52 protein-coding genes (1 of these 52 running past the window's edge) are annotated in these 57,671 nt (G+C 53.1%); 32 read left to right on the top strand and 20 right to left on the bottom strand.

Annotated elements, in window-relative coordinates:
• The 18 genes from QE270_RS06610 to QE270_RS06525 form a co-directional block, all read left to right on the top strand.
• Positions 1 to 1,158, top strand: partial view of an NADH-quinone oxidoreductase subunit D gene (locus QE270_RS06610; RefSeq protein ID WP_300036991.1) — the 3' portion only. The gene continues 54 nt to the left of window position 1, outside the view; the window shows 1,158 of its 1,212 coding nt (coding positions 55-1,212); its start codon lies off the left edge, out of view; the stop codon is at positions 1,156 to 1,158.
• Complete coding sequence (locus QE270_RS06605; protein WP_300036988.1) at positions 1,158 to 1,337, top strand: hypothetical protein; 180 nt, start codon at positions 1,158 to 1,160, stop codon at positions 1,335 to 1,337. Before QE270_RS06610 ends, QE270_RS06605 begins: the two co-directional genes overlap by 1 nt.
• A 63-nt stretch (positions 1,338 to 1,400) precedes the next feature.
• Positions 1,401 to 1,736, top strand: a complete 336-nt coding sequence (locus QE270_RS06600) for a nuclear transport factor 2 family protein (protein ID WP_300036985.1) — start codon at positions 1,401 to 1,403, stop codon at positions 1,734 to 1,736.
• The gene (locus tag QE270_RS06595; protein WP_300036982.1) at positions 1,736 to 2,404 is read left to right on the top strand and encodes an NAD(P)H-dependent oxidoreductase subunit E; all 669 of its coding nucleotides are present in this window, start codon (positions 1,736 to 1,738) and stop codon (positions 2,402 to 2,404) included. Before QE270_RS06600 ends, QE270_RS06595 begins: the two co-directional genes overlap by 1 nt.
• Positions 2,404 to 2,541: a hypothetical protein gene (locus QE270_RS06590; protein ID WP_300036979.1), complete on the top strand. Its 138-nt coding sequence runs from the start codon at positions 2,404 to 2,406 to the stop codon at positions 2,539 to 2,541. Before QE270_RS06595 ends, QE270_RS06590 begins: the two co-directional genes overlap by 1 nt.
• On the top strand, positions 2,541 to 3,836 hold the full coding sequence (nuoF, locus tag QE270_RS06585) for an NADH-quinone oxidoreductase subunit NuoF (RefSeq protein WP_300036976.1): 1,296 nt from the start codon (positions 2,541 to 2,543) through the stop codon (positions 3,834 to 3,836). The genes QE270_RS06590 and nuoF overlap by 1 nt, the downstream gene beginning before the upstream one ends.
• 2 nt (positions 3,837 to 3,838) lie before the next feature.
• On the top strand, positions 3,839 to 5,839 hold the full coding sequence (nuoG, locus tag QE270_RS06580; RefSeq protein WP_300036973.1) for an NADH-quinone oxidoreductase subunit NuoG: 2,001 nt from the start codon (positions 3,839 to 3,841) through the stop codon (positions 5,837 to 5,839).
• The gene (gene nuoH, locus QE270_RS06575) at positions 5,836 to 6,882 is read left to right on the top strand and encodes an NADH-quinone oxidoreductase subunit NuoH (RefSeq protein ID WP_300036970.1); all 1,047 of its coding nucleotides are present in this window, start codon (positions 5,836 to 5,838) and stop codon (positions 6,880 to 6,882) included. Before nuoG ends, nuoH begins: the two co-directional genes overlap by 4 nt.
• Positions 6,879 to 7,367, top strand: coding sequence for an NADH-quinone oxidoreductase subunit NuoI (gene nuoI, locus QE270_RS06570; RefSeq protein WP_300036967.1), 489 nt, complete (start codon positions 6,879 to 6,881; stop codon positions 7,365 to 7,367). The genes nuoH and nuoI overlap by 4 nt, the downstream gene beginning before the upstream one ends.
• 12 nt (positions 7,368 to 7,379) lie before the next feature.
• Complete coding sequence (locus tag QE270_RS06565) at positions 7,380 to 8,000, top strand: NADH-quinone oxidoreductase subunit J (protein ID WP_300036964.1); 621 nt, start codon at positions 7,380 to 7,382, stop codon at positions 7,998 to 8,000.
• Positions 7,997 to 8,302 carry an NADH-quinone oxidoreductase subunit NuoK gene (gene nuoK, locus QE270_RS06560; RefSeq protein WP_125230259.1) on the top strand — a complete coding sequence of 102 codons (306 nt, stop codon included), beginning with the start codon at positions 7,997 to 7,999 and terminating at the stop codon, positions 8,300 to 8,302. Before QE270_RS06565 ends, nuoK begins: the two co-directional genes overlap by 4 nt.
• A gap of 6 nt (positions 8,303 to 8,308) precedes the next feature.
• Positions 8,309 to 10,351: an NADH-quinone oxidoreductase subunit L gene (gene nuoL, locus QE270_RS06555; protein WP_300036961.1), complete on the top strand. Its 2,043-nt coding sequence runs from the start codon at positions 8,309 to 8,311 to the stop codon at positions 10,349 to 10,351.
• Positions 10,351 to 11,910, top strand: coding sequence for an NADH-quinone oxidoreductase subunit M (locus QE270_RS06550; protein ID WP_300036958.1), 1,560 nt, complete (start codon positions 10,351 to 10,353; stop codon positions 11,908 to 11,910). The genes nuoL and QE270_RS06550 overlap by 1 nt, the downstream gene beginning before the upstream one ends.
• Before the next feature lie 2 nt (positions 11,911 to 11,912).
• Positions 11,913 to 13,355, top strand: a complete 1,443-nt coding sequence (gene nuoN / locus QE270_RS06545) for an NADH-quinone oxidoreductase subunit NuoN (RefSeq protein WP_300036955.1) — start codon at positions 11,913 to 11,915, stop codon at positions 13,353 to 13,355.
• Positions 13,322 to 14,068 carry a biotin--[acetyl-CoA-carboxylase] ligase gene (locus QE270_RS06540; RefSeq protein WP_300036952.1) on the top strand — a complete coding sequence of 249 codons (747 nt, stop codon included), beginning with the start codon at positions 13,322 to 13,324 and terminating at the stop codon, positions 14,066 to 14,068. The genes nuoN and QE270_RS06540 overlap by 34 nt, the downstream gene beginning before the upstream one ends.
• 12 nt (positions 14,069 to 14,080) lie before the next feature.
• Complete coding sequence (locus QE270_RS06535; RefSeq protein WP_300036949.1) at positions 14,081 to 14,863, top strand: type III pantothenate kinase; 783 nt, start codon at positions 14,081 to 14,083, stop codon at positions 14,861 to 14,863.
• A complete protein-coding gene (locus QE270_RS06530) occupies positions 14,863 to 16,506 on the top strand; it encodes a ribonuclease J (protein WP_300036946.1) in 1,644 nt (547 codons plus the stop codon). The genes QE270_RS06535 and QE270_RS06530 overlap by 1 nt, the downstream gene beginning before the upstream one ends.
• Positions 16,503 to 16,775 carry a DUF1467 family protein gene (locus QE270_RS06525; protein WP_300036943.1) on the top strand — a complete coding sequence of 91 codons (273 nt, stop codon included), beginning with the start codon at positions 16,503 to 16,505 and terminating at the stop codon, positions 16,773 to 16,775. The genes QE270_RS06530 and QE270_RS06525 overlap by 4 nt, the downstream gene beginning before the upstream one ends.
• 3 nt (positions 16,776 to 16,778) lie before the next feature.
• On the opposite strand, the gene QE270_RS06520 is transcribed toward QE270_RS06525, so the two are convergent.
• Positions 16,779 to 19,061 (bottom strand): hypothetical protein, encoded by a 2,283-nt coding sequence (locus QE270_RS06520; RefSeq protein ID WP_300036940.1) that lies wholly within the window; start codon positions 19,059 to 19,061, stop codon positions 16,779 to 16,781.
• A gap of 306 nt (positions 19,062 to 19,367) precedes the next feature.
• On the opposite strand from QE270_RS06520, the gene QE270_RS06515 reads away from it, so the two are divergent.
• Positions 19,368 to 20,597, top strand: a complete 1,230-nt coding sequence (locus tag QE270_RS06515) for a hypothetical protein (RefSeq protein WP_300036938.1) — start codon at positions 19,368 to 19,370, stop codon at positions 20,595 to 20,597.
• 176 nt (positions 20,598 to 20,773) lie between these two features.
• Here the strand turns inward: QE270_RS06515 and QE270_RS06510 are convergent, their stop codons facing one another.
• From QE270_RS06510 to QE270_RS06465, 10 genes are all read right to left on the bottom strand, one after another.
• Positions 20,774 to 22,060, bottom strand: a complete 1,287-nt coding sequence (locus QE270_RS06510; RefSeq protein WP_300036935.1) for a citrate synthase — start codon at positions 22,058 to 22,060, stop codon at positions 20,774 to 20,776.
• 504 nt (positions 22,061 to 22,564) lie between these two features.
• Entirely contained in the window at positions 22,565 to 23,248 is a 684-nt protein-coding gene (gene lexA / locus QE270_RS06505; RefSeq protein ID WP_300036932.1) for a transcriptional repressor LexA, read from the bottom strand.
• A 91-nt stretch (positions 23,249 to 23,339) separates the two neighbouring features.
• The gene (gene glp, locus QE270_RS06500) at positions 23,340 to 24,521 is read right to left on the bottom strand and encodes a gephyrin-like molybdotransferase Glp (protein WP_300036930.1); all 1,182 of its coding nucleotides are present in this window, start codon (positions 24,519 to 24,521) and stop codon (positions 23,340 to 23,342) included.
• A complete protein-coding gene (moaC, locus tag QE270_RS06495) occupies positions 24,518 to 24,985 on the bottom strand; it encodes a cyclic pyranopterin monophosphate synthase MoaC (protein WP_300036927.1) in 468 nt (155 codons plus the stop codon). Before moaC ends, glp begins: the two co-directional genes overlap by 4 nt.
• Positions 24,978 to 25,760 (bottom strand): indole-3-glycerol phosphate synthase TrpC, encoded by a 783-nt coding sequence (trpC, locus tag QE270_RS06490; protein ID WP_300036922.1) that lies wholly within the window; start codon positions 25,758 to 25,760, stop codon positions 24,978 to 24,980. The genes moaC and trpC overlap by 8 nt, the downstream gene beginning before the upstream one ends.
• The gene (trpD, locus tag QE270_RS06485; RefSeq protein WP_300036919.1) at positions 25,760 to 26,755 is read right to left on the bottom strand and encodes an anthranilate phosphoribosyltransferase; all 996 of its coding nucleotides are present in this window, start codon (positions 26,753 to 26,755) and stop codon (positions 25,760 to 25,762) included. The genes trpC and trpD overlap by 1 nt, the downstream gene beginning before the upstream one ends.
• Entirely contained in the window at positions 26,752 to 27,351 is a 600-nt protein-coding gene (locus QE270_RS06480; RefSeq protein ID WP_300036916.1) for an aminodeoxychorismate/anthranilate synthase component II, read from the bottom strand. The genes trpD and QE270_RS06480 overlap by 4 nt, the downstream gene beginning before the upstream one ends.
• A gap of 41 nt (positions 27,352 to 27,392) precedes the next feature.
• Complete coding sequence (locus tag QE270_RS06475; protein ID WP_300036912.1) at positions 27,393 to 28,463, bottom strand: alpha/beta fold hydrolase; 1,071 nt, start codon at positions 28,461 to 28,463, stop codon at positions 27,393 to 27,395.
• Positions 28,464 to 28,492: 29 nt separating this feature from the next.
• Positions 28,493 to 29,968, bottom strand: a complete 1,476-nt coding sequence (locus QE270_RS06470; RefSeq protein ID WP_300036909.1) for a chorismate-binding protein — start codon at positions 29,966 to 29,968, stop codon at positions 28,493 to 28,495.
• Positions 29,955 to 31,895, bottom strand: coding sequence for a peptidyl-prolyl cis-trans isomerase (locus QE270_RS06465; protein ID WP_300036906.1), 1,941 nt, complete (start codon positions 31,893 to 31,895; stop codon positions 29,955 to 29,957). The genes QE270_RS06470 and QE270_RS06465 overlap by 14 nt, the downstream gene beginning before the upstream one ends.
• 166 nt (positions 31,896 to 32,061) lie before the next feature.
• Here QE270_RS06465 and tpiA point away from each other — a divergent pair, with 166 nt between their 5' ends.
• The 3 genes from tpiA to QE270_RS06450 all read left to right on the top strand — a co-directional run bounded on the left by tpiA (position 32,062) and on the right by QE270_RS06450 (position 34,981).
• Positions 32,062 to 32,808 carry a triose-phosphate isomerase gene (tpiA, locus tag QE270_RS06460; protein ID WP_300036904.1) on the top strand — a complete coding sequence of 249 codons (747 nt, stop codon included), beginning with the start codon at positions 32,062 to 32,064 and terminating at the stop codon, positions 32,806 to 32,808.
• Positions 32,809 to 32,886: 78 nt separating this feature from the next.
• Positions 32,887 to 33,249: a preprotein translocase subunit SecG gene (gene secG / locus QE270_RS06455; RefSeq protein ID WP_300036901.1), complete on the top strand. Its 363-nt coding sequence runs from the start codon at positions 32,887 to 32,889 to the stop codon at positions 33,247 to 33,249.
• Positions 33,250 to 33,346: 97 nt separating this feature from the next.
• Positions 33,347 to 34,981 (top strand): CTP synthase, encoded by a 1,635-nt coding sequence (locus tag QE270_RS06450; protein WP_300036898.1) that lies wholly within the window; start codon positions 33,347 to 33,349, stop codon positions 34,979 to 34,981.
• 83 nt (positions 34,982 to 35,064) lie between these two features.
• Here the strand turns inward: QE270_RS06450 and QE270_RS06445 are convergent, their stop codons facing one another.
• Positions 35,065 to 35,550 carry an Hsp20 family protein gene (locus tag QE270_RS06445; protein ID WP_300036895.1) on the bottom strand — a complete coding sequence of 162 codons (486 nt, stop codon included), beginning with the start codon at positions 35,548 to 35,550 and terminating at the stop codon, positions 35,065 to 35,067.
• A gap of 452 nt (positions 35,551 to 36,002) precedes the next feature.
• On the opposite strand from QE270_RS06445, the gene QE270_RS06440 reads away from it, so the two are divergent.
• From QE270_RS06440 to QE270_RS06420, 5 genes are all read left to right on the top strand, one after another.
• Positions 36,003 to 37,253 carry a lipoprotein-releasing ABC transporter permease subunit gene (locus QE270_RS06440; protein ID WP_300037047.1) on the top strand — a complete coding sequence of 417 codons (1,251 nt, stop codon included), beginning with the start codon at positions 36,003 to 36,005 and terminating at the stop codon, positions 37,251 to 37,253.
• Complete coding sequence (locus tag QE270_RS06435) at positions 37,246 to 37,917, top strand: ABC transporter ATP-binding protein (RefSeq protein WP_300036892.1); 672 nt, start codon at positions 37,246 to 37,248, stop codon at positions 37,915 to 37,917. The genes QE270_RS06440 and QE270_RS06435 overlap by 8 nt, the downstream gene beginning before the upstream one ends.
• A 15-nt stretch (positions 37,918 to 37,932) precedes the next feature.
• Complete coding sequence (locus tag QE270_RS06430) at positions 37,933 to 38,421, top strand: glutathione peroxidase (protein WP_300036889.1); 489 nt, start codon at positions 37,933 to 37,935, stop codon at positions 38,419 to 38,421.
• Between the two features lie 62 nt (positions 38,422 to 38,483).
• Positions 38,484 to 41,960 carry a DNA polymerase III subunit alpha gene (gene dnaE / locus QE270_RS06425; RefSeq protein WP_300036886.1) on the top strand — a complete coding sequence of 1,159 codons (3,477 nt, stop codon included), beginning with the start codon at positions 38,484 to 38,486 and terminating at the stop codon, positions 41,958 to 41,960.
• Between the two features lie 69 nt (positions 41,961 to 42,029).
• The gene (locus QE270_RS06420) at positions 42,030 to 43,628 is read left to right on the top strand and encodes a long-chain fatty acid--CoA ligase (RefSeq protein ID WP_300036883.1); all 1,599 of its coding nucleotides are present in this window, start codon (positions 42,030 to 42,032) and stop codon (positions 43,626 to 43,628) included.
• A 114-nt stretch (positions 43,629 to 43,742) separates the two neighbouring features.
• Here the strand turns inward: QE270_RS06420 and moaB are convergent, their stop codons facing one another.
• Genes moaB through QE270_RS06405 form a run of 3 tightly spaced genes read right to left on the bottom strand, consistent with a single transcriptional unit; the run spans position 43,743 to position 46,751 of the window.
• Positions 43,743 to 44,270, bottom strand: coding sequence for a molybdenum cofactor biosynthesis protein B (moaB, locus tag QE270_RS06415; protein WP_300036881.1), 528 nt, complete (start codon positions 44,268 to 44,270; stop codon positions 43,743 to 43,745).
• Positions 44,257 to 46,002 (bottom strand): lytic transglycosylase domain-containing protein, encoded by a 1,746-nt coding sequence (locus tag QE270_RS06410; RefSeq protein WP_300036879.1) that lies wholly within the window; start codon positions 46,000 to 46,002, stop codon positions 44,257 to 44,259. Before QE270_RS06410 ends, moaB begins: the two co-directional genes overlap by 14 nt.
• Positions 45,999 to 46,751, bottom strand: coding sequence for a uracil-DNA glycosylase family protein (locus QE270_RS06405; RefSeq protein ID WP_300036877.1), 753 nt, complete (start codon positions 46,749 to 46,751; stop codon positions 45,999 to 46,001). The genes QE270_RS06410 and QE270_RS06405 overlap by 4 nt, the downstream gene beginning before the upstream one ends.
• A gap of 114 nt (positions 46,752 to 46,865) precedes the next feature.
• On the opposite strand from QE270_RS06405, the gene QE270_RS06400 reads away from it, so the two are divergent.
• The 5 genes from QE270_RS06400 to QE270_RS06380 are packed head-to-tail and all read left to right on the top strand — an operon-like array spanning position 46,866 to position 53,111.
• Positions 46,866 to 48,506: an electron transfer flavoprotein-ubiquinone oxidoreductase gene (locus tag QE270_RS06400; RefSeq protein WP_300036875.1), complete on the top strand. Its 1,641-nt coding sequence runs from the start codon at positions 46,866 to 46,868 to the stop codon at positions 48,504 to 48,506.
• A 44-nt stretch (positions 48,507 to 48,550) separates the two neighbouring features.
• Positions 48,551 to 49,378 carry a 4-(cytidine 5'-diphospho)-2-C-methyl-D-erythritol kinase gene (locus tag QE270_RS06395; protein ID WP_300036873.1) on the top strand — a complete coding sequence of 276 codons (828 nt, stop codon included), beginning with the start codon at positions 48,551 to 48,553 and terminating at the stop codon, positions 49,376 to 49,378.
• Positions 49,375 to 50,103, top strand: coding sequence for an N-formylglutamate amidohydrolase (locus tag QE270_RS06390; protein ID WP_300036870.1), 729 nt, complete (start codon positions 49,375 to 49,377; stop codon positions 50,101 to 50,103). The genes QE270_RS06395 and QE270_RS06390 overlap by 4 nt, the downstream gene beginning before the upstream one ends.
• Positions 50,104 to 50,148: 45 nt before the next feature.
• The gene (ilvD, locus tag QE270_RS06385; protein WP_300036867.1) at positions 50,149 to 51,870 is read left to right on the top strand and encodes a dihydroxy-acid dehydratase; all 1,722 of its coding nucleotides are present in this window, start codon (positions 50,149 to 50,151) and stop codon (positions 51,868 to 51,870) included.
• Positions 51,871 to 51,917: 47 nt separating this feature from the next.
• Positions 51,918 to 53,111 (top strand): class I SAM-dependent RNA methyltransferase, encoded by a 1,194-nt coding sequence (locus QE270_RS06380; RefSeq protein ID WP_300036864.1) that lies wholly within the window; start codon positions 51,918 to 51,920, stop codon positions 53,109 to 53,111.
• On the opposite strand, the gene QE270_RS06375 is transcribed toward QE270_RS06380, so the two are convergent.
• The 5 genes from QE270_RS06375 to QE270_RS06355 all read right to left on the bottom strand — a co-directional run.
• Entirely contained in the window at positions 53,108 to 53,551 is a 444-nt protein-coding gene (locus QE270_RS06375) for an MAPEG family protein (protein ID WP_300036861.1), read from the bottom strand. The two genes, QE270_RS06380 and QE270_RS06375, sit on opposite strands and share 4 nt — an antisense overlap.
• 11 nt (positions 53,552 to 53,562) lie before the next feature.
• Entirely contained in the window at positions 53,563 to 53,991 is a 429-nt protein-coding gene (locus tag QE270_RS06370) for an MAPEG family protein (protein WP_300036858.1), read from the bottom strand.
• A 66-nt stretch (positions 53,992 to 54,057) separates the two neighbouring features.
• Positions 54,058 to 55,263 (bottom strand): type III PLP-dependent enzyme, encoded by a 1,206-nt coding sequence (locus QE270_RS06365; protein ID WP_300036855.1) that lies wholly within the window; start codon positions 55,261 to 55,263, stop codon positions 54,058 to 54,060.
• Positions 55,264 to 55,389: 126 nt separating this feature from the next.
• Positions 55,390 to 56,544, bottom strand: coding sequence for a carboxynorspermidine decarboxylase (locus QE270_RS06360; protein WP_300036853.1), 1,155 nt, complete (start codon positions 56,542 to 56,544; stop codon positions 55,390 to 55,392).
• Positions 56,544 to 57,671: saccharopine dehydrogenase family protein (locus QE270_RS06355; protein ID WP_300036850.1), on the bottom strand; the 1,128-nt coding region annotated here is incomplete at its 5' end. The genes QE270_RS06360 and QE270_RS06355, both read right to left, overlap by 1 nt.

Genomic DNA, 57,671 nt, shown 5'->3' with positions numbered 1-57,671 from the left:
TACACGATTAACTTCGGGCCACAGCACCCCGCAGCGCACGGCGTTTTGCGTTTGGTGATGGAGTTGGATGGTGAAATCGTCGAGCGGCTTGACCCGCATATCGGTCTTTTGCATCGCGGCACGGAAAAGCTGATCGAGTATAAGACCTATTTACAGGCTTTGCCCTATTTTGACCGTTTGGATTACGCGTCGCCAATGGCGATGGAACATAGCTATGTGCTCGCTATCGAGAAGCTGCTGGACTTGGAAGTGCCGATCCGCGCGCAATATCTGCGGGTGTTGTTCGCCGAGCTAACACGGATAAAGAACCATACGCTGAATATTGCCCACCATATCATTGACGTTGGCGCGATGACACCGCCCTTGTGGCTGTATGAAATTCGCGAAGACATAATGGGCTTTTATGAACGGGCGAGCGGCGCGCGTATGCATGCGGCTTGGTTCCGTCCGGGCGGCGTGCATCAGGATGTGCCGTTGAAGCTGCTGACCGACATCGCTGAATGGCTGGATGATCGCATGCCGCGACTGTTTGAAGACGCTATGTCGCTTGTTGTCGACAACCGTATTTTTAAGCAGCGCAACGTCGATATCGCGATTGTTTCGAAGGAAGACGCCATAAAATGGGGCTTTTCCGGCCCGATGATCCGTGGCGCTGGCATCCCTTGGGATATCCGCAAAAGCCAGCCTTATGACGTCTATGATCGGATGGAGTTTGACATTCCCGTCGGCACGCGCGGCGATTGCTATGATCGGTTCATGGTGCGCGTTGAAGAAGTGCGTCAATCTGTTCGTATCATGAAGCAATGCTTGCAACAAATGCCAGAAGGTCCGGTTTGCAGTGACGATCGCAAGGTTGTTCCGCCCAAGCGGGCCGAAATGAAACAGTCGATGGAAGCGTTGATCCATCACTTCAAACTCTACACCGAAGGCTTCAAAGTACCAGCAGGCAGCGTCTATGTCGCCACCGAAAGCCCCAAGGGCGAATTCGGGGTCTATCTTGTCGCCGATGGCAGCAATAAACCCTATCGCTGCAAAATCCGGCCGACGGCATTTTCGCATCTCCAAGCGATGGATTTCATGACCCGCGGGCACATGCTTGCGGATACGACCGCCATATTAGGCGCGCTCGATATCGTGTTCGGGGAGTGTGACCGCTGATGACACGCGAGCTTATGTTTCTGGTATCCGCTGCCATGGGATCGGTCGCGTTGGTTGCCGCCTATCTGTATCTTTTTCATGCTGAGATTTCGGCAAAGGAAGTTGGGTCGACCGCGGCCGCTATGATCTTTGGGGCATATATTGGACGGATTTGGGGACGGAAAGAAGCACATGGCTGACTCATTTTTTCGCGAATTCCCAAAAGTTTCCGCTTCTGCATTGTCGCAGGGAAGGTCGGTCCAATGAGCGCGCACCTCGCAACCGCGCAGCAGATGATTGCGTATTATAATGCACAAGACGCAGACGCCTATGTGTCGTTAATGACCGATGATGCTGCCGAGGCTGTGTATCGCGGGGCCGTTGTTCGCGACGGGAAAGAGGGTGTTCGTTCGGGATTGAAGGCAATGTTTGCTGAATTCCCCGAGAATAGGGCAGAGATTGTGGCAAGCTATGCTTTAGGCGATTACGCTGTGTTGTACGAAAAAGTGTATCGTTCGGAATCGTCTGAACCCTTTGATGTCATGTCGATTTACAGTTTTGAAGGCGACAAAGTGTCGCGCGTGGAGTTTGTCCGCTAATGGCTGGTGCAGTGCATATCCCTGATGAAGCTGAAACCCGCGCCAAGTGGGGCGGTTTTGCCTTTTCGCCAGCGTATAAGGCGAAGGCAGATATCTTCATCGGCCGCTATCCCGCGGGGCGTCAGCAATCTGCCGTGATGGCGTTGCTTGATCTGGCGCAACGTCAGGTGGGCGAAGAAACGCAGACCCAAGGCTGGTTGCCAGTGCCGGTAATCGAATATGTCGCAAGCTATCTCGGCATGCCATATATGCGGACCTATGAGGTCGCTACCTTTTACACGATGTACAATCTCGCCCCAGTTGGCCGTTTTCATGTGCAAATATGTGGCACGACGCCATGCATGCTGCGCGGGTCGGATGACATAATCGCGGCTTGCAAGAACCGCGGACTGGTCAAGGGTGGAACAACGCCCGACGGCCTGTTCACTTTGAATGAAGTTGAATGCATGGGTAACTGCGCTTCTGCACCTATGGTGCAGATCAACGATGATAATTACGAAGATCTCGATTATGACAGCATGACCGCTATCCTAAGCGATCTCGCAGAGGGCAAGCAGCCGAAGGTCGGCACGCAATTGCCTGGTCGCCACACAGTTGAGCCCTTTGGCGGCGCGACTACGCTGCAGGCGATGGTCGACAAGAACCATGATTACCGGGGCGATTGGTGATGGAATTTCTTCCTCTCATTGGTGTTCTTATCGCGGCATTCGTCGCGTGGAAATTGCTGACTGGCATTATTAAACTTGGCGTGATCGGGTTGCTTATCGCAGGCGCTGCATGGTTTTTTCTTGGAGGTTTGGGCTGATGCTCGCTGACAAAGACCGCATTTTTACCAATCTATATGGCTATCAGGATTTCGCCCTGAAAGCGGCGCAGAAACGCGGCGATTGGGATAAAACAGCCGCCTTGATGAAGGTTGGGCAGGACGCGATTATTGAGGAGGTGAAAGCCTCTGGCCTGCGCGGTCGCGGCGGTGCTGGCTTCCCCACGGGTATGAAGTGGAGCTTCATGCCAAAAGCGCCAACGCCAGAGCGTCCCAATTTCCTTGTCATCAACGCCGATGAGTCCGAGCCTGGTTCTTGCAAGGATCGGGAAATCATCCGTCATGATCCACATAAGTTAATTGAAGGCGCTCTGATCGCTGGCTTCGCGATGCGCGCGCGTGCAGCCTATATATACATTCGCGGTGAATATATTTTCGAAGCAAAGGTTCTGGAACAGGCTGTTGCTGAGGCATATTCAGCGGGCTTACTCGGCAAAAACGCCGCCAAGTCCGGTTATGACTTCGACGTCTTTGTTCATCGCGGCGCGGGTGCATATATTTGCGGCGAAGAGACCGCGATGATCGAGAGCCTTGAAGGCAAAAAGGGTCAGCCCCGTTTGAAACCGCCTTTTCCAGCAGGTGCAGGGCTTTATGGTTGCCCCACCACGGTCAACAATGTCGAAAGTATCGCGGTTGTGCCAACGATCCTGCGGCGCGGCGCCGCTTGGTTCAAAAGCTTTGGTCGTGAGAACAACCATGGCACGAAACTGTTCCAAATCTCTGGCCATGTTGAAAAGCCATGCGTCGTCGAAGAAGAAATGGGTATCCCATTTCGTGAGCTCATCGAAAAGCATTGTGGAGGCATCAGAGGCGGTTGGGATAATCTCTTGGCTGTCATCCCAGGCGGGTCGTCAGTGCCATTGGTACCTGCGGCGATGATGATGGACGTGCCAATGGACTTTGACGGCTGCAAGGCTGTTGGTTCCGGCCTAGGCACCGCAGCGGTCATCGTGATGGACAAGTCCACCGATATTGTGCGTGCCATTTCGCGATTGAGCTATTTCTACAAGCATGAAAGCTGCGGCCAATGCACGCCTTGCCGTGAAGGCACAGGCTGGATGTGGCGCGTGATGGAAAAGATGCGCATCGGCAATGCTGAAATAGGTGATATCGATACTTTGTACGACGTCACCAAACAGGTTGAAGGCCACACCATCTGCGCGCTCGGCGATGCGGCGGCTTGGCCTATTCAGGGGCTAATCAAGCATTTCCGTCCCGAGATGGAGCGGCGCATTCATGAAGCTAAAGGCAATAATATGCTGGAGGCGGCGGAGTAAAAATGCCTAAAGTCACCGTAGACGGATTAGAAATCGAAGTCCCTGCAGGCGCCACAGTGCTTCAGGCATGCGAAATGGCGGGGAAAGAAATACCCCGCTTTTGCTATCATGAGCGGCTGTCCATCGCGGGTAACTGCCGGATGTGCCTGGTCGAGATAGCCCCCGGGCCACCAAAGCCACAGGCATCGTGCGCGTTGCCCGCCACCGAAGGCCAAATAATCCGCACCGATACGCCAATGGTCAAAAAGGCGCGTGAAGGGGTGATGGAGTTTTTGCTCATCAACCACCCGCTCGATTGCCCGATTTGCGACCAAGGTGGCGAGTGCGATTTGCAGGACCAAAGCGTTGCTTATGGTCGCGGTGCTTCGCGCTTTGAGGAAAATAAGCGTGCGGTCACTGAAAAATATATGGGTCCGCTGGTCAAAACAGCGATGACGCGCTGTATCCAGTGCACACGCTGCGTCCGTTTCGCCGAAGAAGTCGCGGGCATTGAAGAAGTCGGCGCGATTGGTCGCGGCGAAAATATGCAGATTACGACCTATCTTGAGCACGCCATGCAAAGCGAGCTTTCGGGCAATGTGGTTGATCTGTGCCCTGTGGGAGCCTTGACGTCGAAGCCTTATGCTTTCGAAGCGCGTCCTTGGGAGCTTAAAAAGACGCCAAGCATCGATGTGATGGATGCTGTTGGCACCAACATTCGGCTTGATAGCAGGGGCAGGGCCGTGCTCCGCGCATTGCCGCGTATCAATGACGATGTGAACGAAGAATGGGCATCGGACAAAACGCGTCATGCGGTTGATGGCCTGACGCATCGCCGCTTGGACAAGCCATATATCCGCAAGGACGGCAAGCTTGTTGCCGCGAGTTGGGTCGAGGCATTTGATGCCATCAAAGCCCATTGGACCGGCGAAGCTGCTGTATTGGCTGGTGATCAGGTTGATTGCGAGACCATGTTCGCGGCGCGCGCATTGGCGGGCACGTCGATGCTTGAAGGACGTCAAACTGGCCTAGCCTATGACACATCTTCGCTTTCGGCGGTAAATTTCAACACCACGATTGCAGGCATAGAGAATGCCGACGTTATCCTGTTGGTTGGAAGCGACTTGCGGCGTGAAGCACCATTGGTGAACACGCGTATTCAAAAGGCAATCCGAAAGCGCGGTGCAAAGGTGTTTGCAATTGGGCCAGTGACGGACCTGACATATAAGGTTGAGTGGCTGGGCGACGACCTGAGCGCCCTCACAAAGGCGCCCAAGGCCCTTACAGAGGCGCTGAAGAATGCGGAGCGTCCTGCAATCATCGTCGGCGGCGGCGCGTTGCGTTATGCAGGCGTGCATGGGGCGGCGTTGGCGTTTGCCAAAAAGTTCAAACTGGTGCGTGATGGCTGGAACGGATTTAACGTCCTGCATTTTGCAGCGGCGCGCATGGGCGGGCTGATGTTGGGCTATGCGCATGACGGCGGCATCAAGAAGCTGGCGGCAGCATCGCCCACGCTGGCATTCTTCCTCGGCGCGGATGAGGTTGATTACAGCCTGTTTAGTAATACGTTTAAGGTCTATGTCGGCCATCATGGCGACAATGGCGCGCATCATGCTGACGTCATTATGCCAGGTGCTGCCTATTCCGAGAAATCGGGTACTTATGTGAACCTAGAAGGCAGAGTGCAGCGCGGAGAGCGTGCCGTATTCCCGCCTGGCGATGCACGTGAAGATTGGGCGATATTCCGCGCATTATCCGACGCATTGGGCAAGCGTTTGCCGTTCGACAGTGTCGACGCGTTGCGCGGCGAAATGGCAAAAGTGGTTCCGGCGCTTGGTGTTGAGGGTCTCGCCAATTATGGTTGGAACGAACCGTCGCTTTCGGCGGAAGTTAATGGCAAAATTGCCGATTATCCAATCAAGGATTTTTATCTGACGAACGCCATCTGCCGCGCGTCGGAAACGATGCAGAAATGCTCTTCGGAGCTGGTGCACGGAACGCAGATTCTGGAGGCGGCGGAATGACCTCCTTCTTCCAAAATTTGGGCATGGGTTATGACGCGGCCTGGTTCACCGCGACCATCGCGGGGATCCTCCTTATCGCCCTGCCGCTGATGTTAGCGGTGGCGATGATCATTTATGCGGAACGTAAATTATGGGCCGCATTTGCCCTTCGAAGGGGGCCAAACGTGGTTGGGCCCTTTGGTGTCCTGCAATCTTTTGCAGATGGCCTGAAGGTTTTCTTGCAGGAAACGATTATTCCAAGCGCGTCAAACCGCGGCCTGTTCCTGATCGCGCCCATCATCACCTTCACCGTGGCTTTGATGGCATGGGCAGTCATACCGTTTGCCGACGGTGTCGTGCTGTCGAACATCAATGTTGGTTTGCTCTATATTCTGGCGATCAGCAGTCTTGGCGTTTATGGCGTTGTGATTGCGGGCTGGGCTTCCAACTCCAAATATCCGTTTTATTCCGCCATGCGGGCTGCGGCGCAAATGATATCCTATGAAGTCTCTATTGGGTTCATACTGATTTGCATTGTTTTGTGGGCTGGCACATTCAACATAGGTGGCATTATCGAAGGCCAGCGTGGCCACGTCTTTGGCTTCATCAACGCTTATGCCTTCAACCCTTTGTTGTTCCCGATTGCTGTCATGTTTCTAATCAGTTCAATGGCCGAAACCGCCCGCGCACCGTTCGATTTGACTGAGGCCGAGAGCGAGCTGGTTGCTGGTTATCAAACCGAATATTCGTCCATGGCCTTCGCTTTGTTCTGGCTTGGCGAATATGCAAACGTCCTTTTGATGTGCGCGCTCAATGCGATACTTTTCTGGGGCGGATATTTGCCACCGGTTGATTGGGCGCCGCTTTATCTTGTTCCCGGTATTATCTGGTTCTTTGCCAAAATCCTGTTGATGTTCTTCATCTTCGCATGGGTGAAGGCGACCGTGCCGCGTTACCGCTATGACCAATTGATGCGTCTGGGTTGGAAAGTCTTTCTGCCCATCTCGCTGTTCTGGGTCTTTTTGGTGAGCGGCTATCTTATGTTCACAGGACATTTCGCATGACCAGTATCGCTCATCTCATCAAAACCTTCACCTTGTGGGAATTCGTCAAGGCGCATTGGCTAACCTTGCAATATTTCTTCAAGCCAAAAGCGACGATCAATTATCCGTTTGAAAAGAACCCGTTGAGCGCGCGTTTTCGCGGTGAGCATGCCTTGCGTCGTTACCCCAATGGTGAAGAACGGTGTATTGCGTGCAAGCTGTGCGAGGCTGTGTGCCCGGCACTTGCCATTACCATTGAGTCCGAACCGCGCGACGACGGCAGCCGCCGTACGACGCGCTACGACATTGACATGACCAAGTGCATTTATTGCGGTTTTTGCCAAGAGGCATGTCCCGTAGATGCTATCGTTGAAGGGCCAAATTTCGAATTCGCAACAGAAACGCGAGAAGAATTGCTGTATGATAAAGCCAAGCTCCTCGACAATGGCGCAAAGTGGGAGCGGGCAATCGCCGCGAACCTTGCTGCCGATGCACCCTATCGTTAAGGGCGGCGCATCGTGATCCAGCTTATATCCTTCTATATTTTTGCAAGTATCGTCATTGCCGCAGCAGCGATGGTAATCTTCGCGCGCAATCCCGTGCACAGCGTGCTTTGGCTGATTGTGGCTTTCTTCAATGCTGCGGGCCTGATGGTCCTGATCGGCGCCGAATTTATCGCGATGCTCTTGGTCATTGTCTATGTCGGCGCGGTGGCAGTGCTGTTCTTGTTCGTGGTGATGATGCTCGACATTGATTTTGCCGAGTTGCGTGCTGGATTTGTCAAAAACGTGCCGCTCGGCATCTTGTTGGCGGTCGTTCTGGTGGCTGAGCTGGTGCTTGGTATTGGTGCCTATCAAGCGGGAGCTGTAAAGCTCGGTACCCCGGGTGCAGGGGAAGCCACGGTGTCGGCAACAGTGCCGAACATCGAAGCTATTGGCGGTTTGCTCTATAGCAAATATGTTTTTCTTTTTGAAACCGCTGGGTTAATCCTGTTGGTTGCTATGGTCGGCGCAATCGTTCTGACGCATCGGCGCAGCCATGGCACGCGCGGCCAGAATATCAGCAGCCAAGTGCAGCGCCGCCCCGAAGACGCGACGCGTAATGTTAATCAGCCCGTCGGGCAGGGGATTGAGTTGTGATTGGTATCGAACATTATCTCGTTGTCAGCAGCATATTGTTTGTCATGGGCGTGCTTGGGATTTTCCTTAACCGCAAGAATGTCATCATCATATTGATGGCTATCGAGCTCATTTTACTGGCGGTTAACATCAACCTCGTCGCGTTCAGTGTGTTTTTAGGCGACCTGACGGGCCAAATTTTCGCCATGTTCGTGTTGACCGTCGCCGCTGGCGAAGCGGCTATCGGCCTTGCCATATTGGTGATTTACTTCCGTGGTCGTGGGACCATTGCAGTTGACGATGTCAACCGGATGAAGGGGTAACGTCCAGTGACTGCAATTCATATCATCGTTTTCCTGCCGCTTTTGGCTGCGCTCGTCGCAGGCCTGGGACAGCGCTTCATTGGGGCGTTGGCGGCCAAGACGATCACAACCGCAGGGTTGTTTATCGCCGCGTTCCTGAGCTGGCCGATCTTCATTGGTTTTCTAAGCGGCAGTGAAACCGCTTATGTGCAGCCCGTGATGACATGGGTGCAGTCCGGCGATTTGACGTTTGACTGGGAATTGCGTGTCGATGCGCTCACTGCGGTCATGTTGGTCGTCATCACCAGCGTGTCTGCGCTCGTCCATTTGTATAGCTGGGGCTATATGGAGGAAGACCCCGACCAGTCGCGCTTTTTTGCCTATCTGTCGCTGTTTACTTTCGCGATGTTGATGCTCGTAACTGCCAACAACCTAGTCCAGATGTTCTTTGGTTGGGAAGGTGTCGGTCTTGCATCTTATTTGCTGATTGGTTTCTGGTACAAAAAACCAAGCGCGAATGCGGCAGCAATTAAGGCGTTTGTGGTCAACCGCGTTGGCGACCTTGGCTTTATGCTGGGTATTTTTGGCATATTCTGGTTATTTGGCACGGTTTCCATCCCTGAAATACTCGCTGCTGCACCTGATAAAGTCGGCTCAAGCATTGGCTTCCTTGGTTTGCGTGTGGATACGATGAGCTTGCTGTGTATATTGCTGTTCATCGGCGCGATGGGCAAATCGGCGCAGCTAGGGCTGCACACATGGTTACCTGACGCAATGGAAGGGCCGACACCTGTGTCGGCGCTGATCCACGCGGCTACTATGGTGACCGCTGGTGTGTTTATGGTTTGCCGACTGTCGCCTTTGTTCGAGACGAGCCAATTTGCGCTCAACGTTGTGACAATCGTCGGGGCGACGACCGCTATTTTTGCTGCAACGGTCGGCTTGGTGCAAACGGATATCAAGCGTGTTATCGCGTATTCAACCTGCTCGCAGCTTGGCTATATGTTCTTTGCAGCAGGGTCAGGCGCATATGGCGCGGCAATGTTCCATTTGTTCACGCATGCCTTTTTCAAGGCGTTGTTGTTCTTGGGTGCGGGTTCGGTAATCCACGCAATGCACCATGAACAAGATATGCGTTATTATGGTGGCCTTCGGAAACATATCCCGCTGACATTTTGGGCGATGATGGCTGGAACGCTTGCAATTACGGGCGTTGGCATCGTAGGGGTTGGCGGATTTGCGGGCTTCTATTCCAAGGACGCGATTATTGAGGCCGCGTTCGCCAGTGGATCAACCTATCATATGTACGGCTTTGCCATTGGTGTGATCGCTGCGCTTTTGACGAGTTTTTACAGCTGGAGGCTGATGTTCCTGACCTTCTTCGGCAAGCCACGTTGGGAACAATCCGAGCATATTCAGCACGCGGTGCATGATCATGGTGACCACGACCATGAGCATGACCATGATGCACATGCGCACGCGACGACACGTGACGGGACGGCGGGTTATCATCCCCATGAAAGCCCATGGTCGATGCTAACACCATTGGCGTTGCTCACGCTTGGCGCTGTGTTTGCAGGCTTTGTCTTCCATAATCAGTTTATTGAGGCAGAGGCCGGTAAGGCGTTTTGGGCCAACAGCACCCTCTATTTCAACGAACATTTGATGCATGCGATGCATGAGGTGCCGATGTGGGTGAAGCTGTCGTCGACAGTGGCAATGTTACTGGGTCTGATAACAGCGTTTTCTATGTATCAGTTGTCAAAGGACGCGCCGCAGCGCTTGGCTGCGACTTTCGCTCCAATCTATCGTTTCCTTCTGAATAAATGGTACTTCGACGAACTGTATAGTTTCCTATTTGTGCGGCCCGCATTCTGGTTCGGTCGCCTTTTCTGGAAGCAGGGGGACATCGGGATCATCGACCGCTTTGGACCCAATGGGTCTGCTGCCGCTGTGTCTTTCGGCAGCAAAATGGCCGTCCGGATGCAATCGGGTTATCTGTATACATATGCGCTTGTGATGCTTCTCGGCCTCGTCGTCGCGGTTAGCTGGATGATGGTGAGAATATAATGAACGCCGCGGATATCCCTATACTCTCTATCATGCTCGCCATTCCGGTGGTTGCGGCAGCATTCTGCCTTTTTGTGCGGGCTGAAAAGGCGCGGTTAATCGCGTTGGTGGCCACGCTGGCGAACCTAGCGCTCGGTGTCGTGCTATGGCTTAGCTACGATCCGGCGGGCGCGCAGTGGCAGTTTACTGAAGCAGCTACCTTGTTCGGGCCAATTGGCTGGCGTCTTGGCATTGATGGCATTTCCTTGACGCTTATCATGCTGTCCGTGTTCCTGATGCCGATTTGTATCGGCGCAAGCTGGACCTCGATACAGAAGCGCGTTGGTGAATATATGGCCGCGTTCTTGCTCATGGAAACGTTGATGATTGGCGTTTTCGCGGCGCAGGACTTGCTGCTGTTCTACATCTTCTTCGAAGCTGGATTGATCCCGATGTATCTGATTATCGGTATTTGGGGCGGACAGGACAGGATTTACGCGTCTTACAAATTCTTCCTCTACACCTTGCTCGGCTCGCTGGTGATGCTGATCGCGATGCTGTGGATGATCCAGTTTGCCGGCACGGCGGATATTCCGACTTTGCTTAACACGGATTTCCCTGTTGAAGCGCAGAAGTGGCTGTGGTTTGCGTTCTTCGCATCTTTTGCCGTAAAAATGCCCATGTGGCCAGTACATACATGGTTGCCCGACGCGCACGTTCAGGCGCCGACCGCAGGCTCCGTCATATTGGCGGGCGTGTTGTTAAAAATGGGCGGCTACGGCTTTCTGCGTTTTTCTTTGCCGATGTTCCCTGAAGCAAGTGCCGACTTCATTCCATTGGTCTTTGGCCTGTCGATGGTGGCCGTTGTGTATACGTCGCTGGTTGCTTTGGTGCAGCAGGACATGAAAAAGCTGATCGCCTATTCCTCGGTCGCGCACATGGCAATTGTGACTATTGGCCTATTTACGTTTAACCAACAGGGCATTGAAGGCGCGATCATTGTGATGTTGAGCCATGGTCTTGTTTCGGGTGCGCTCTTCTTGTGCGTTGGCGTCATTTATGACCGCCTGCATACCCGCGAAATTAGCCGATATGGCGGTCTGAGCGTCAATATGCCCAAATATGCTTTGCTTTTCATGCTTTTCACCATGGCGAGCGTTGGTTTGCCGGGAACTAGCGGTTTTGTGGGCGAGTTTTTGAGTCTTGCCGGCGCGTATAAGGTTTCGACTTGGGCTACGTTGATTGCGACCACTGGGATCATCCTTGGCGCTGGCTATATGCTGTATCTCTATCGCCGTATCGCCTTTGGCCCGCAGGTCAATGCAGATGCTGCCGCTATGTCGGACGTCAATGGCCGTGAAATGTGGCTTCTTGCACCTATTGCCGTCGTGGTTTTGTGGATGGGTGTGTATCCTGAGACATTTTTGGCGCCTATCCGCCGCGATGTCGCAACGATTGTCGCCCGCGTCGAACGCGCTGCACCCGCCGGGGATAGCAAAATCAAATTAGTAGACCCGACAACTGCGCCTTACCGCGTTGTGCATGGTCCGGAAAAAAATATGGCTGAGGGGAGCCATTGATAATGGAACTAAACGCTTCTCTCTCATTAGTCCGTCCAGAGATTGTACTGAGTTTCTCGGCGCTTGCGCTGTTGTTGCTTGCCGCATGGCGGGAACAGGCGGGGCGCCTGATCAGCATTTTGTCGGTCGGAGCGCTTGTTGCTGCGGCGGCTTTCGTATTTGCTTTTATGGCAAAGGGAACGGATGTTTTGGCCTTTGATGGCCTTCTTGTTAATGACGCCTTCGGCAACTTTGCCAAAATTCTCGTATATATAGCGGCAGCGATTTCTCTGATCATTGCCCCGCGTTTCCTTGAAAAAACGGGTGCCATGCGGGCTGAATATCCCGTGCTTATCCTGCTCTCCTGTATAGGCATGGGGGTCATGGTTTCCGCAACAGACCTGATTTCACTGTACATCGGACTCGAACTGCAAAGCCTGTCTGCTTATGTTTTGGCAAGCTTTGCGCGTTCCGATGGGCGTTCGGCTGAGGCTGGTCTTAAATATTTCGTCCTTGGTGCTTTGGCTAGTGGGATGCTGCTTTATGGTGCATCCTTGGTCTATGGCTTTGCCGGATCGACAAGTTTTGCTGCCATCGGTTCGGCTATGAACGGCGAAGTTGGCCTTGGCTTGATATTCGGCATCGTATTCATTCTGTCCGGTTTAGCGTTTAAGATTAGCGCTGCGCCGTTCCACATGTGGACACCTGACGTGTATGAAGGCGCGCCAACGCCCGTGACCGCATTCTTTGCCAGCGCGCCAAAGGTTGCGGCAATTGCGTTGACCATCCGCATCGTGCTTGAGGCATTTGGCTCGCAGATTTTCGTGTGGCAACAGATCATCATTGCCGTCGCTTTAATGTCAATTATCATCGGCGCAGTCGGCGCAATTGGTCAGCAGAATCTGAAGCGCCTTATGGCCTATAGCTCAATCAACAATGTCGGATTTATTCTGATTGGTCTTGCCACGGGGACAGAGCAGGGCATTGCCGCGATGCTGGTTTATCTGACAATTTATGTTGCGATGACCTTAGGCAGTTTTGTCTGCCTGATGCAGTTGAAGGACAAGGATGGCGGCTATCGTGAAGAATTCGCCGACATTTCAGGGCTATCCAAGACGCGTCCAGCGCTGGCGGCCGCTTTTGCAATTTTCATGTTCAGCTTGGCCGGTATTCCGCCACTGTTCGGCTTTTGGGGCAAGCTGGTTGTGTTCAACGCTGCTGTTGCCGCGGGTCTTTTGCCATTGGCCGTCATCGGCATTGCCGCTTCGGCGATTGGAGCTTTCTATTATCTGAAAGTCGTCAAGGTCATGTATTTCGATGATGCCGCCGACGTGATTGCGCAAAGCGATGACAAGGTTCTCGTCTGGACTGGCGGGCTGTTGGCTGCCGCGAACTCGCCGCTTGGCTATTTTGCAATACCGGCGCTTGGTGTGTGGACGGCCTATGCCGCAAGAGCGCTCTTCTGACGTCGATATTTGAAGAAGTCACGCTGACAGGATCAACGAACGCAGACCTTTTGGCGCGGGCGGTCCAGGGCGCATCTGAGGGATTGTGGTTGCGTGCCGATGCACAAGATGGCGGACGCGGGCGGCTCGGGCGCATTTGGGAAAGCTCAAGCGGCAACCTGTTTGCGAGCACTATTGTGCGGTTGCGCGATACCGACCCATCGCCGGCTAGCCTTGCCTTTGTGACGGCTGTTGCTGTGTTTGATGCCGTGCGGCAGATGGCGCCGCAAGTGCCTATTTGCGTTAAGTGGCCAAATGACATTTTGACGCTGGATGGCGCAAAATTATGCGGCGTTTTGTTAGAGCGTGCGTCTGACGCTGTTGTCGTTGGTATCGGTCTTAACTTAGTTTGGCATCCGCAAAATCTTGAACGCAAGGTAACGGACCTACTAACCCTTGGTGCAACGCCACCCGATGCGCAAACGGCAGTGGAGATCGTTGCAGAGGTCTTTGCGCGCTATCTCGCTATCTGGCGTCAGTCAGGGGTCGAAGTAATTGTGCGGCATTGGGAGGCGCGTGCACATCCGCGCGGCACTGCTTTGTCCGCAAAGCTGCCCGATGGAGAGCATTTGGACGGCCTTTATGCAGGACTGAATGAAGATGGCGCATTGCAGCTTCGCTTGGCGGATGGCGCAATTCGTGCCATTCACGCGGCCGATGTTTTTCTAATCTAACAGGAGTGGGCTATGCTGCTCGCGATTGACACGGGTAACACCAATGCCAAATTTGCATTGGTCGACGATACAGGCAAAATATTGCAGCGGTGGCGTATAGCGACCGATGCTAGGCGTACAGCTGACGAATATGCCGTCTGGCTGGATCAGCTTATCCAGATGGCAGGATATCGCCGTACGGATATTGATGCGGTTATCATTGCGACCGTAGTGCCGCGTGCGCTGCACAATTTGCAGTTACTGGCGACGCGCTATTTTGGCTGTGAGGCATTGGTGGCGGGACGCGGGGCCGTTGGCTGGGGTATTCAATTGCGGGTAGCAGAACCCCATTCGGTTGGCGCTGACCGCGCCGTTAACGCAATCGCCGCGCAGTCGTTAACAGAAGGTCACAAGATTGTTATCAGTTTTGGCACGGCCACCACCTTTGATTATATCGGTCCAGATGGGTCCTATCGCGGCGGCAGCATTGCGCCCGGTGTGAACTTGTCCCTTGATGCCCTATACGCTGCGGCCGCCATGTTGCCGCGAATTGCAATTGAACCGCCACCAAATGAAAGCGTAATTGGCACAACGACTGTTGGACAAATGCAGATTGGCATCTATTGGGGCTATGTGGCGATGATCGAGGGGATGATCGCACGGATGAAAGCTGAAATCGGCGAACCGGTGTCGGTCATTGCGACTGGCGGTTTGGCTATATTGTTTCAGCAGCATGGCCATTTATTTGACCGGGTAGAGCCGGATTTAACGCTGCGGGGGCTGGCGCTTTTGTACAGGAATAGAGAACTTACCTAATGACGACCCCAAAAAATGAACTTCTTTTCCTTGCCCTTGGTGGATCCAATGAAATTGGCATGAACGTCAATTTGTATGGATGCGAAGGCAAGTGGGTAATGGTTGATCTTGGCCTGACATTCGCGAACTCGGAATATCCGGGTGTTGACCTTGTTTTGCCCGATCTCGAATTCATCGAGAAGCGTAAAAAAGACTTGCTCGGTATCGTGCTGACCCATGGTCATGAAGACCATATCGGCGCAGTGGCATATTTTGCCGCCGACCTTGGTGTACCGCTTTACGCGACACCATTCACGGCAACGCTTATTCGCGGCAAGCTGGAAGAAGAAGGCATTGCCGATATAGTGGAATTGAACGTGATCCCTATGGAGGGCGCGTTCTCCTTGGGCCCATTTGATTTTAAGTTTGTTACTTTGGCGCACTCGATCCTTGAAATGAGCGCCTGCTTGATCACAACGCCTTATGGAAAAATATTCCATACAGGCGACTGGAAATTGGACCCACGGCCCGTATTGGGCACACCATCGACGCAACAGGCGCTCACCACGATCGGCGATGGCAAAGTGCTGGCTATGGTTTGCGATTCTACCAACGTCTTCAACCTGGAAACCAGTGGCAGCGAAGGCAGTGTCAAGGATGACCTGCTAAAGTCTGTTAAGGCCGCAAAGGGCAGGGTGGTCGTCACCACATTTGCCTCCAACGCAGCGCGGTTACAGACTTTAGGCGAAGTGGCACGTGAAAGCGGCCGCACATTATGTTTTGCAGGCCGTTCGCTTCATCGGATTATTGAGGCCGCGCAGGCCAATGGCTATTTGAAGGATATGCCCAAGACCATTGGCATGGAGAGCGTCGATAGCCTTCCACGTCGCGACGTTATTGTAGTGGCAACGGGCGGGCAGGGCGAAGCACGCGCGGCGTTGGCGCGTATTGCTGAGGGTAATCACCCCGTAAAGCTGGAAGCAGGCGACACGGTGATATTCTCATCGAAACAGATACCGGGCAACGAAATTGCCATTGGCGTCATCATGAACAAGCTGGCTGAGCGCAACATTCTGACCGTCACGGAAAAGCAGGCGCATGTGCACGTGTCTGGACATCCAGGGCAGCCAGAGTTGGCTGCGCTGTATGATTGGATCCGGCCTGAAATTCTTGTCCCTGTCCACGGGGAGCGTCGGCACATGGCGGAACAGGCACGGTTTGCGCGTGCCCATGGTGTTCCTAAAACAGTGGTTCAGTCAAATGGCGACGTGGTACGTTTGGCGCCTGGCGAACCCAAAATTATCGGCAAGGAACGCACGGGGCGCCTGATACTGGATGGAGACACCATCATTGCCGCAGATGGCGTAACATTGAACGAACGCCGCCGCCTGTCATGGTATGGGCTGATTTCAGTGGCCTTTGCGTTGGATGCTAAGGACAGATTGCTGGGTAGCCCCCAGATCCGTTTGCATGGCGTGCCGATTGAAGAGGATCTTGAGGATTTTCTGGAAGAATCCAGCACGGCTGCGGCAAAGGCCATCAAAGATCATCGCGGTGATTATGATAAGTTACGCGAAACAGTTCGCTTGGCCGTGCGCCGCGTTGCGGTAAGCTGGACAGGCAAAAAGCCTATTGTTGACGTTCTGATAGTGGAGACAGCATGAACTGGAGTTCGATTGTAGCAATATACGCTTTGTTTTGGGTCATGACTGCTTTTGTGATCCTTCCCATCGGCGTGCGCACGCACGAAGAGTTAGGATTGCCAAAAACCCCGGGGCAGGAAGACGGCGCGCCGGGCAATTTTCGGCCACGCGTTGTACTGCTGCGCACCACATTACTGTCGGCGGGGTTATTCGGGCTATACTATCTGAATTACATTTATGGCTGGATTGACCGCCATAGCTTTGACGCATTGTTTAACAGGCCAAAATAGGGCTTATCTGCGAAGGCGCTCAATGGCTTGAGCAAGCGCAACATATAGCTTGCCGATGTCTGACGATAGAAGCGTAACACCGATGGCATTGCCGTCGCGCGTGCTCAGCAACAGTCGCATGATTGCTTCGAAATCGTGGACATAGCGGTTGACGTGTTCACGGAAGTCGCTGTCTTCGCCATAATGTCTTACAATAATTTTGGCTTCGCTAGAATCGAGCAAGCGAACAGCGCGGCGCGCAAATACACCTCGGTCACCCTTCAGATAGGCGTTCCAAGCGGTGTCCGTGACTTCGTTAGACAATATCTTTGTCACGTCGATTGCGGTGGAATTCAATGATTCCGTCAACACCACCATGCGACGCGCAAAGCTATCTGCTTGAACAGATTCAAAATTGTTTTTGGTATCGGCTATCCGGCCCTCAAGGCTTATCGTCATTTCCTCAAGTTCGCCAAGCTGCCTTGCCGCTAATGATGAAGCGACTTCCGACAATTCGATGTTACGCGCAATGGCCTCTTGCACGGCCTCATTCATAGACGCCACCTGCGCGTCCAACGCATTTGCAAGCGCCGCACGATTTTGCTCGGTCAACTGGTCGGCAATATGTGCTAGTTCTTCGTCGAGGATTTTGCGGCTGCTTTCGGCGGCGGCACGGGTTGTTTCACGCACACGTAAGAGCGAAGACACCAACCGGTCATTTGCCTCTCCCGACATTTCTTCCAACAATGCATGTGTCTGCTTTAACGCAGCGCCAAGTGCATCAACCTGTTCATGACGGGCCGCGAAATGGACATCGCTTTCTGCGGTCAAAGCGCCAACTGCGTCGTGTTGCGCAGCAATTGATTGCTCAATCTTTGCAAGCTTCTCCAGCACCCCATCGCTTAAACTATCTAACGTTTCCGCGTTCGATAGTGCAGATTGGACTTGCGATATACTCTCGGTCATGCGGACGTTGAGATTGTCCATGGCCGCAGGAATGTTCTGGCCAATCTCATCATTTGCGGCGCCAAGCAATGTGTTCAATCTATCCGACTGGGTAATGAGATCCGCCGCAATTACCTGATTGCCCGACAAAGCCGAGCCGACCGAGCGCGTGCTTTCCCCGAGCGCTGTCACAACGAAAGCCAGTTTTGAGGTTTGCTGAGTGGCAGCTTTGTCTACTTCGGCGATGTGCGCAGCGCTCGTTTGGATGTGCGCAGTTATAGCCGTAATTATATCGCGGACACGCGCGTCTTCTTGCTGAGATTGAGCCTCTATTTCGCTAAGCGCGCTGCGAAGATCCGAAAGACTGGATTGGATTTGCGCTTGGCTACCCGCAAACACCGTGTCGATGTCGCCAGAGGCTTGAGCTATGCCGCTTGAGATGGCTTGCGCTGCGCTGTCCATGAGCGTCGCCATTTCCGCACTTCTATCAAGCGCTTCGGCGCTCTTATCATCAAGAAGTTTGGCGCTGCCGCTTAATGATTGCTCTAGCCTAACCGACAGATCATCTGCGCGCGTTTCTACATTGTTGATATACGCGTTGACGGATTTGCCAGCATCACTCACCCGCTCAAGGGAAGCAATTAGGGATTTGATTTGGACTTGCGCATTATTGCCTGCGCTTCCAATTTGGTTTGTGACGTCTTTGGCGGCGCTCGTCACCACGGGTAAATGTTTGCGAAGATGCTCCAAGTTCGTGTTAGCCGCCTGACTAACGGCTTCAAGTTTTTTGGCCTTTTCATCGCTATCAGCAAGAGCAGCAGAGAGCATTTGAGCCGATTCTATGAGCTTTTGCGAAGATTGCCGCCCAACGGTTTCCAGTTCCCGTGCGTTTTGCGACAAAAATTCGCGGGCAAGTGAGATTTCTCCATTCACTGTGCGCATTCGCGTAGCAAGCGCGACGCTCTCCATCCGCAATCGGCTTGCGACCTTACCAAAGCGGGTAGCTTCGCGGCTACTGTTCCGCATCGCCAAGAGCCATAGGACTGTAATTAGCAGGGTCGGCACGGACCAAGTTGTGACCAATGCGATTATCCGTTCGTTGGCCAATCCTATCTTTATTTCAGGCCAATATGTCAGCGCAAAAAATGCCGTCCACGTCGAAAAGGCAACGAGCAACAAAACAGGAGCAAGATAGCCCAAGATGCCAGACTGATATGTCCTTTCTTCCGCGTACTCTTCGAGGTCCGCATCATAACCGTCATCAGAAGTTACCTCATCTTCACCTGCCGCGGGCGCTGAGGCATTTTGTTCGGTTTCAGTGATGTCGCGGCTTAGGCCGACAATTTTTGAGCGCATAGTCATGGTAGGTTATCTAGCACATTATTTCTGTAGAGAAACGCAAACTTAACGGTTTTGGATTAGCTTAATCAAACGTTTCCTAGATCTTGGCGGATTTGAAGCAGCATTAACGGCAGTGATGGGCATCCATATAACGCTCACGGGACAACTGTGCGTTTCCTCTGTGGCTAGCGCAAATCGCCAGATAAAATTGCTTTCAAGGCTAATTTTCGATAACATTCAATATGTTGAGTGCTTTAATGCTTAATTGAGGGCATCACGGCGGCAGATTTCTATTGGCAAAATCGTAACAATATTCATATCTGGGCGATGGCGTCAGCTCGTTCTCAAAATATTCCTACGATCGCTTTGTTGTCTGTCGCGGGCGAAGGTAATGGTGGGAATGAGTTGTTGCCGGGTACAGCGCGTCAGGATCTTGCTGGCGGATCGCTAATAGAGCATCAGATAACCACCCTGGCGCGAGCCGGAATTTCGAAGTTCCTTATCGAGGTGGAGAATTACGGCCATTCTCTTACTGCACTAGCGGACCGTTGTCGTGTGAAAGGTTTGGTGGTCGTTTTTGTTCGAACTGGCGCAGATATTCAAAGCTTTGTCGAAGCTAGCGACCGCATTTGGGTCCAATCATCGCAATTATATGTTCAATTCGGGCTGATTGAAACGCTCACGAAAGCCCCTGAGAATTTTGTCGCTACGGTTGATAGTCGTGATGAGAATAATGCTTTTGAACGGATTGACTTGAACACGCGGTGGGCGGGTATTTCTGTGGTCGGACAAGATACCATCGCGATGCTAAGAGATCTGCCTGATGATTGGAGCATCATCTCCTCATTACTGCGTCAGTCGGTATTGGCGCAAATTCCGATGCGTCCTGTGTCCCAGCAGCACATCACTAATGGGACACTGACCGTTCTGACGGGGCCGCAAGATTTTTCCGAGCTTAACCGCCAAATATTGCGGCGGCGTGTGGCAGGCCGATCCGGCTTTGTGGAATCTCAGTTATTCGGTCCCGTGCTGGCGCGCATAGTCCCAGTGATTTGGCAAAATCCTGCTGCCGTCACTATTACAAAGTTCGCAAGCCCAATTCTTGCACTAGTTGCGTTGGCGTTGGGCTTTGGCAATTTTGCGACTGCGGCTTGCATTGCGGCATTTGTCGCTATCGCAGCCAATTCCCTTCGCCTCGCGGTTACAGATGACGTTGATGACCATAGTCACATCCAAAGCGTATCCGTAATAACATGGGCGCTGACCATTTTGGCCATGTTTAGCGCGGTCTATATGCAATCCTCATACCGCGATGATGACCTATTTGTCGCTTTTGCAGTTTCGTCTCTTGCATATCTTACGCAGAAAATGGCGTTACCAACTTGGGCGAAGCAATTACTACATTCGCCTGCGGCACTAACTATCTTTGCAGCAATCGGGTCTGCTCTACTTGGACTCATTCAGGCTTTGGAGTGGATTATGGTAATGCAACTTAGTGCGCTCATCTTCGTCAGCCTCCGCAATGACATCATCGGCAAAAAGGCTGAACAAACTTAAGGCCGGCTGCACCTAAAACTGCTCTAGCTTTGGTTCGACCGCTATCGGACCTCTGTGTGCCAAAAAGCCAAGTCTTTGTTGGCAAGCCAAAGCGCGTTGACGTAGAGCGACAGAAATTGACTTTAGAGAGGGGAAAAGGTGGAGTACTATAAACACACTCCACCTTCAGCGAGCTATTAGTGGGCGTTTAGGCCGGGATAGGCCCTGTGATTTGGTCCGGTGTACAGCTGGCGCGGACGACCTATTTTCTGGGCTGGATCGGAAATCATTTCATTCCATTGGGCGACCCAACCAACCGTCCGCGAAAGGGCGAACAAGACAGTGAACATTTCGGTGGGGAAGCCGATGGCTGACAAAATTATGCCCGAATAGAAATCGACATTCGGGAACAGCTTTTTCTCAATGAAATATGGGTCATTCAGAGCCATTTCTTCAAGTTGCATTGCAACGTCAAAAATCGGGTCGCTGATGTTGAGTTCGCTTAGTACCTCGCGGACCGTTTTTTGCATGACCGAAGCGCGCGGGTCGTAGTTTTTGTAAACACGGTGACCAAAGCCCATTAGGCGGAACGGATCATTCTTGTCCTTTGCCCGTTCAATGTAATGCGGAATGCGGTCTGGCGTGCCGATTTCACGCAGCATGTTTAATGCAGCTTCGTTGGCGCCGCCATGTGCAGGCCCCCAAAGACATGCGATACCCGCCGCGATACACGCAAATGGGTTCGCACCCGACGATCCGGCAAGCCGCACGGTCGATGTAGATGCGTTTTGTTCATGGTCTGCATGAAGAATAAAAATCCGGTCTAAGGCGCGTTCAATGACTGGATTTACAACATATTCCTCAGCAGGGACACCAAAGGTCATACGCAGGAAGTTGCCTGTGTAGGATAGACGATTGTCAGGATAGACAAAGGGTTGGCCGGCCGAGTATTTATAAGCCATTGCCGCAATTGTCGGCATTTTGGCGATCAAGCGATGGCTGGAAACCATCCGGTGTGTTGGATCGCTAATGTCAGTCGAATCATGGTAAAATGCTGAAAGCGCACCAACTACACCGCACATGATCGCCATTGGGTGGGCATCGCGTCGAAAGCCACTGTAAAAGGTCGCAAGCTGTTCATGCAGCATGGTGTGGCGCGATATAGTATAGCTAAAATGTTCTAGCTCGGCCTTGGATGGAAGCTCACCATTTAACAACAGGTAAGACACTTCCATGAAGCTTGATTGTTCCGAGAGCTCTTCAATCGAATATCCGCGGTGCAGCAAAATACCCTGGTCACCGTCAATGAATGTCAGTGCAGACTCACAACTTGCTGTCGACGTAAAGCCAGGGTCGAAAGTGAAATGGTCAGACGCCGCATACAGCTTGCGTATATCAATAACGTCAGGACCTTCGGAGCCCTTCATGATGGGCAAGTCATAGCTAGTTTCGCCAACGATGAGCGTTGCGTTGTTATCGGCCATTTTCAAACTCCATATCTTGCTAACATAATAAATGAGCCGCGCATGCATCGGCATATTTTCTCGTGCGCCACTGGAAGCAAGAAAACAACCGATACGGACTGATAAGGCCCTGCAAATGCCAATTTTTCTGGGAGATAAACGGGCTTTGATACTGTTTAGCCCAATGGTAGCAATTTTTGCGGGCGTCAAGGCAAACAATAGCATCCGAGAACATAGGGATTTGCGGTTTGTTTATTGGATCCTAAGTATATGCTGTAGAAACGAAAGTTCTCAAATTGCATACACTTACAGCTGTAGGAACAAATGAGAATTTGACGCTATTTCAAGCCGTCGAGAACTGGCTTGACCGCGAACGCGACAAATTGCCACTCTGGCTGCCGGTAGGCATCGAATTCGGTATCGCCATTTGGCAATTTAGGGGCACATCACATTGGCGCCAATAACGGCACCCACCACATGCCATGGGTAAAAGCACGCGTGAGCACATCCGCGGTCCAATAATAATCAATGATATCTGCGTAATAGGCCTGCAAGCTTACCTTGGACTTGAACTTCATGCGGTGCATAATATTGCGGTTGATAGCTGCCATTGGCCGGATCAAGGCGGATCTGTTGCCCTTCGCGACGGAGATATTTCAACGTTGCTTCTTCGCCTCTAATCAAGGCTACCACAATCTCGCCATCACGCGCTGTGTCTGCCTTACGGATCAAGGCGTAATCGCCATCCAATATACCAGCTTCCATCATGGAATCGCCGGACACCTCAAGCGCATAATGTTCACCCGCGCCCAGCAATGCCATTGGCACCGATAACGAGTTCTGCCCTTCAAGTGCCTCAATCGGAATGCCGGCAGCAATCTTGCCATGAAACGGAATTTCAAGCACGTCATTCGCAGCAACAGGAATTTGAATTTGTGGTTTGGCTTCTTTGAAAGGTGCCAGACGTGTCACATTGTCCCCTCGCGCATTCGCGCTCTCAGGCATTTTCATAACTTCAAGCGCACGGGCTCGGTTGGCCAGGCGACGAATAAAGCCGCGCTCTTCCAAAGCGCCGATTAAACGGTGCACCCCGGATTTGCTTTTCAAATCGAGCGCTTCCTTCATTTCTTCAAATGACGGAGAGATGCCACTTTGATCAAGTCGCTGATTAATGAATATTAGCAGTTCGTGCTGTTTTGCCGTGAGCATATTCAGAGTTCCATCCTGTTGAACATGACTGGAACGATTAGAGAACAAAAGCGGTTAAGTCAAGAACAATCGCACATATTGTGTCCAGATTTTACGACAGGCGTATATATTGGACAAGAGTGCCTGCGGCTCGACTAGGCCCATTGACGGGTTGAAGAAGAAGCGCGTTGGCGTGCGATAGGCTATGGGTAAGTCCGCTGTCTTGGGTGTTCAGCGGGGTAATGCGGCCTTCGCCAAATCTGGCGCGTAGATATTCTGCTCTCATGCCGCCAGCGGGCAGATCGCGGGTTATGATGGCTTCCTGCAAATCTGGAAACGGCGTGTGGCAACCAGCCATATAGCGCAGAAGTGGAAGCACGAATAAGGTTGCGGTGACAAAGGCCGATGACGGATTACCCGGAAGGCCAAGCATGATTGTATCGCCTATTTTTCCCGCCATTAAAGGCTTTCCAGGACGCATGGCTACTTTCCAAAAGTCCATCTTTGCGCCTATATTCAGCAATGCAGGCTGGACCAAATCATGGTCGCCAACGGACGCGCCGCCTGTGGTGACGATGACATCCGCTTGTGTGGCCAAGCGCGCCAAGCTGGCCTCAAGTGCCGCCAGATCATCCAGCAAAATGCCACCGTCAATTACGTCGCAAGGCATATTTGAAAGCATGGCACGCAGCATGGGGCTGTTTGATGATGGTATCTGTGCCGCGGTGCACTGCGTACCGGCAGCCACCAATTCATCGCCAGTGGCAACAACCGCAACACGTGGCCGGCCACCAACGCACAACGTTCCATAACCTGCCATTGCGGCTAGAGCGATTTGCCCAGCACTAATCAGCGCGCCCTGCGTTAGAATTTCGGCGCCCGCCAGAAAATCGCTTCCAGCAAGTTGGATATGGGGCTTATCTGCGGGGCTTTCATGTTGCGTGGGGTGCACGATGTCCCCCTCTCGCGTGGCATTTTCTTGAATCAAAATGCGGTCTGCATTTTTGGGAACATGCGCCCCTGTAAAAATGCGGACAGCTTCGCCTGTATGAACTGCGCCCGAAAATGGACGCCCCGCTGCGCTCTCACCGATCACACGCCATGGCCCGGGAAAGTCCGAGCTTATCACAGCATAGCCATCCATCGCCGATAAATCTGCGGCAGGCTGCGTGCGCATCGCCATCAGCGGTCCATGCATATAATGGCGCACGGCGCGCGTTAGTTCGACTTCGAACGGGGGCAATGGCGACGCGAGCGCCAGCAATCTGGCCTGTGCCTCATCCACCGAAATCATGCGAACCAGTCACCTGACTTGCCGCCGGTCTTCGACAATAAGCGCACATCCGAAATGACCATCGATTTGTCGAGCGCCTTTGCCATGTCGTACAATGTCAGCAAGGTGACGGTCACAGCGGTCAACGCCTCCATCTCCACTCCGGTTGGCCCGTTAAGCCGCACCCGTGCCTCGACACGAATAGCGGTCGCTTCATATTCGAATTCGACGCTAATCTTGGACAGCATCAGCGGATGACATAAGGGAATAAGGTCGCTTGTCTTTTTTGCGGCCATGATGCCTGCGATACGTGCGGTACCAAAGACATCGCCCTTTTTCATATTGCCTGCGCGCACGGCCTGAAGCGCTTCGGCGGACAGTTTGATCCGGCCTTCGGCGACAGCCTCACGCGCGGTATCTGCCTTCGCCGAAACATCGACCATATGCGCGCCGCCATCGGCGTTGAGATGCGTAAGATCAGCCATTGCCAGTCAAAAGCCTTTGTGTAGTCGCCCGAATATCATCCTGCCGCATCAGGCTTTCGCCCACCAAAAACGTTTTAATGCCTGCATCAGCCATGCGCAGACAATCGGCGTGAGTAGAAATACCGCTTTCGCAGACAAGCAAAATGTCATCTGGTACTAGTTTCGCCAAGCGTTCCGTGTTGGCCAGATCAACCTCAAAGGTTTTTAAATTGCGATTGTTCACGCCCACCAGCTTGGAATTGAGATGCTTAAAGGCGCGTTCGAGTTCATTTTCATCATGAACCTCGACAAGGACATCAAGATTCTCCTGCCGCGCAGCATCCTCAATTTCGGCCATAACGACGTCATCAAGCGCGGCGACAATGATCAAGATAGCATCGCCGCCCATTTGCCGCGCTTCGGCGCATTGCCAAGGGTCGACCATGAAATCCTTGCGGACGACGGGCAGGTCGCATGCTGCGCGCGCCGCAATCAGATAATCCTCATGTCCTTGAAAATAAGGCGCGTCGGTGAGGACGGAAAGGCAAGCTGCGCCTCCAGCCTGATAGGCTATTGCATGGGCGGCAGGATTAAAATCTGTGCGAATAAGCCCCTTGGATGGGCTAGCCTTCTTGATCTCCGCGATCAACGCGATGCCTGACTGGCTCTTGCTTCGCAATGCTGCCTCAAACCCACGAGGCGCAGATGGCGTTGGCCAATGTGGCAAGCCGTGAAGTTTGCGTTCTGCAACTTCAAGCCGCTTGGTCGCGCATATCTCTGCAAGCTTGTCCGCCATCAATATGCCACCCAACAGTTTAGCAGGGCATTGGCAAGACCCTTGTCGATTGCTTCTGCTGCTTCTTCCACGCCTTCGGGCATTGTTTGCACGACACCCGCCACCAACAAAGCCTCTGCTGCATTGAATAAGACAGCATCGCGATAGGCGCCATGTTCACCCTGAAGCAGCTTGCGCAGCTCCAACGCATTATGTTGCGCGTCGCTGCCACGGATGGCTTCGACAGGATACACGGGCAAACCAGCATCCGCAGCGCTGACGCGTTGAAAACGGATGCCGTCCGGAGTGACGACTGCAACTTCATTACCGCCAGCAAGGCTCAATTCGTCTAGCCCTTCGTCGCCTGAAATGACGCGCGCATGTTCCGTGCCCAGATACTGCAGTGCTTCTGCGTACACAGGGACATAAGCAGGGCGCGCAATGCCGATCAGTTGACGTTTGACCCGCGCAGGGTTTGCGAGGGGGCCCATAAGGTTGAATATCGTCCGCTGGCCAATGCGTTGGCGGATTGGCTGGATGCGCTTCATCGCAGGATGGTGGTTGGCAGCGAACAGAAAGCAGATACCAAGGTCTTTAAGAGTTTCCTGCGCCATGCGCCCCGCGCGTTCCATATCGAGGCCAAGCGCCTCCAAAGTATCCGCTGCGCCTGCCTTGGATGATGCTGCGCGGTTACCATGCTTGGCAACGGGAACTTCGCAGGCGGCGACCACGATAGACACAGCGGTTGAAACGTTAAGCGTATGATGCCCGTCGCCGCCTGTGCCGCAGACATCGATCGCGTTCTCTGGGGCTTCGATCGGTATCAATCGGTCGCGCATGGCTTGCGCAGCCGCGGCGATTTCCACCATTGTTTCACCGCGGGCAGACAGCGCAACAAGGAAGGCCTCAATTTCGTCTTCTGATGCGCGCGCATCAAGAATGTCGGAAAAGGCCTGTGCAGCCTCGTCATGGTCAAACAGATGCTGCGGGTCGGGAAGCTTGCCGAATGGGGTCAACGCATATTCCCTTCGGCTCCGCTCACAACGGTCATCCCGGCGATACGCATGAAATTCGCCAGCATCGCATGGCCATGTTCCGTCGCGATGCTTTCGGGGTGAAATTGAACGCTGTGGATCGGCAGCGTAGCGTGGCGGAAACCCATGACGTAGTCGTCATCGCTGGTCGCGTTGACGACCAAAGTGGAAGGAACATTTTCTACAATCAAGGAATGGTACCGCGTGGCCTGAAAAGGGGAGGGCAGTCCTGCAAACAACCCGCTCCCGTCATGGCTGACAGGCGATGTTTTGCCATGCATCAAGCCGCCACGGGCCACATTGCCACCGAAATGCTGCCCTATGGTCTGATGGCCAAGGCATACGCCAAGAAGTGGCTTGCCTGCTTCGGCACAGGCCGCGACAAGGTCAAGGCTAACGCCAGCTTCGTTGGGGGTCTTCGGTCCGGGCGAAATAAGGAACGCTTGCGCGCCAGACGCAATGGCCTGAGCAGCGGAAATATCGTCATTGCGCACAACTTCAACCTGCGCCCCCAGTTCCATCAGATAATGGACAAGGTTCCAAGTAAAGCTGTCGTAATTGTCTATGACTAGGATCATGCGGCGTCCCTAGCGGCTTTGACGTGCGGGTGGAAGAGGCACTATTGCGCAAGCAAGGCTGCTAGATCATCCTTCCAGAATTTGGCCCATGTATGCGTGCCATGCCCCTTGGTGTCTGCGGACGCCGGGATAAGGATGAACTTGGCATTGGGCATCCGCTTTATGGCACGTTCAGTGATGCCGTAACTCGCCGGATTGATGAAATCATCGGCCGAATTGATCCACAATGTGGGGGCTTTAATCGCCTCAAGCGTTGGCCATGGATTGTAGGTTCGAGACGAATCCAATTGGTAGATGATGTCGTTCGCATCATTGCGCGTCACCACCCGGTCAAAGGCTTCGTTGGTATAGGCTTCGGCGGCTGCGCGGGTGGGATATTGCGCCTGCAGGGCGAGCGGATTGGCGCCGGCGATAAGGCTCAATGTTGCTGCGGTGCGCAAGCCTGACATTGGCGGTGCGGTGTAGTTACCGTCGTTCCAATTTGGGTCGGCCTTGATTGCATCCATAGAAAGCTTGCGCCACATGCGGTTTTGCCCAGCAATTTCAACGGGCAGGCAAGCAAAGGGCGCCAAATTTTCAACAGCATCGGGATAACGCGAACCCCACATGAAGGCATGCATGCAGCCCATGGATGTACCGAGGATGAGCTTTAGCTTTTTGATACCAAGGGTCTTAGTTACCAATTGATGCTGCGAAGCGATCATGTCGCTATAATCATATTTTGGAAACGTCATGCGCAGACCGTCGCTTGGCTTTGACGACTTTCCGTGGCCAACATTGTCGGGCAGGATGATGAAATATTTCGACGTATCCAGCACTTGGCCCGGGCCGAACAATTCTCCCGCAAATTGGGGCTGGAAGAACTGGTGGCCTGTTCCGCCTGTACCGTGCAAGATGATTATGGCGTTTGAGATGTTGCCGCTGGCGTCGCGTTTTGGCGCACCTAAGGTTGTATAATGAATTTTTAGCTCAGGCAGTCGCTCGCCTGTAGAAAATACATAGTCCTTAAAAACGGCGTCCGCCTCAGTGGGGGCCGTAGTCTCGGCAAAAGCGGGAACATGGACGGCCGAAAAAAGGGCCAGTGAAGCTAGGATGAGTTTACGCATAGCCATGTGCTAGCGGCCTTTACGCCACCGTCAAGCTACTGACCAAACTTAGCTTCACCCGCAACACGGATCGCTTCACGGGCTGCTGCGATAAGCGCGCCTGCCTTTGCTTCACATTCGCGCTGTTCATATTCTGGATTGCTGTCGGCAACTATGCCTGCACCGGCCTGCACGTGCATGATGCCATCCTTCACCACCGCTGTGCGCAGGACAATGCAGCTATCCATATCGCCATTGGGCGAGAAATATCCGACGCCGCCGGCATATGCGCCGCGGGTTTCTGGCTCCAGCTCCGCAATAATTTCGCACGCACGCACTTTGGGGGCGCCCGATACGGTGCCTGCGGGAAAGCCGGCGAATAAGGCATCAATCGCGTCCTTGTCATCCGCAAGTTCGCCCACCACGTTTGATACGATGTGCATCACATGGCTATAAAACTCGACCATATAGCTGTCAGTGACGGTAACAGTCCCGCCTTTGGTTACGCGGCCCACATCGTTGCGACCTAAATCGAGCAGCATGAGGTGCTCCGCACGCTCTTTTGGGTCGGCGAGCAATGACGCCTTGTTTTCTGCGTCTTCGATGCTGCTGATTCCGCGAGGTCGTGTTCCCGCGATCGGACGAATAGTGACCTCACCCCCACGGGCACGGACCAATATTTCGGGACTTGACCCGATGAGGGCGAAGCCGGGCAAGTCGATAAAATAGAGGAACGGCGAAGGGTTTATCCGCCGCAACGCGCGGTAGAGGTGAAACGGCGGTAGGTCAAAGGGGGCGGTAAAACGCTGCGCCAGAACGACCTGGAATATGTCACCAGCCTCAATGTAGTTTTTGGCCGAAGCCACCATCTCCGCATAGCGACCAGCAGGCAAAACAGGTTCTAAGTTCAAATTGCTTTCGTGAACACCGACATCTCTTTGTGTCGCCGCTGGGTGTCCAGCATCCAACAATCGTTCGGTTTCATCCAAACGTTCGTTTGCCAGGGCAACGGCCTGCTCATCGTTGCCTCCTGTCCAGACTGGCGACACGAGGAACATCTCATCTTTCAAACGATCAAACAACAGAATGACGGTTGGCCGAACAAACAGCATGTCCGGCAACGCGAGTGCAGACTGTGGTGCCCGTGGAAGCTTCTCTACTAAGCCAATGGTTTCATAACCGAAATACCCGACAAGACAGGCGAGGGCAGGCGGCAGTTCTTCGGGAACATCCATTCGGCACTCTGCAGCCAGAGCGCGCAGCGCGTCTAAGGACGGCAAAGGCGAGGGGACAAAAGCTTCCCTGTCGGACATCCACTGATTGTTGATTTCAGCAGTATTGCCTGCTGCGCGAAAAACGAGATCGGGTGCGATTCCAATGAGACTGTGACGTCCTCGCGTTTCGCCGCCCTCCACGGATTCAAGAATGAAATCACCGCGCTCGGCAACAAAAAGCTTCAGTCCGGCAGACACCGGCGTTTCGGTGTCTGCAATACGTTTACGCCAAATGAGTTGCGGCTTAGTTTCCGTCACGGTTTGTCAGGCGCGTGCGCACTTCGGCGATACCGTCTTCATTCTTTTCAACGCCCACATCTTTGGCAGCGGAAAGGACCATTTGCGCGACATATTCCTGTTGCAGAATGCCGGACAGTTCCTGCTTACGCGCTTTAAGCATGTCGCTCTGGCCGCTTGCATCGCCTTTTACAATATCGGTCAAATACACAACAAACCAACCCCGGTTATCGCCCGCTTGAATGGTTTTTGCAGTGCCCTTTTTCATCGCAAACATCAGCGACAAGGGTGGGGGCACTTGTTGGCCTTCACGCGATATGTCGGCGCGCGTCCCGCTCAGTCGTTCTACCTGAGCCCCATTGATTTTTGCTGCAGCCAACGCCGCTTCAAGAGGTTGTCCAGCATCAACAGCTTTACGCAATGCATCCGCCGCTTTACGCGCGCCCTTTGCGCCTTCCGACTGTGCCCATTGTTGCAACACAATCGAACGCACTTGGTTTAGGGCAGGCGGGGCAGCCTCGTCAAAATCCGCCACAGCAACCATGGCAAATTTTTCACCAGGTACCAGTTCAATAAGCTGCGCCTCGCCATTTGTTTCCATTTGGAAGGCTGCTGGCAAAATGGCCTGCATTTCGGGAATTGGTTTGTACGCGGGGTTGCTGATATCTTGCCCAGTGGCCAGCAGTTTTGGCGATGTACTGACTGCCAGACTATTCTGCTTTGCGACATCTGAGATTGTAGCGCCGTTCGCAAACGCGTCTTCAATCTCGCCGGTCATTTCGGTTAGCATTTCTTCACTGCGCGTTTTCAGCAACTCGTCTGCAATTTCGGCGCGCGCTGCTGCTAGCGACTTGGCTGCGACATTATTGATGCTATCGACGCGAACAACCGCCCAACCTAAATTACTGCGAGCAGGCTTTGCCACTGTGCCCTGTGCCGCGGCAAATGCGGCATCTGCAACTGCTTGCGATGTGGTGCTTGTAAGGGTACTTTTGCTGACATTAATTGCTGTAGTGACCGCCAGCCCAAGTTCATTGGCTACCGCCGCTATGGATTTACCCGCTGCAACCTGTGCGACGACAGACTTGGCCGCCGCTTCGGTGGGAACGATCACTTGGCTTATATTTCGCGCTTGCGTGGCAGCAAATTTCGCAGCGTTTGCTTTATAATACACCGCGATATCGGCCTCAGTCGGTTTTGCGCGCTGCGCAATGATATCCTTGCCGAAGATGACGTAACTAATCGATCGTTTCTCGGGAATAGTGAACTTCACAGAATTATCGCTGTAAAACTTAGCAAGGATGGTTTCGCTTGGAGGCTTTTGCGGAAGAAAGGCTGACGCTGGCACAGCCGCAATCTGACCTGAACGCTGCTCGAGCAACAGGGACGCATAAGGCAGAACAAACCCGTCGGGTGCAGATGGTCCGCTAGCCGACGCCGGTAATATCTGCTGCGCAAACAAATTCTGGGCGATGTCGTCGCGAATGGCTTTCTCGCTGACGCCTATCTGCTGGGCAAATCTGCCGAATGCCTCAGCACTGAACTTGCCATCCAGCCCCATGGCACCCGGAATTTTGCGTATTTCGGAATCAATCAGGCGTTTGCTCACTGCAACGCCATATTCTTGCCCAAATACAGTCAGCGCATAGCGATTGATCAATTGTTCTAACGTTGAGTCCAGACCGCCACCGTCAACAAAGCTCGCCATATTCAGGGTAGGGTTGTTCTGGCGCTCTGATTTAAGGCGATTATCTAAGGCATCATTAAGTTCGCCCAAGGTAATATCGCGGTCGCCGACGCGCGCCACATTGCCGCCGCTCAGGCCCCCAAAGCTGCCTGAATTACTCACATCACCGAGCGCAAACGCAATGGCAATTGCCCCGACGAACAAAAGCGCAAAAACGGCGCCGAATTTCGAGTTAATGAGCGAACGAATAGAGCTAATCATGAACGGCGATTTCCTGAATATACGGCACAAGGTGGGCTTAGGGAGCCGCTTTAGGCGGCAAGGCGTTGGCAATCAAGGGATAGACTTGCCCTATGTTAGGAAAGCATGGTTTAGCGATACAAAGAATCGCGAAAAAGAATCGCGAAAAAATTCAATGAGGAATCAGATGCGTAAGCTTATCGTCGGAAATTGGAAAATGAACGGCACATCGCGGGATGTGTCCGAGATCAGCGCCATCGCAGAGTTATCGGGCATGCACGGTGCTGTGGACGCGGCGTTATGCTTACCCGCAACACTCATTGACAGAGCACGCCAAGCAGCGGGTGGTTTCGCCATAGGTGGCCAAGACTGCCACATGATGGAGGCTGGCGCGCATACCGGGTGCCTTTCGGCGGAAATGTTATTAGATGCCGGAGCAGTGCTCGCCATCATTGGTCACAGCGAACGCCGCGCCGCACAACATGAGCAAGATTCAGATATTCGCGCAAAGGCCGAAGCCGCGCAGGTAGCTGGTTTAAAGATTATTGTATGTGTCGGTGAAACTCTTGACGAACGCGAGAGTAAGAAAGCCTTAAATGTAGTGCTCGGCCAGCTGCATCAGTCTTTACCCGAAACGGCTGCAAGTGAATGGCTGAGCGTTGCATATGAACCGGTATGGGCTATCGGAACCGGCCGCGTCGCAGACGCAAACGATGTTGCAGAAATGCATGGAGCTATTCGCGCTGCGCTCGTGGAGCGCTTCGGTGAGGACGGCCGCAAAATCCGGATTTTATATGGCGGGTCGATGAATGGCGATAACGCAGCTCAGCTTTTGGCGGTTCCCAATGTTGACGGAGGTTTAATTGGAGGAGCCAGCCTCACGGCTGCGAAATTTGGGCCAATATTATCTGCAGCAGCAGCTTTGAGCAAATAGCATTGAAGATTTGCCGTGCGCTCGCTATGTGGGCGGCACAACCGGTACTATGCTGCCATTTATATTCGGAATTCTCTCATGGGTCTGTTTCATTTTCTTATCGTCGTTCAGGCAATCATCGCGGCCTCGCTTGTGGGCGTGGTTTTGATGCAGCGTTCCGAAGGCGGTGGCTTGGGAATGGGAGGCAGCCCATCGGGTCTGATGTCCGCACGCGGCGCCACGGACTTTTTGACGCGCACAACGGCAATATTGGCAACCTTGTTCATCTTGTTGTCCATTTCGCTTGCTTTTGTAGCCGCGAAAAAAGGCGGTACTGGCGAAATTGATAGCAGCTTGCAGCGCACTGAGGTTCCATCGGCACCAGCAGCGCCCGTAACAACGGCGCCAGCGAACGCCGCGCCAGCCGCTGCACCTGCAACCGAAGTTCCCCTCGACAAATAAGCGCTATTGGCGAAAACTGTTTTACACAGTTTATTTTCCATCTGACGGATTCGTTCGCTTGTGTTTTTATGAAAAGGTAGCTTAAGCCTTTTCTCCCATGACACGGTTTATTTTTATCACCGGCGGCGTGGTCTCCTCGCTTGGCAAAGGTCTTATGGCAGCATCGCTTGCTGCCCTTTTGCAAGCGCGTGGGTACCGCGTTCGTATCCGCAAGTTTGATCCCTATCTCAATGTTGATCCAGGCACGATGTCGCCTTACCAGCATGGCGAGGTATATGTCACAGACGATGGGGCGGAAACCGACCTAGACCTTGGGCATTATGAACGCTTTACCGGCGTTTCGGCGCGGCAGTCCGACAATGTTACGTCTGGACGCATTTATCAGACTATTATTCAGAAAGAACGTCGCGGAGATTATCTCGGCGCGACCGTTCAGGTCATTCCGCACGTCACCGATGCGATCATGGAATTCGCCAAGGCGGAGACGCAAGATCTCGATTTTGTCTTGTGCGAAATTGGCGGCACGGTTGGTGATATTGAATCCCTGCCGTTCATTGAGGCCATTCGTCAGTTGCGCAACGAGCTTGGTCGTGAACGGACCTTGTCTGTGCACGTCACCTTAGTTCCTTACATAGCCGCAGCGGGTGAACTGAAGACCAAGCCAACACAGCACAGTGTGCGCGAGCTGACATCCTTGGGTATTCAGCCCGATCTTTTGCTGTGCCGCTGCGAACATCCATTGCCGGAGACAGAGCGCGCTAAGATCGCCGCATTCTGTAATGTCCGTAAAGAGGCGGTTATTCCGGCGTTGGATGCGAAAAGCATATACGCCGTGCCGCTGCAATATCATGCCGAAGGGCTTGATAATGAAGTGCTCCGGGCGTTCGGCCTTGAATCCGATGGCGAGCCCGATCTTAGCCGATGGGACGACATCATTGATCGTCAATCCAACCCTGAAGGCGAAGTGACTATTGGCGTGGTTGGGAAATATGTCGGCCTTGCAGACGCGTATAAGTCGCTTAACGAGGCATTGACGCATGGTGGATTAGCCAACCGGGTAAAGGTCAATATCAAATGGATTGATGCCGAGCTGTTTGAACAATCCGAAGACGAAATTGCTACGGCGCTTGAACCCATGAATGCGATTTTGGTCCCCGGCGGATTTGGAGAGCGTGGATCCGAGGGCAAAATTGCCGCGGTAAAATTTGCGCGGGAACGTCACGTTCCATTCTTTGGCATCTGCCTTGGTATGCAAATGGCCTGTATTGAAGGTGCGCGGAATACTGCGGGTGTCGTTGGCGCCTCAAGCACGGAATTTGGACCAACGACTGAACCGGTAGTCGGCATCATCACCGAATGGATGAGCCAAGAGGGTATACAGAAGCGTGAAACAGGTGGCGACATGGGCGGCACAATGCGGCTTGGCGCTTATGATGCAGTGCTTGATGGCAACAGCCATGTGGCAACGATTTACGGCAGTCAGGAAATCTCTGAGCGCCATCGCCATCGATATGAAGTAAACGTCCATTACAAGGACGCACTTGAACAAGGTGGACTGGTTTTTAGCGGGATGTCCCCCGATGGTGAATTGCCGGAAATCGTTGAGCGGCCTGACCATCCATGGTTTATTGGTGTGCAGTTTCATCCAGAATTAAAATCACGACCATTCGCGCCGCATCCGTTATTCGCGAGCTTCATAAAAGCCGCATTAAATCAAAGCCGCCTTGTATAATTGGCCCATTTTCGGACAATTGGACTTAAGTAAAAATCATGTCGGGGCGGTCGATTTTTGCCGGCCGCCCCGATGTTCAAGACTTAAGCAGCAGGCGCTCCTTTTTTCTTGGGCGCGTCTTCATGATCAATGACTGTTGGTGCAGCTTTCGCACCAATCGCGATCTTCCGCGGCTTTAAAGCTTCAGGCACTTCACGCACCAAGGTAATAATGAGAAGCCCGTCAGCCATATGCGCATTCGTGATATGGATGTGGTCGGCAAGCTGGAACCGCCGTTCGAAATTTCGGGTTGCAATACCCATATGCAAAAAGTCCCGATTGTCATTACTTTCGGACTGCTTGCTGCCGGTGACTATAAGCAGGTTCTGCTGGGCGACAATGTCTATCTCTTCGGTTTTGAAACCGGCGACGGCGACGGTGATCTGATAATCATTTTCGCCGGTCCGTTCGATGTTAAACGGAGGATAATTTTCATTCTGTGCAGAACGGCCTGTGGTTTCAAGCAGCTCAAAAAGACGGTCAAAGCCGACGGTGTTCCGGCGATATGGGGTAAAATCAAAACGGTTCATGCAAATTCTCCTTCAAGCAATTTGGTTCGTTGCCAGCCCCACAAATGCAGCGGCCAACATGTTCGTTTTGGAGCCTTTCGGCCTCCGAGAAGCAAGATGGGTTGCATCCGCAAAATTGCAAGAGCCAAAAATTCTGGCGAAAGGCAGAGGCAACATAAAAACAAGGCCGCTCGGATGTTCCGAACGGCCTCGCTCTGCAGCTTTGCTAGCGCATAATTTCAGTCCTCTGCCGGTCCCCACCGGCGTGACTGATTTTTCCCTGAACCATCGGCCACTAGTGACGCGCGACGAATTCCACCCCTCCTTGTTAGCTCTCCGCTCTGTTTGCAATTCTTACCGAACCGGCTCGAACGTTTTTTCAAAAGCTGTTGCCCGGCTGCAACAATACTTGCCAGATTTCTTGGCGGAACCTAAGAACACCCCATGCCGAAATTATGGATGAGTGTCCGCACATGATATTGTCGCGTTATGAACGCATGGTAGCGCGACGATATTTGCTTCCGGGCAAGGGCGAAGGGTTCATTTTCCTTGTTGCCAGCATAAGCCTTGTCGCTGTCGCACTTGGCGTAGCCGCTTTGATTATTGTGATGAGCGTTATGAATGGCTTCCGCGCGGAGTTGTTTGACAAGATCGTTGGGCTGAACGGGCATGCAGTGGTGCAAGGCTATGGCGGTCGGTTGCAGGATTGGCGTCAGATACTGAAGGACGTTAAGAGCACACCCGGCGTTACCGACGCCACGGCGCTTATTGAACAACCTTTGCTAACAACTTTCGATGGCCGCGTTGAAGCCATTTTGGCGCGTGGCATGTCGGTCAACGACATACTCAAAAATGAAACGCTTAAGGGAAAGACCGTCGCTGGCGATCTAAATGCGCTTAGTCCCGACGAAGATAAAGTAGCGATTGGATCGCGCCTCGCGCAAAATTTAGGTGTTAGAGTTGGTCAAAGTATAACCATAATCAACCCAGCGGGCCGGACAACGCCTTTTGGCACTGTTCCGCGCGAGATTTCCTACGAAGTGGCGGCCATTTTTGAGGTTGGTGTTTATGATTATGACAAAGCATTTGTGATCATGCCCATTGAGCGGGCGCAATTGCTTATGCTGCTGGGCGACGAAATAGGTATGATTGAAATCAAGACCGAAAATCCCGACAAAGTGAATGAAATTCTCGCTCCGCTGCTGCCGAAGCTTGAGAATAAAGGGCTCATCGTCGACTGGAAGAGCATGAATGCCTCGCTGTTCGAGGCATTAGCGGTCGAGCGGGTCGCCATGTTTGTGGTTTTGTCTATCATCGTCCTTGTTGCTGTCTTCAACATATTATCATCCCTGATCATGTTGGTGCGCGCAAAAACCCGCGACATTGCGATATTGCGGACAATGGGGGCATCACGCAAATCACTGCTTCGGATTTTCATGACGGTCGGGTTGCTGATCGGATCATCCGGCATTGTGCTTGGATTGATACTCGGCGCAATATTTTTATATTTTAGACAGTCGGTTGTGAACTTTATCCAATTCGTTACCGGCCAAAATTTGTGGGACCCATCCATCCGATTCCTGACCGAATTGCCGTCCCGGACTGATCCAGTTGAAGTGCTCGTGATCTGCGGGCTCGCTTTGCTATTCAGCTTCCTTGCAACCTTGTACCCGGCGCTCAAGGCTGCGAGTACTGACCCTGTTCAGGTGCTGCGCTATGAATAACATATTAGAGCTTGTCGATGTCCGCCGCAAATTTGTGCAGGGCGATGTCACCATAGAAGTTCTGCGCGGTGTAGACCTTGTGATTGGTAAAGGAGAGCTGGTTGCCTTACTCGGTCCATCTGGCTCGGGCAAATCGACTATGCTTCAAGCGGTTGGTCTTTTGGAAGGCGGATTTTCTGGCTCCATCAAGCTTGATGGCGAGGAGGTAAGCGCAGCCGGTGTGGATCGTCAGACCGAAATTCGTAAGCAGAAGCTTGGTTTCGTGTATCAATTTCACCATCTGTTGCCGGACTTTGACGCGCTGGAAAATGTGATTTTGCCACAATTGATTTCCGATGCTGAACCTGACGTTGCTCTAGAACGTGCGACCTATCTATTGACGCAGCTAGGGCTTGCCGAGCGCCTCCACCATCGGCCGTCAAAGCTATCTGGAGGTGAGCAGCAACGCGTTGCCGTAGCGCGGGCGTTGGCGAATCGTCCCAAGCTGGTGCTTGCGGACGAGCCAACAGGAAATCTGGATGAACACACCGCCGATATTGTGCTCGGCGAATTCATGGCGCTGGTACGCGAAGAGGGTTCTTCGGCGATCGTGGCAACGCATAATGAACGGTTGGCAGCCAAAATGGACCGCGTCGTGCGTCTGCAAGAAGGCAGATTGGGCTAAGCAGGGAGAATATCAATGTCGATTTATGATTTCACAGTGAAAATGCCTGATGGCCAAGCCGAGGCCATGGAAGCCCATAAGGGTAAGGTGGTGTTGGTGGTGAACACCGCATCCAAATGTGGCTTCACGCCCCAGTACAAGGGGCTTGAAGCGTTGTATCGCCAGTATAAAGATCAGGGTCTGGAAATTCTCGCATTTCCTTGCAATCAGTTTGGCGCGCAGGAGCCAGGTGACGCGCAAGAAATTCAGAATTTTTGCTCGCTGACTTATGATGTGTCATTCCCTCTGGCTGCAAAAATTGACGTGAATGGCACCGATGAAGACCCGTTGTGGGATTATCTCAAGCAGCAGCAAGCCGGCCTTATGGGGTCACGTGGTATCAAATGGAATTTCACAAAATTCTTGGTCGATCGCAAGGGCAACGTCGTTGCCCGCCATGGCCCGCAGGTCAAACCTGAAGCACTGGCGAAGGACATCGAGAAACTGCTCGCCGCAGCAGCCTGATTGTCCACAGCTTAGCCCAAAACTGGGTTTGTCGAATCATGCAGGTCATCTAACGTACTTGGATGGCCTACGTTCCCTTTGTTCCTCTGCGCGTGTATTCCGCTTACACCATATTGGAAGGTGCGATTGAGCCTAAGGCCATTGGCGAGACTGCAAAAAAGCTCGGCTTTCCCGCTATTGCCATTTGCGATCGCAATGGTCTCTATGGCGTGATGCCATTTCAGGACGCGGCTAAATCCTATGGGGTGCAGCCGATCATTGGCGCGTTGCTTGGGATCCGGCGGCCATCCAGCGATGGTAAATTCACACGCGACTGGTTGCCATTGTTTGCGCAGGATGAGAGCGGTTACAATAATCTGTGTCGCTTGGTATCGATGGCGCATCTTGATCGTCCAGAAGACCTCGACGCGCATGTGACATTGGAGCAGCTTGCCGCGCATAAAGATGGCCTTATTGCCCTCACAGGCGGTGCAGAGGGTGCGCTGGCCCGGCTGTTGAGTGAAGGGCAGCATGAAGCGGCATCCAGCTACCTGACGCGTCTCCAGGCGCTGTTTTCCGAGCATTTGTATATCGAACTCAGCAGGCGCAACGACGCGGTTGAAGACGCTGCGGAAGACGCGCTCATTGACCTTGCATATGCCCGCGACATTCCCTTGGTCGCGACCAATACTGCCTTTTTTGCCGAGCCTGATTTCTTCGACGCGCACGATGCCATGCTGTGCATATCGGACGGCACCTATATCGAAAGCACGGATCGCCGCAGGAGCAGCCGAGATACTTGGATCAAAACCGGCAAGCAAATGGGCGCGTTGTTTGCCGATGTCCCTGAAGCGTTAGCGAATACGCTCGTTATCGCGCAAAGGTGCGCCGCGCTCGCGCCTATCCGAAGCCCCATATTGCCAAGCCTTGCGGGTGACCGGGCTGCCGAAGATGCGCAACTGCGCGAAGACGGACGGCTTGGGCTTGAAAAGCGGCTTGAGATTGCAGGGATTACCGACCCAGCGGAACGGCAGCTGTATTTTGATCGGTTGAAGTTTGAAGCCGATGTTATCTGCTCCATGGGCTTTCCTGGATATTTTTTGATCGTTGCCGATTTTATAAAATGGGCGAAGGAACAGGATATTGCGGTTGGGCCGGGCCGCGGGTCTGGTGCGGGTTCGCTTGTGGCTTGGGCGCTGACGATTACCGATCTTGACCCAATCAAGCTTGGGCTTCTGTTCGAACGCTTTTTGAATCCAGACCGTGTATCAATGCCCGACTTCGATATCGATTTCTGCGAAACGCGGCGTGGCGAGGTTATCCGTTATGTGCAGAAGAAATACGGCTCGCGTCAGGTTGCGCAGATCATCACCTTTGGAAAGTTGAAGGCGCGCGCAGTTTTACGAGACACCGGACGCGTTTTGCAAATGAGCTATGGTCAAGTCGACCGACTGTGCAAGCAAGTGCCGAACCTACCCGTTGACCCTTGGGATTTGAAGCGCGCGCTATCGGGAGTTGCGGAGCTGCGCGAAGAATATCGGCGTGACGCTCAGGTGAAGCGTCTGTTCGATCTTGCGATGAAGCTGGAAGGTCTGCCACGGCACAGTTCGACTCACGCAGCAGGCGTGGTCATTGGTGACCGGGCATTGTCGGAGCTGGCGCCCTTGTACCGGGACCCACGTTCGGACATGCCTGTCACGCAATTCGACATGAAATATGTCGAAAGTGCTGGCCTGGTTAAATTCGACTTTCTGGGACTGAAGACACTTTCCGTCCTGCAAAAGGGTAGCCAAATGCTCGCCAAACGCGGCGTGGAGATAAACCTCGACTTACTGCCGCATGACGACCCAGCGGTATATGAGCTGTTGCAACGTGGCGATACCGTGGGTGTGTTTCAGCTTGAGTCGGAAGGGATGCGGCGCACACTAGCAGCAGTGAAGCCTACCAATTTTGGTGACATCATCGCGCTCGTGTCGCTCTATCGCCCCGGGCCAATGGACAATATCCCCATGTTCGGTCGCCGCAAAAACGGCGAGGAGAGTATTGAGTATCCGTATCCGTTGTTGGAACCGGTGTTAAACGAAACCTATGGTATTTTCGTCTACCAAGAACAGGTCATGCAAGCCGCGCAGATTCTTGCAGGCTACAGCCTTGGGGAAGCCGATTTGCTTCGCCGTGCAATGGGTAAGAAAATTCAGGCCGAAATGGATGCGCAACGCGAACGTTTTGTCAGCGGTTGCGCCACCCACGCAATCACACCCAACCGCGCGAATGAACTGTTCGATTTAATCGACAAATTTGCTGGCTATGGTTTTAACAAAAGTCACGCGGCAGCATATGCTGTTCTCGCTTATCAAACCGCTTGGTTAAAGACGCATCATCCTGAAGAATTTTATGCAGCATCGATGTGTTTTGACATGCACCAAACCGACAAGTTGGCGATTTTTATGGACGATATGCGACGGCTTGACGTTATTTGTTTGCCGCCAGACATCAATCGAAGTGAGGCCGAGTTTATCGTCGAAACGAACGCACATGGTGAGCATGCCGTGCGCTACGCACTGGGCGGCATTAAAAATGTTGGCGAACGGGCAATGGAGATTTTGGTCGCGGAGCGCATAGCAGCTGGGCTTTTCAAAAGCCTTGATGACTTTGCCAACCGCGCAGACCCTAGCCAAATCAACCGCCGCAGTCTTGAAAATCTGGCAGCAGCAGGTGCGTTCGATGCGTTAGAGCCAAACCGCGCTTCCGCCCATGGAGCTGCAGAAACGCTGTTGGCTGCGGCGCAGTCCGCGCGGGATTCGCGCGAAAGTGGGCAGGGCGGTCTCTTTGGCGAGGGCGGGTCAGACATGGCTGCCCTTCGGATCGACAGCAGCCTGTATTGGGCTCCTGCCGAGCAGATGAATCAGGAAAAGGACGCGTTCGGCTTCTACTTTTCGGCACATCCTTGCTCGCAATATGACGCGCTCGCCAGTAGCCATGGTGCAAAGCCTTATGCTGTTTGGCTCGAAAGCGGTCCAATACCAGAGGGCGTTCGGAGGGCAGCTACCATGTCGGCGCTTATTGAGGGAGTACGTTGGCGCGAATCCCGCAAAGGCAAGCGCTTCATGATTGCGGATTTTTCTGACAATAGTGGCCAGTTTTCGGTACGCTGCTTTGACGAAGCTGTTGGAACCCAGCTGGCCGAATGGGCGAAGGATGCGGAATGCCTTTTGCTCCATTGCGAAATGGATATGCGGCCAAGGGATGAAACTCCAAATTTTTCGGTAAAAAGTGTTAGGCCACTGAGCGGTCTGACGAGCTTATCGCGGCTTAAAATGCAGTTGGACGTAACGGCTGAGACCGCGTTATTACAGCTAGCGCAAATGGTTGCACCGCTGGACGGCGGCCGAAGCGAATTGGTTATAAAGACCCGTGCTGCAGATGGTCGGTGGGTCCAGATTGTCTTGGGTCGCCGATACCAGATTGATGCGTCCTTGCTCGATCAGGTTCGGGCAATTGACGGCATTGAAAATGCAGAGCTTGCGCCTCTAGGGCCAGTTTTGGCATTAGTGCATTGATTGCGATATAAACATTGAATAAAAATGCGTCAGCTTCAATTAACGACGCTATGTGAGGGAGAGAATTTGATGCGCGGCACCATGCAGGATTGGGACCTTCGCGTTCCCCATTTGATTGACTATGCGGCGCGCGAGCATGGTCCGCGCGAAATCGTGACCCGTTGGACCGATGGGACGATGGAGCGGACCAACTGGGCAGGTGTAGCGGCAGAGGCGCGTAAGCTGTCGCAAGCCTTTGCGGGTCTTGGCCTTCAAAAGGGCGATCGCATTGCCACCTTTGCAATGAACCATCATCGGCATTTGGCGGCTTGGTATGGCGCGATTGGCTTTGGCGGTGTTATTCACACCGTTAATGTGCGGCTGTTCGACGAAGACCTGATCTACATCATGAACCATGCCGAAGATAAGGTGCTGATGTATGACGCTATGTTTCAGCCCATCATTGACCGGTTGAAATCCCATCTGAAGACCGTCGAGCATTACGTCATCTTTGATCGTGACGACAGTTATAGCGCATTCATAGCTGCGCAAGATGGCAATTACGAATGGGCAACCGGTGACGAGCGGGATGCTTGCATGCTCTGCTACACCAGCGGCACGACGGGCAACCCCAAGGGGGTCTTATATCAGCACCGATCAACCGTATTGCACGCAATGGCCGAAATCGCGCCAGCCATTTTTGACCTCAGCCCACAAGCAGTCCTGCTGCCGATCGTTCCAATGTTCCACGCCGCGAGCTGGGGGCTGCCCTTCGCAGGCGCTGCGGCTGGCGTAAAATTTATGTTTTCAACTACCAATGATGCCGCAACGTTGCATGGCCTGATGCTTCAGGAAGGCGTCACGCATAGCGCAGGCGTCCCAACGGTCTGGCTTGCTATGTTCGCACATTTGGATGCAGAGGCAGCGGCGGGCCGCGACGCTTCGCTTGGCAAATTACGCCTTGTTACCATTGGCGGTTCGGCTGCACCACGTGCTATGATTGAGCGCCTGATGAAGTCTGGAGTCCGCGTCGCCCACGCGTGGGGCATGACAGAAACGTCGCCGATTGGCACGATGGGTGCGCCAACACCCAATTGGGATGATTTGACACTCGACGAGCAAATTGATGTCGTATGCAAACAAGGCCGCACACCATTTGGCGTTGAGCTGCGGGTGATTGACAAGGATGGCAATGTAGCGCCGCGCGATGGGGTGACATCTGGCGCTCTGCAAATTCGGGGGCCTTGGGTCATTAAGCGTTATTTTAAGGCAGAAGCCGACGCTGTTGATGCCGACCAGTGGTTTGACACCGGCGATGTTTCGTTACTTCACCCCGATGGCACGATGCAAATTACTGACCGAGTCAAGGATGTCATTAAGTCCGGTGGCGAGTGGATCAGTTCAGTCGAGCTTGAGAATATCGCGGTTGGCTGCCCAGGTATTGCAGAGGCAGGCGCCATTGGAATTGCGCACCCCAAATGGGACGAGCGGCCCGTTCTGATCGCTGTGAAGAAACCGGGTGCGGAGGTCGACGAAGCAATGGTGAAGGCCTATCTGGCCGAGCGCATCGTCAAATGGTGGATGCCCGACCGAGTGCTTTTCGTGGACGAACTGCCGCATACGGGTACCGGTAAAATTCAGAAAGTGGCACTTCGCCAGCAATTTAAGGACTTTGTGCTGGGGGATTGAGGCAAAAACCACGCTGTCCTTTACCTAAAATAGGTTGAGATTTGGCGGTAGAAGCAGAGGCCTCATATCCTTCATTTTGCCCGTTGCACATGAATGAGAACAAAAAGAAATAGACTAAACTTCGCGCAATCGGGGCATGAGTTCGACAAAGTTGCAGGGGCGATGACGGCTATCGAGCTGATGCACCAAAATCTGATCCCAACCGTCCTTTACCGCGCCATTGGATCCGGGCAGCGCGAAAATATACGTCCCCCGGGCAAGCACAGCGCAAGCTCTTGATTGAATGGTGGATGTGCCAATGCTTGCAAAGCTCAGCCAACGGAACAATTCTCCAAAGCCAGGAATTTCCTTAGTTTTGACGCGGTCCAAAGCCTCGGGCGTCACGTCCCGTCCGGTTAATCCCGTACCACCTGTTGAGATAACAACGTCGACTTGATCGTCATCTATCCAATTGTGCAAGCGTGCGGTAATTAACGTGGTATCATCGCGTAAGATGGTTCGGTCGACGATGTTGTGGCCAGCGGCAATGATCCGTTCGGCCAAAATGTCGCCGCTGCTGTCATCGTCAATTCCACGTGTATCGGAAACCGTTAGAAGCGCGATGTTCACGGGCTTGAACACCCTGTTGTTATCGAGTGGCAATAGTGCCTCCTAAAATTCGGCGCGCAGTAACGTTGCCATTGGCGTCTGGAAATCTGGGCCACATATATTGAGCTAAGCCTTTCAAGCTTCCCGATGCTTTTTTCTCGCGCATCTCGTAAATCCAGTAATTGCGTAATATTATCGATACGTAACCTCGTGTTTCCCAATAGGGAATGGACTCAACAAACAACAAAGGATCGCCATTGTCGCGAATTTCGCTGTTCCAGCGTATAAGCGGCGAGGGGCCGGCATTATATGCTGCGATCACTTTGGGAAGTAGGCCACCTGTCGCCGGCAAATCACGCAATTTTTCAAGGTAGGACTGCCCATACTCCAGATTAACAGAGGGAACGTCGAGTTCAGATGCGGTAAAGGCTGCGCCCCGCGCGCGCGCCATGTCTTGAGCTGTTCCTGGGCGTACTTGCATCAAGCCGCGCGCCCCAGCGGGGCTGATGACGTCTGTACGGAAATTGGATTCCTGCAGCGTATGGGCATAAACCAAAGCAGGCGTGACGCGCCAGCCGCCACTGGGTTTCCAATTGGGCATGGGATAGCGCGCCATGGCGTTGCTTTGATCCCGCGACGGACCATAATGGCCAAGCCAAAATTGCGTTGATGCCAAGTTTAGCGCGCCAGCCAATTGCGCGAGGTTTGCGTGTTGCCGCGCATCACCAATTCTCGCCTGATGGCGCAACGCCTCGTCAGCCAATTTGTTTTGACCGATTTCTGCAAGCCCAACTGCTAGCGCAGCATTCTCTTGGTCTTTCAGGCTTGCCCAATCCAGCTTAGCCACTTTAGCCGCTTTGCTTGCTAGCGGCACCATACCGAGCGTTTCACTCGCGAGTATTCCGTAGAATGTTTCTGGCAACTGCGCAGCTTTTTGCATTTTGGGCTGAAAAAATTGTGGTTGTTTTATCGCCATCGCTGCCCGTGCGCCCCAAAACAGCCCCGCTGCCTTCAAGTCGTCATTTACTGCTGAGCGCGATACATAGTCAAATGCTTCAAAAGCTGCCGCATATTCCCGCAGACGCCAAGAAGCGAGGCCCCGAACCCATGCAGCTTGTGTGCCCCAATCACCGCCCGCCAACTGCGCTTCGGCGGCTACCCGTTTTGCAGCCGCATCGTCATTTTCGATATAATAGGACCAAGCGACGCGATATTGCAATTCGGTCAATGCTTCGGGCGATAACTCGGCAGCCTTGGTTTCCAAAAACTGTTCTGCGGCCAGCGACTGATCATTTTTTATAAAAATCTGCAATTCGGCGCGGATATCATCGCTCGCAATATTTGTCGGCAAATCACGTTTTGGCGCCCCACCAAGCCATGAAAAGCGACGTACTCCGGGGCGACTAGGTAAAACTTCCGCACCTCGTTTGCGCGCCATGGCCCCCAGACGTTCCGCCTGTGGCAGATATGGCGCGATCTCGAGCAATGCTTGCAATTGGATGGCTTCAACCTTTGGGCTATTTGGCGCGACATACAGTTCAGCGCGCGCCATTGCTGACATGGGGCCTCGCGGAGCGGTGTCAATCAGACGTGCGGCTTCATCCCATTTCTCTGTTCGGATGGCATTATAGATTGCGGAAAACAGAACTTTTTCTTTTGCGTTGAGAACATTTGGTGCCAGCTGAGGGGGTAGGATAGCCCGAAATTCCTCACTATTATTCGCAACTGCTGCCGAAAAGGGCGACGCAGCCAAAGCAATTGCTAGCCATTTCGCCCTGATACTCATTGAACTGCCCTTTTTCCAAACATCTGCAAATCTCTCCACGCCTCTGCCTTCATCGCAGGTCGCGCGATAAGGGTTCGCGGATGAAATGTCGCTAACACCGTTATGTTGAGGCCATCATGACTAATATTCCGTAACTCTGCCCGAGCATTCATGAGATTTTCGCCCAACAGAGCCTTGCATGTGGACGCACCGAGTATCACCAACGATTTGGGCCTGATAAGCTTTATCTGGTGCATCACAAACGCTGCCAGCTCGGGAAAGTCACGCTCGGGGACTTCCGCTGTCGACGGCATAGTCGTTGCCATCCATGTGCAGTAGCAGTCGTTACTTTCTATACCGATAGCCCCCATCATACGGCGCAGCAGAGCAGCGTTTGCTCCGGTTGAAGTGTCCGAGGAACCGATAATGTCTGGCAAGTCTGAAACAATCATGACGTCACAGCTGTCTGGGCCAATCGGCGCATAACGCAAAGGACCATAGCCGTTGCCAGGGAGAGGAGCGCCATGTGCCACCAATTCGCGTAACGACGACATCTCTTCCGGCCAAGCGACGGACGGAGCAGTGGACGCAGAACGTATTTCTGGCGTGGTAGACGTTTTTATAGGCGGTATGGGGGCGTTTGAAGGCGCTTCTTCTGCAAGCCAGTTGACGCTGGTTTCGCTAACAGCCGCGTCCAGTCCGGCAAGCTCCCACCAGCCAGTTAGCGATTCAACCACAGTAAATGCAGTAATTTCTACCCGATCCCCCATAAATCCCTTCAGTCACCAGTTGACGGCGGGGTCAATTGCTTGGCATGGCAATTTCCACAAGCTGTTCGAATATCGGGATGGCCTGAATTACATGCCGGGTAAAGGATAAAGGCAATGAGTGAACGCGAGTCGATGCCCTATGATGTTGTAATAGTTGGCGCAGGGCCAGCAGGCCTTTCGGCTGCGATACGCATAAAACAGCAATCGCCCGACACTAGTGTCTGCATCCTTGAAAAAGGTTCCGAGGTGGGCGCGCACATATTGTCCGGTGCGGTTATCGATCCCAAGGCGCTTGACGAGCTGCTGCCTGACTGGCGCAATATGGGCTGTTCGCTTGCCGATACGCCGGTGAATGACAACCAGCATTGGATTCTTACTAAGACCGGCAAGTTCAACATGCCCCATTTCCTGACCCCGGGCTTCATGCATAACAAGGGCACCTACACCGGATCGCTTGGTAATCTGTGCCGCTGGCTTGCGGGGCAGGCTGAAAATTTGGGTGTAGAAATTTTCCCCGGCTTTTCGGCGGCAGAAATACTTTATAACAGCGACGGTTCGGTAAAGGGTGTAGCGACGGGCGACATGGGCGTCGCGCGCGATGGTAGCCATAAAGACGATTATATGCCGGGCATGGAACTACATGCAAAATACACACTCTTTGCCGAAGGCGTGCGCGGTCATCTCACCAAATTGCTCAAACCGCAATTTGCGCTCGATAAAGACTGCGAGCCGCAAGTTTACGGAATTGGTATTAAAGAATTGTGGGACATTCCGCCCGAGCAGCATTCCGCCGGCCGCGTCATTCACAGCCAGGGCTGGCCTTTGACTGATGCAAATGGCGGCGCATTTTTGTACCACCATGCGAACAATCAGGTAGCCTTGGGCTTTGTCGTTTGGCTCAACTATTCCAACCCTTATCTGTCACCGTTCGAAGAATTTCAGCGTTGGAAAACGCATCCAGAGGTTAAGAAGATACTCGCTGGGGGGCGTCGCGTCTCTTATGGCGCGCGCGCGATCAGCGATGGTGGCTGGCAGTCGGTTCCGAAGCTGGCTTTTCCTGGCGGGGCATTGATCGGATGTTCAGCCGGTTTCGTAAACGTACCGCGTATCAAGGGTTCGCATACGGCGATGAAGTCCGGCATGCTGGCCGCTGATGCCGCTGTTGAAGCACTGGCAGCGGGCCGCGAGCATGACGCGCTGACATCTTATCAGATAGCTTATGAAAAAAGCTGGATTTATACAGAATTGCGAATGGTACGCAACGTCCTGCCGCTGGTCGAGAAATACGGCAATGTGTTGGGAACGGCGCTTGCCGGCATCAATATGTGGCTGGAGAATTTTGGTATTCGCATGCCGTTCACGATGAAGCATTATCCTGACCACAAGGCGCTTAAAAAGAAAAATACCGCCGAACGCATCGACTATCCGAAGCCCGACGGCGTGTTCAGCTTTGACCGATTGTCATCAGTGTTCCTGTCGAACACCAACCACGCCGAAGATCAGCCAATTCACTTGCAAGTCAAGGACATGGATCTTCAAAAGACCAGTGAGTTCATGGAATTCGCGGGCCCATCGACACGTTATTGCCCGGCAGGTGTGTATGAGTGGATTGAGGAAGAAGGTAAAGACGCGCGTTATCAAATCAACGCTCAGAATTGCGTGCATTGCAAAACATGCGACATCAAGGACCCTAACCAGAACATCAACTGGGTGACGCCAGAGGGCGGTGGTGGACCTAACTACCCCAATATGTGATTGGGGTAGCGCTTGGGCTGTTGGCCGGGGTTTAAAGGCGTTTTGTGGATCATTCTGAAGTTGCCTTCGCAAAGATCAATCTTGCCCTGCATGTTCGGCGGCGACGGGCAGATGGCTATCATGATATAGAGACATTGTTTGCTTTTGCGCAAGGTGGCGACGTTTTACATGCGCATGTTTCAGACGCATTAAGCCTTGAAATAGACGGGCCATTCGGGAGTGGTCTCGCTGCAGATGAGACCAATCTGGTGCTTCAGGTAGCTGCATTGTTAAAGTCGCATTTTGGAGTATCGCAAGGCGCTGCTATCCGGCTTGATAAGCAACTGCCGATTGCTTCGGGCATTGGTGGTGGTTCCGCAGACGCCGCGGCCACAGCGCGGCTTCTCAACCGGCTGTGGGGCATGGGTGCCTCCGAACAGGAACTGGCGGACATTCTTGCACCTTTGGGTGCAGACATCCCTGCTTGCGTGTTCAGCCGTGCATGCTTTGGCAGTGGTACCGGTACTGACCTTGTGTTTTTGGACGATAGCAGCATCACAGCAAGGTATTTGCTGTTGGTTAACCCGCTTCAGTCGGTTTCGACGGCAGCTATATTCAAGGCATGGGCTGGTGTTGATGGTGGCGAAGTTGGCCGAGGCGACATGTGGGACACAGCGCGTGTGAGCCGAAACGACCTCGAGCCTTTGGCAGCGGCGATTTGTCCCGTTATATCGGATATATTGAAACGTCTTTCTTCCGCTAATCCAGCCATCGTGCGCATGTCCGGGTCTGGAGCGACATGCTTTGCGTTGTTTGACGATACGGCGTCATTACAAACGGCAAGAACAACACTTAACCCACATTGGTGGTCTATGGCCAGTGTGCTGCGATGAAGGACCTGCTGTTTGAGATACTAGGGACACCGCGCAAAGGTGGCTTCCTCATCATCGGTGATCACGGGTCAAATGATGTTCCTGACGATATTGTGCTTGGCATTGATCGACTGGTTCTCGACACCCACATTGCCTGGGATATCGGCGTTGCCCCTGTTGCGCATTTGATAACGCAACATATGAGCTTTGCGGCCTATTTGGGGGGGTATTCTCGACTCGTTGTCGACTTGAACCGTGACGAACTCGATCCTGCTGTGATGCCGCGTTCGAGTGATGGTGTCGTCATCCTCGGCAATGACGTCGCGCCAGATGAGCGGGAAGCAAGGCTGATGCGCTTCCACAGGCCCTACCACGACCATCTGAAGGACTTGCTGTCTCAACATCGCCCAGCACTGATATTGTCACTGCACAGCTTTACACCAGCCTTAGAAAGCAAACCCAATGAGCCTCGGCCTTGGGAAGTCGGCGTGTTGTATAATGAACAGGAGGCGGCGTCTAAGCTTGCCATTCCATTCCTTGAAAACGCAGGATATCTTGTAGGTGACCAATTGCCTTATTCGGGCAAGCTTCTGAACGCGACGATGAACCGCCATGCGGAGGCCAATGAAATACCGTATATCGGCATTGAGATGCGGCAAGATTTGGCCTGCACGCCTTCAGGCCAAGCAAGATTTGCACGCATATTGTCAGATATGTGCCATTTTGTGTCGGAACGACTTGGCTAATCAGCACAAAAACGTTTAAAGCGCAGGCTTGAAACGGAGTGTAAGATGTCCAACCAGTTCGATAAGTCCAAATTGCCAAGCCGTCATGTGTCCGTAGGACCAGAGCGCGCGCCACATCGCAGTTATTATTACGCAATGGGGTTAACTGCCGAGGAAATTGCGCGGCCATTTGTCGGTGTGGTATCTGCTGGTAATGACAGTGCTCCGTGCAACACGACGCTTGATGCCCAAGCAGACATAGCGCGTTTGGGTGTAGAACAGGGCGGCGGCATGCCCCGACGTTTTAATACGATAACCGTGACTGATGGTATCGCCATGGGCCATCAAGGGATGAAGTCCTCCCTTGTCAGCCGTGAAGTCATCGCAGATTCGGTTGAGCTGTCCGTACGTGGGCATTGTTACGACGCGCTTGTAGGCTTTGCGGGCTGCGACAAGTCCTTACCCGGTATAATGATGGCGATGTTGCGTCTGAACGTGCCATCCATATTCGTGTATGGCGGGTCTATCTTGCCGGGTCGTCACAACAATAAGGACGTGACCGTCAAAGACGTGTTCGAAATTGTTGGAAAATATGCGGCAGGCGCCTGTCCTTTGTCGGAACTTGAAGAACTTGAGCGTGTGGCCTGTCCGGGCCATGGCGCGTGTGGCGGGCAATATACTGCGAATACTATGGCGTGCGTTGGCGAAGCGATAGGCCTTTCGTTACCCAACAGCAATATGGCACCCGCGCCGTACTCCACGCGTGACCAGATTGCGCATGCGGCAGGCTTTCAAGTGATGGAATTGCTCGCGCGCAATATTAGACCCCGTGATATCTGTACGCGAGAAGCCTTTGTAAATGCAGCAAGAATTGTTGCGGCAACGGGTGGATCGACCAATGGTGCACTGCATTTGCCCGCCATGGCGCATGAGGCAGGGATAGACTTTGACCTGTTCGATGTGGCGGAGGCATTCAAAACAACACCTTATATGGCCGACCTTCAGCCCGGCGGGCAATTCGTTGCGCGCGACATGTATGACGCCGGCGGCGTGTATATGCTGATGAAGTCCTTGTTGGGCGAAGGCCTTTTGTTTGGGGACTGCATGACCGTCACGGGTAAAACGCTTGGCGAGAATATTGAAGAAATTACGTGGAACCCCGATCAGAAGGTCATTTATCCAGCGACAGCGCCAATAACGCCCACAGGCGGCGTTGTAGGGTTGCGCGGATCGCTTGCCCCCGATGGCGCGATTGTGAAGGTTGCTGGCATGGACCGGCTTACGTTCACGGGGCCAGCCCAAGTGTTCGATTGTGAGGAGGATTGCTTTGCCGCCGTCGAAGCAAGGCAAATCCGCGAGGGTTCAGTTATTGTGATCCGTTATGAAGGGCCAAGGGGCGGCCCCGGCATGCGCGAGATGCTGTCTACGACAGCTGCATTATACGGGCAGGGCATGGGAGAGAAAGTTGCGCTCATCACCGATGGCCGTTTCTCCGGTGCAACGCGGGGGTTCTGCATTGGTCATGTTGGGCCTGAAGCAGCATTGTGCGGCCCGATTGCATTGATCGAAGATGGCGACGAGATAATGATCGACGCTGAAACAGGTGTAATTGATCTGAATGTTGACTCTGACATACTTGAAAATAGGAGGAAAAGCTGGAAACCGCGCGAAACTGATTATCAGTCTGGTGCCATTTGGCGTTATGCGCAGAATGTTGGGCCGGCCTATAAAGGCGCAGTGACGCATCCGGGTGGTGCCAAGGAAACTCACGTTTTTGCTGATATTTAATCGCCAGTTGATTGCGCGCCCCTTCACGGGCATGGGGCGGTATGGAAATGACGGAAGAGATTATCAGAGTGGCGGCACGCGGTGATGGCGTCACTGCAAATGGCCGTTATGTGGCTTTGGCAGCACCAGGCGACATTGTTGAACCGTCGGGTGGTTTGATACACGGCCCGCACCACCTGCCGCCGCCATGTCAGCACTTTCCATTGTGCGGTGGTTGTCAGTTGCAGCATCTAGACGAAGACAGCCAGCACCTGTTTATTGCAGAGCGCGTGACGCATACCCTTGCCACGCAGCAGGTCGAGATCGGCGAGGTGATGCCTGTTCATCTATCACCGCCAAAGACTCGCCGTCGCATTGCGGTCCGCTCAGCTTGGGCAGGCAAGCAATTTCAGCTGGGCTTCAGTACCGAAAAAAGCCACCGTATCATTGATGTAAGGCAATGTGACGTCATGGCGTCAGAGTTGTTTGCGTTGCTTGCGCCAATGCGAACATTGCTTGAGCCACGGCTAAACCGTGCGCGTCAGGTGCAGATTAAATTGGCGATGGTGGACCAGGGCGTTGATGTTCTCATTGAGAACTGGATCGCGAATGATCTCGACACGCACGAACTGCTGTCAGACTTCGCCAAAACCCACAATCTGGCGCGGTTGTCGCTTGATGAAGGTTATGGCCCTGTTCCGTTTTACGAACCCGAACCTGTCACGGTTACATTGGGGGGAGTAGCTGTCGGTTATCAACCTTATGGCTTCCTTCAGGCCACAGTCGATGGAGAGGCCGCGTTGGTGAACGCGGTAAAACAAATCGTTGGCAGCGACACTATTATAGCAGACCTTTTTGCTGGGTCAGGAACTTTTGCGCTGTCGATGGGTGCAGGTCGAAAAATTTATGCTGGTGAGGCAGACCTTCAAGCCAGCCTAGCTTTAAAGGCTGCTGCCGGGCGCAGCGGCAGGATGATATTTGCCGAACATCGGGACCTGTTCAGGCGCCCCCTTACGCCTGAGGAACTTAATAAGTTTCAAACTGTGATACTGGATCCGCCACGTGCGGGTGCAAAGGAGCAGGTGGCACAACTGGCAGCGTCTAACGTGGCAAATATTGCATATGTCAGTTGTAATCCAGCGAGCTTTGCGCGCGACGCCAAAACGTTGGTGGCCGCTGGATACAGGTTGCAGCGGATATGGCCCGTAGGTCAATTCCGCTGGTCAACCCATATCGAGCTGGTTGGCCATTTCAGCCGTTAGTGCAAAAGCACCGCCATTACGGCATGCACTACGAGCATTATGAGCGCCAATGATGACAATGCAAACAGTGCAAAGCGGATAACAACGCGGTTAGACAAGATTTGAACGAGGCTGTGCGCCACACGTAGACCGACATAAACCCACGCAATGGTTGCATTCAGATTGTCGCCCTGACCAACCATGGCAAGTGTCACACATATCGCATAAAACACCGTAGGTGCTTCATGTAAGTGATTGTAATTATCAGCAACCCACGAAGCTTTTTCTTCGCCTTTAGCTATAAGAGCATCGCGCAAGGCTCCGCTCGAGGAACCAACAATTTTCGTTCCGTCAATCCCGGCGCGGTTCATGGCAGGTATGCGCGTGGCATACATCCATATCCAGATAATCATGGTCCATGCCGCAAGCGCGACGACTGGTCCTAAAATACTACTTTCCATATTACTCCCCCTTAAATAGTTACGATCAAAGCCTGTATTGCCAGGATCGTTAAGCAAAGTGTTGATAATAAAAAGAACATGAAGCGGATGCTGACGGTGTTAACCGTTGCCTGCCAGATGCTGTGAATGACACGTAGAACGGTGTAGCCCCATGCCAACGCTATCGACAGGTCCGTCGCTCCACCTGAAAGCGCCAATATCATAATGGTGGCGTAGAATATTGTCGGCTGTTCCATAAGATGCGCGTAATTGTGGGACTTCCATGCCACTGATGGCGGCACATTTGGGTCAATGTCTTGGCCTCGCCCACCCGGCGCAGCTTGTTTTAGATCCATCCCAATCTTTGACATGGCAGGAAGGCGTGTTCCCGCCATCCAGAACAACATTATGATTGACCAGACCACCAACGCGGCCGCTGGCGCCAAAATAGGCGTATTCATATAAAAACCCTCCCCGTCTTTTCAGATGGGGAGGGTGGTGCACCTTAGATAAATTGTCAATGTAACTTAGATTTTTGAGCTTTGTGAGCGCTTTGCGCCGACACCTGCGTCATTGGCCGGCGCCCAACCATAGAGAGTGGCCATCGGCTGATCCTCAACGACAAGCGTTTCGGTTTCACCAAAGCCGTTGAACTCGGTACGCATCGCGCAGCCATACGCGCCGATCATGCCAACTTCAATATAATCACCAGCTTGCACATCATCAGGCAGGATAAAAGGGCCTGCCATATGGTCCATATCGTCGCAGGTAGGCCCGTAGAAGCTGAATTCGGCCATCTGGGTACCAATTGAGGTCTCGGACCGCTGAAGGGCCACAGGGAAGCGCCAGCCGATATGTGCAGCGTCAAACAGCGAACCATAAGCGCCGTCGTTGATGAATAATTCGTTTCCGCGACGCTTCTCAACCTTCACTAATAACGACGCATATTCAGCGCATAATGCACGGCCCGGTTCGCACCAAAGCTCCGCGGAGTAGCTGATTGGCAGGTCTTCAAAACAGTTGTGAATGACGTCGAAATAGCCATCAAGCGCCGGCGGCTCCATTCCGGGATAGACGGACGGAAAACCACCGCCGATGTCAACGATATCAACGGTAACGGATGCCTCGACGATTGCGGCGCGGACATGCTCCATAGCCTCTGCATAAGCAGTTGCTGCCATGGCTTGGCTACCCACGTGAAAGCAGATACCAAGGCTGTCTGCGACTTGACGCGTGGCAACCAGCAAGTCTGCAACCTCAGACGGATCAGCACCGAACTTTGAGGCAAGGCTCAACTTTGCGTGGTCGGAAGAAACCCGAATCCGCACGCACAATTCAAGATCTGTCGCGCCATTGGTGGCGCTAACGATCTTTTCCAGCTCGTCATGACTGTCGAGGCTGAATGTGCGGACATTATGATTGTGATAGGCTTGCGCGATGGCGCGCTCGCTTTTGACCGGGTGCATAAAGCAAAGCTTCGCATCGGGAAGGAATTTGTGAACCAGCCGGACTTCGCCCAAGGATGCAACGTCATAATGCGTGATGCCAGCTTCCCAAAGGGTCTCAAGCAGTGCAGGCGATGGATTAGCTTTTACGGCATAAAGCGACTTGCCCTGAAACTTCTCAACGAAGAAACGGGCAGCGCGCGTAGCGGCGTGCGGGCGGATTAGCGTGATTGGTTCGTCCGGGCGAAGCGCGCGGACTACAGCAAGTGCGTCAGTGTTCTCGTACAATTCAAGGGACCCCCAAAAGATAATAAAAAACAACAAGGCTGCCTTGCGGTTATTGGAAGTCCCCCTGGGGCAGCGGACGAGCGCATTATCAAAAACTGATGGGTTGTAAAGTGATTCGTTCGGGTTTTAGCTCAACCGGTCCCTAAACTCGGTCCACTCGAACGTACGGACGCATTCGAGCGTGTCTGTCTCGCTATTCCAGAGCCAGAGTGAGGGCAAAGGCACTCCGTTAAAGGTGTTCGTCTTTACCATCGAATAATGCGCTTGATCCAGAAATGCGAAGCGCGCTCCAGGCTCTGCAGGCACGGGAAGGACATAATCTGCTATAATGTCACCAGCTAGGCAGGATGGCCCTCCTAGACGCACTGGAGTGCCCTCTGAGCGCTCTTTGAGCATCGCAGGGCGATAGGGCGCCTCGATCACGTCAGGCATATGGCAGGTGGCACTAATATCAGTGATGCCGACCTGAATACCGTTCTCGAAAACATCGAGCAGTTCACCGATGAGTATCCCTGCATCAAGTGCAATCGCTTCACCAGGTTCAAGATAGACATCCAAACCCGTTTCTGCGCGTACATCTTGGATGAATGCGATAAGTTCGTCGCGCTGGTAATCTGCGCGCGTAATATGGTGGCCGCCACCAAAGTTCAGCCAGCGCAGTTGCCCGAAATAAGGAGAGATATGCGGCTTCAGTGCTTCCCATGTGCGCTTCAGCGGTTCGAAGTCTTGTTCGCACAGGCTGTGAAAATGAAGGCCCGAAACGCCTTCGATATGTTCGGCCTTTAATTGACTGATAGGAAAACCAAGCCGCGAACCCGGTGAGCAGGGGTCGTATTTAGGTATTTCGCCTTCTGCATGTTCGGGGTTAACCCGAAGGCCAACATCCACACTATCATTCAGGAACGACGCAAAGCGCCGATGCTGATGCGGACTGTTGAAAATGACATGATCCGAGATATTGACGATCTCGGCCATGTCAGATTCTTTATAGCCAGCACAATAGGTCGCAATTTCGCCCTTGTAATAATCTCGCGCGAGACGCGATTCCCAGAGGCCAGAGCTGCATACGCCATCCAGATATTCGCCAATGATAGGCGCCACTTTCCACATGGAAAATGCTTTCATCGCACACAGTATCTTGGCACCAGACCGCTGTTTGACATCGGCCAATATGGCAAGATTCCGCCGTAACGCAGCCTCATCCACCACAAAGGCAGGCGACGGCACGCGGTGAAGGTCAAAATGGGCAAAAGCCCCAGGATCGCCTGCTTTGGTTTCCATTAGAACTGCAGCGGCCCATCAAGTTCCTTCACTCGCCAAGGCAGGCCATGCAAATTGAGCATGTCCATGAATGGATCGGGGTCGAACTGTTCAATGTTCCACACGCCAGCGCCAGACCATTTGCCAGTTGCCAACATCGCCGCGCCAATCATCGCCGGTACCCCGGTGGTATAGCTAACCGCTTGGTTTCCGGTTTCGGCATACGCATCTTCATGGTCGCAAATATTGTAAATGTAGAGCGTCTTGTCCTTGCCATCCTTGCCAGCGCCAGTGGCTATACAGCCAATGTTGGTCTTTCCCTTGGTGGTTGGACCAAGCGAAGCGGGTTCAGGCAACACAGCCTTTAAAAACTGAAGCGGGACGATTTCTTTGCCCTCATACATCACTGGGTCAATCCGAGTCATGCCGACCGCCTGAAGTACGTTCAGGTGGGTGATATAGGCGTCGCCAAAGGTCATCCAGAACCGAATGCGCTTGATTTCTGGCAGATGCGTTTTGAGGCTTTCGATTTCCTCATGATACATCAGATACATGTTCTTCGGGCCGACGGCTTCAAAATCGAAGCTTTGCTTCACTGACATCGCTGGTGTTTCCACCCATGCGCCATTTTCCCAGTGACGCGCCACGGCAGTAACTTCGCGGATGTTAATTTCAGGATTGAAGTTTGTGGCAAAGGCTTGACCATGGTCCCCGCCATTGCAGTCGAGAATATCAAGCGTGTCGATGCGGTCGAAGTGATGTTTTTTAAGATAGGTTGTAAAAACGCTGGTCACGCCGGGGTCAAAACCTGAGCCCAACAATGCCGTAAGGCCAGCATTCTTGTACCGGTCCTGATAGGCCCACTGCCAATGATATTCGAACTTGGCGACATCAAGTGGTTCGTAATTCGCCGTATCCATGTAATGAACGCCAGCAGCCAAACACGCATCCATGATGTTGAGGTCTTGGTAAGGCAAAGCAAGGTTGACGACCAAACTTGGCTTGATTTGGTTCAGCAGCGCAGTTGTCGCGGGAACATCATCGGCATCAAGTGAATAGGTATCGATATCAACGTTAGTGCGGTCCTTGACTGACGCTGCGATCGCGTCGCATTTCGATTTGGTGCGGCTTGCAAGGCTGATATGGCT

This window comes from Sphingorhabdus sp., assembly GCF_029865925.1.
Classification (GTDB): domain Bacteria; phylum Pseudomonadota; class Alphaproteobacteria; order Sphingomonadales; family Sphingomonadaceae; genus Sphingorhabdus_B.
Note: the sequence above shows the minus strand (reverse complement) of the source record. Positions and strands in the feature narration are given on the sequence as shown.

Excerpts from the sequence above, each read along its gene's own strand:
- nuoG (WP_300036973.1), top strand. The coding sequence starts at position 3,839 with ATGCCTAAAGTCACCGTAGACGGATTAGAAATCGAAGTCCCTGCAGGC.
- nuoI (WP_300036967.1), top strand. The coding sequence starts at position 6,879 with ATGACCAGTATCGCTCATCTCATCAAAACCTTCACCTTGTGGGAATTC.
- QE270_RS06590 (WP_300036979.1), top strand. The coding sequence starts at position 2,404 with ATGGAATTTCTTCCTCTCATTGGTGTTCTTATCGCGGCATTCGTCGCG.
- QE270_RS06520 (WP_300036940.1), bottom strand. The coding sequence starts at position 19,061 with ATGACTATGCGCTCAAAAATTGTCGGCCTAAGCCGCGACATCACTGAA.
- QE270_RS06375 (WP_300036861.1), bottom strand. The coding sequence starts at position 53,551 with ATGGAAAGTAGTATTTTAGGACCAGTCGTCGCGCTTGCGGCATGGACC.
- secG (WP_300036901.1), top strand. The coding sequence starts at position 32,887 with ATGGGTCTGTTTCATTTTCTTATCGTCGTTCAGGCAATCATCGCGGCC.
- dnaE (WP_300036886.1), top strand. The coding sequence starts at position 38,484 with ATGGCCTACGTTCCCTTTGTTCCTCTGCGCGTGTATTCCGCTTACACC.
- QE270_RS06400 (WP_300036875.1), top strand. The coding sequence starts at position 46,866 with ATGAGTGAACGCGAGTCGATGCCCTATGATGTTGTAATAGTTGGCGCA.
- ilvD (WP_300036867.1), top strand. The coding sequence starts at position 50,149 with ATGTCCAACCAGTTCGATAAGTCCAAATTGCCAAGCCGTCATGTGTCC.
- moaC (WP_300036927.1), bottom strand. The coding sequence starts at position 24,985 with ATGGCTGATCTTACGCATCTCAACGCCGATGGCGGCGCGCATATGGTC.
- QE270_RS06440 (WP_300037047.1), top strand. The coding sequence starts at position 36,003 with ATGATATTGTCGCGTTATGAACGCATGGTAGCGCGACGATATTTGCTT.
- QE270_RS06515 (WP_300036938.1), top strand. The coding sequence starts at position 19,368 with ATGGCGTCAGCTCGTTCTCAAAATATTCCTACGATCGCTTTGTTGTCT.
- trpC (WP_300036922.1), bottom strand. The coding sequence starts at position 25,760 with ATGGCGGACAAGCTTGCAGAGATATGCGCGACCAAGCGGCTTGAAGTT.
- QE270_RS06430 (WP_300036889.1), top strand. The coding sequence starts at position 37,933 with ATGTCGATTTATGATTTCACAGTGAAAATGCCTGATGGCCAAGCCGAG.
- QE270_RS06595 (WP_300036982.1), top strand. The coding sequence starts at position 1,736 with ATGGCTGGTGCAGTGCATATCCCTGATGAAGCTGAAACCCGCGCCAAG.
- nuoN (WP_300036955.1), top strand. The coding sequence starts at position 11,913 with ATGGAACTAAACGCTTCTCTCTCATTAGTCCGTCCAGAGATTGTACTG.
- QE270_RS06525 (WP_300036943.1), top strand. The coding sequence starts at position 16,503 with ATGAACTGGAGTTCGATTGTAGCAATATACGCTTTGTTTTGGGTCATG.
- QE270_RS06535 (WP_300036949.1), top strand. The coding sequence starts at position 14,081 with ATGCTGCTCGCGATTGACACGGGTAACACCAATGCCAAATTTGCATTG.
- QE270_RS06390 (WP_300036870.1), top strand. The coding sequence starts at position 49,375 with ATGAAGGACCTGCTGTTTGAGATACTAGGGACACCGCGCAAAGGTGGC.
- QE270_RS06445 (WP_300036895.1), bottom strand. The coding sequence starts at position 35,550 with ATGAACCGTTTTGATTTTACCCCATATCGCCGGAACACCGTCGGCTTT.
- QE270_RS06600 (WP_300036985.1), top strand. The coding sequence starts at position 1,401 with ATGAGCGCGCACCTCGCAACCGCGCAGCAGATGATTGCGTATTATAAT.
- QE270_RS06370 (WP_300036858.1), bottom strand. The coding sequence starts at position 53,991 with ATGAATACGCCTATTTTGGCGCCAGCGGCCGCGTTGGTGGTCTGGTCA.
- QE270_RS06605 (WP_300036988.1), top strand. The coding sequence starts at position 1,158 with ATGACACGCGAGCTTATGTTTCTGGTATCCGCTGCCATGGGATCGGTC.
- QE270_RS06510 (WP_300036935.1), bottom strand. The coding sequence starts at position 22,060 with ATGGCCGATAACAACGCAACGCTCATCGTTGGCGAAACTAGCTATGAC.
- QE270_RS06420 (WP_300036883.1), top strand. The coding sequence starts at position 42,030 with ATGCGCGGCACCATGCAGGATTGGGACCTTCGCGTTCCCCATTTGATT.
- QE270_RS06550 (WP_300036958.1), top strand. The coding sequence starts at position 10,351 with ATGAACGCCGCGGATATCCCTATACTCTCTATCATGCTCGCCATTCCG.
- QE270_RS06475 (WP_300036912.1), bottom strand. The coding sequence starts at position 28,463 with ATGGCTATGCGTAAACTCATCCTAGCTTCACTGGCCCTTTTTTCGGCC.
- QE270_RS06530 (WP_300036946.1), top strand. The coding sequence starts at position 14,863 with ATGACGACCCCAAAAAATGAACTTCTTTTCCTTGCCCTTGGTGGATCC.
- QE270_RS06465 (WP_300036906.1), bottom strand. The coding sequence starts at position 31,895 with ATGATTAGCTCTATTCGTTCGCTCATTAACTCGAAATTCGGCGCCGTT.
- nuoH (WP_300036970.1), top strand. The coding sequence starts at position 5,836 with ATGACCTCCTTCTTCCAAAATTTGGGCATGGGTTATGACGCGGCCTGG.
- QE270_RS06480 (WP_300036916.1), bottom strand. The coding sequence starts at position 27,351 with ATGATCCTAGTCATAGACAATTACGACAGCTTTACTTGGAACCTTGTC.
- QE270_RS06360 (WP_300036853.1), bottom strand. The coding sequence starts at position 56,544 with ATGGAAACCAAAGCAGGCGATCCTGGGGCTTTTGCCCATTTTGACCTT.
- QE270_RS06450 (WP_300036898.1), top strand. The coding sequence starts at position 33,347 with ATGACACGGTTTATTTTTATCACCGGCGGCGTGGTCTCCTCGCTTGGC.
- tpiA (WP_300036904.1), top strand. The coding sequence starts at position 32,062 with ATGCGTAAGCTTATCGTCGGAAATTGGAAAATGAACGGCACATCGCGG.
- QE270_RS06405 (WP_300036877.1), bottom strand. The coding sequence starts at position 46,751 with ATGGGGGATCGGGTAGAAATTACTGCATTTACTGTGGTTGAATCGCTA.
- QE270_RS06380 (WP_300036864.1), top strand. The coding sequence starts at position 51,918 with ATGACGGAAGAGATTATCAGAGTGGCGGCACGCGGTGATGGCGTCACT.
- nuoF (WP_300036976.1), top strand. The coding sequence starts at position 2,541 with ATGCTCGCTGACAAAGACCGCATTTTTACCAATCTATATGGCTATCAG.
- lexA (WP_300036932.1), bottom strand. The coding sequence starts at position 23,248 with ATGCTCACGGCAAAACAGCACGAACTGCTAATATTCATTAATCAGCGA.
- QE270_RS06435 (WP_300036892.1), top strand. The coding sequence starts at position 37,246 with ATGAATAACATATTAGAGCTTGTCGATGTCCGCCGCAAATTTGTGCAG.
- glp (WP_300036930.1), bottom strand. The coding sequence starts at position 24,521 with ATGATTTCGGTGGATGAGGCACAGGCCAGATTGCTGGCGCTCGCGTCG.
- QE270_RS06410 (WP_300036879.1), bottom strand. The coding sequence starts at position 46,002 with ATGAGTATCAGGGCGAAATGGCTAGCAATTGCTTTGGCTGCGTCGCCC.